At 73.6% G+C, this 57385-nt stretch carries 50 protein-coding genes (2 of these 50 only partly in view); 26 read left to right on the plus strand and 24 right to left on the minus strand.

Features of this window, described 5'->3' with window-relative positions:
* A protein-coding gene (locus tag DFQ13_RS02400) for a hypothetical protein (protein ID WP_035279867.1) crosses the window boundary here: on the plus strand, window positions 1-323 show its 3' portion. 82 nt of this gene lie to the left of the window's left edge; the window shows 323 of its 405 coding nt (coding positions 83-405); its start codon lies beyond the left edge, outside the window; its stop codon occupies window positions 321-323.
* 40 nt (window positions 324-363) lie between these two features.
* Here the strand turns inward: DFQ13_RS02400 and DFQ13_RS02405 are convergent, their stop codons facing one another.
* A complete protein-coding gene (locus DFQ13_RS02405; RefSeq protein WP_052020840.1) occupies window positions 364-1071 on the minus strand; it encodes a hypothetical protein in 708 nt (235 codons plus the stop codon).
* Window positions 1072-1379: 308 nt separating this feature from the next.
* Here DFQ13_RS02405 and DFQ13_RS02410 point away from each other — a divergent pair, with 308 nt between their 5' ends.
* Window positions 1380-1754 (plus strand): STAS domain-containing protein, encoded by a 375-nt coding sequence (locus DFQ13_RS02410; protein ID WP_052020839.1) that lies wholly within the window; start codon window positions 1380-1382, stop codon window positions 1752-1754.
* A gap of 11 nt (window positions 1755-1765) precedes the next feature.
* On the opposite strand, the gene DFQ13_RS02415 is transcribed toward DFQ13_RS02410, so the two are convergent.
* Both DFQ13_RS02415 and DFQ13_RS02420 read right to left on the minus strand, forming a co-directional pair.
* Window positions 1766-2416: a hypothetical protein gene (locus DFQ13_RS02415; protein WP_181399835.1), complete on the minus strand. Its 651-nt coding sequence runs from the start codon at window positions 2414-2416 to the stop codon at window positions 1766-1768.
* A gap of 78 nt (window positions 2417-2494) precedes the next feature.
* Window positions 2495-3646 carry a coiled-coil domain-containing protein gene (locus DFQ13_RS02420; RefSeq protein WP_052020837.1) on the minus strand — a complete coding sequence of 384 codons (1152 nt, stop codon included), beginning with the start codon at window positions 3644-3646 and terminating at the stop codon, window positions 2495-2497.
* A gap of 141 nt (window positions 3647-3787) precedes the next feature.
* Between DFQ13_RS02420 and DFQ13_RS02425 the strand changes: the two genes are divergently transcribed.
* Entirely contained in the window at window positions 3788-4612 is an 825-nt protein-coding gene (locus DFQ13_RS02425) for an MBL fold metallo-hydrolase (RefSeq protein WP_035279866.1), read from the plus strand.
* Between the two features lie 16 nt (window positions 4613-4628).
* Here DFQ13_RS02425 and DFQ13_RS02430 read toward each other — a convergent pair whose 3' ends face one another.
* Window positions 4629-5894 carry an Nramp family divalent metal transporter gene (locus DFQ13_RS02430; RefSeq protein ID WP_035279865.1) on the minus strand — a complete coding sequence of 422 codons (1266 nt, stop codon included), beginning with the start codon at window positions 5892-5894 and terminating at the stop codon, window positions 4629-4631.
* A gap of 77 nt (window positions 5895-5971) precedes the next feature.
* Complete coding sequence (locus DFQ13_RS02435) at window positions 5972-6838, minus strand: manganese catalase family protein (RefSeq protein ID WP_035279864.1); 867 nt, start codon at window positions 6836-6838, stop codon at window positions 5972-5974.
* 228 nt (window positions 6839-7066) lie between these two features.
* Here DFQ13_RS02435 and DFQ13_RS02440 point away from each other — a divergent pair, with 228 nt between their 5' ends.
* The gene (locus DFQ13_RS02440; RefSeq protein WP_052020836.1) at window positions 7067-7834 is read left to right on the plus strand and encodes an AfsR/SARP family transcriptional regulator; all 768 of its coding nucleotides are present in this window, start codon (window positions 7067-7069) and stop codon (window positions 7832-7834) included.
* An 82-nt stretch (window positions 7835-7916) separates the two neighbouring features.
* Here the strand turns inward: DFQ13_RS02440 and DFQ13_RS02445 are convergent, their stop codons facing one another.
* On the minus strand, window positions 7917-9248 hold the full coding sequence (locus DFQ13_RS02445) for a PP2C family protein-serine/threonine phosphatase (RefSeq protein ID WP_146241045.1): 1332 nt from the start codon (window positions 9246-9248) through the stop codon (window positions 7917-7919).
* A gap of 140 nt (window positions 9249-9388) precedes the next feature.
* On the minus strand, window positions 9389-10111 hold the full coding sequence (locus tag DFQ13_RS02450; protein WP_035279862.1) for a GAF and ANTAR domain-containing protein: 723 nt from the start codon (window positions 10109-10111) through the stop codon (window positions 9389-9391).
* 238 nt (window positions 10112-10349) lie between these two features.
* Here DFQ13_RS02450 and DFQ13_RS02455 point away from each other — a divergent pair, with 238 nt between their 5' ends.
* Entirely contained in the window at window positions 10350-11099 is a 750-nt protein-coding gene (locus DFQ13_RS02455) for a GAF and ANTAR domain-containing protein (RefSeq protein WP_052020835.1), read from the plus strand.
* 130 nt (window positions 11100-11229) lie between these two features.
* Window positions 11230-11682: a DUF4383 domain-containing protein gene (locus DFQ13_RS02460; RefSeq protein WP_035279860.1), complete on the plus strand. Its 453-nt coding sequence runs from the start codon at window positions 11230-11232 to the stop codon at window positions 11680-11682.
* Between the two features lie 106 nt (window positions 11683-11788).
* Here DFQ13_RS02460 and DFQ13_RS02465 read toward each other — a convergent pair whose 3' ends face one another.
* Entirely contained in the window at window positions 11789-12163 is a 375-nt protein-coding gene (locus DFQ13_RS02465; protein WP_035279859.1) for an STAS domain-containing protein, read from the minus strand.
* Window positions 12164-12432: 269 nt separating this feature from the next.
* Window positions 12433-13332 (minus strand): SDR family oxidoreductase, encoded by a 900-nt coding sequence (locus tag DFQ13_RS02470; RefSeq protein WP_035279858.1) that lies wholly within the window; start codon window positions 13330-13332, stop codon window positions 12433-12435.
* A 265-nt stretch (window positions 13333-13597) separates the two neighbouring features.
* Here DFQ13_RS02470 and DFQ13_RS02475 point away from each other — a divergent pair, with 265 nt between their 5' ends.
* From DFQ13_RS02475 to DFQ13_RS02485, 3 genes are read left to right on the plus strand one after another with little or no spacing between them, the layout of a single operon-like run.
* The gene (locus tag DFQ13_RS02475) at window positions 13598-14416 is read left to right on the plus strand and encodes a hypothetical protein (protein ID WP_052020834.1); all 819 of its coding nucleotides are present in this window, start codon (window positions 13598-13600) and stop codon (window positions 14414-14416) included.
* Window positions 14413-14871 carry a phage holin family protein gene (locus tag DFQ13_RS02480; protein ID WP_084175359.1) on the plus strand — a complete coding sequence of 153 codons (459 nt, stop codon included), beginning with the start codon at window positions 14413-14415 and terminating at the stop codon, window positions 14869-14871. Before DFQ13_RS02475 ends, DFQ13_RS02480 begins: the two co-directional genes overlap by 4 nt.
* Complete coding sequence (locus DFQ13_RS02485) at window positions 14847-15485, plus strand: DUF3618 domain-containing protein (RefSeq protein WP_035279856.1); 639 nt, start codon at window positions 14847-14849, stop codon at window positions 15483-15485. The genes DFQ13_RS02480 and DFQ13_RS02485 overlap by 25 nt, the downstream gene beginning before the upstream one ends.
* A gap of 169 nt (window positions 15486-15654) precedes the next feature.
* Here the strand turns inward: DFQ13_RS02485 and DFQ13_RS02490 are convergent, their stop codons facing one another.
* Window positions 15655-16770, minus strand: coding sequence for an amidohydrolase family protein (locus tag DFQ13_RS02490; RefSeq protein WP_052020833.1), 1116 nt, complete (start codon window positions 16768-16770; stop codon window positions 15655-15657).
* Between the two features lie 124 nt (window positions 16771-16894).
* Here DFQ13_RS02490 and DFQ13_RS02495 point away from each other — a divergent pair, with 124 nt between their 5' ends.
* The 3 genes from DFQ13_RS02495 (at window position 16895) to DFQ13_RS33505 (ending at window position 19170) form a co-directional block, all read left to right on the plus strand.
* A complete protein-coding gene (locus DFQ13_RS02495) occupies window positions 16895-17416 on the plus strand; it encodes a DUF1360 domain-containing protein (RefSeq protein ID WP_052020832.1) in 522 nt (173 codons plus the stop codon).
* Window positions 17417-17557: 141 nt separating this feature from the next.
* Entirely contained in the window at window positions 17558-18502 is a 945-nt protein-coding gene (locus DFQ13_RS35745; RefSeq protein WP_063935906.1) for an MSMEG_6728 family protein, read from the plus strand.
* 239 nt (window positions 18503-18741) lie between these two features.
* Window positions 18742-19170, plus strand: coding sequence for a DUF6766 family protein (locus tag DFQ13_RS33505; RefSeq protein ID WP_052020831.1), 429 nt, complete (start codon window positions 18742-18744; stop codon window positions 19168-19170).
* 44 nt (window positions 19171-19214) lie between these two features.
* On the opposite strand, the gene DFQ13_RS02510 is transcribed toward DFQ13_RS33505, so the two are convergent.
* Window positions 19215-20825, minus strand: coding sequence for an FAD-dependent oxidoreductase (locus tag DFQ13_RS02510; protein ID WP_110078625.1), 1611 nt, complete (start codon window positions 20823-20825; stop codon window positions 19215-19217).
* Between the two features lie 98 nt (window positions 20826-20923).
* On the opposite strand from DFQ13_RS02510, the gene DFQ13_RS02515 reads away from it, so the two are divergent.
* Both DFQ13_RS02515 and DFQ13_RS02520 read left to right on the plus strand, forming a co-directional pair.
* Window positions 20924-21763 carry a carotenoid biosynthesis protein gene (locus DFQ13_RS02515; protein ID WP_052020829.1) on the plus strand — a complete coding sequence of 280 codons (840 nt, stop codon included), beginning with the start codon at window positions 20924-20926 and terminating at the stop codon, window positions 21761-21763.
* Window positions 21760-22881 carry a glycosyltransferase gene (locus tag DFQ13_RS02520; RefSeq protein WP_233438226.1) on the plus strand — a complete coding sequence of 374 codons (1122 nt, stop codon included), beginning with the start codon at window positions 21760-21762 and terminating at the stop codon, window positions 22879-22881. Before DFQ13_RS02515 ends, DFQ13_RS02520 begins: the two co-directional genes overlap by 4 nt.
* A gap of 136 nt (window positions 22882-23017) precedes the next feature.
* On the opposite strand, the gene DFQ13_RS32915 is transcribed toward DFQ13_RS02520, so the two are convergent.
* Entirely contained in the window at window positions 23018-23728 is a 711-nt protein-coding gene (locus DFQ13_RS32915; RefSeq protein ID WP_181399800.1) for a CDP-alcohol phosphatidyltransferase family protein, read from the minus strand.
* Between the two features lie 78 nt (window positions 23729-23806).
* Between DFQ13_RS32915 and DFQ13_RS02530 the strand changes: the two genes are divergently transcribed.
* Together DFQ13_RS02530 and DFQ13_RS02535 are read left to right on the plus strand one after the other, a co-directional pair.
* Entirely contained in the window at window positions 23807-24652 is an 846-nt protein-coding gene (locus tag DFQ13_RS02530; RefSeq protein ID WP_110078627.1) for a YhjD/YihY/BrkB family envelope integrity protein, read from the plus strand.
* Window positions 24653-24693: 41 nt separating this feature from the next.
* Window positions 24694-25740 carry a DUF5914 domain-containing protein gene (locus DFQ13_RS02535; protein WP_110078628.1) on the plus strand — a complete coding sequence of 349 codons (1047 nt, stop codon included), beginning with the start codon at window positions 24694-24696 and terminating at the stop codon, window positions 25738-25740.
* Window positions 25741-25884: 144 nt separating this feature from the next.
* Here the strand turns inward: DFQ13_RS02535 and DFQ13_RS34685 are convergent, their stop codons facing one another.
* The 9 genes from DFQ13_RS34685 to DFQ13_RS02575 form a co-directional block, all read right to left on the minus strand.
* Complete coding sequence (locus tag DFQ13_RS34685) at window positions 25885-26751, minus strand: response regulator (protein WP_146241047.1); 867 nt, start codon at window positions 26749-26751, stop codon at window positions 25885-25887.
* Window positions 26752-26931: 180 nt separating this feature from the next.
* A complete protein-coding gene (locus DFQ13_RS34325; protein ID WP_219994229.1) occupies window positions 26932-27096 on the minus strand; it encodes a hypothetical protein in 165 nt (54 codons plus the stop codon).
* Window positions 27054-27773, minus strand: coding sequence for a class I SAM-dependent methyltransferase (locus DFQ13_RS02545; RefSeq protein ID WP_110078816.1), 720 nt, complete (start codon window positions 27771-27773; stop codon window positions 27054-27056). The genes DFQ13_RS34325 and DFQ13_RS02545 overlap by 43 nt, the downstream gene beginning before the upstream one ends.
* Before the next feature lie 35 nt (window positions 27774-27808).
* Entirely contained in the window at window positions 27809-28771 is a 963-nt protein-coding gene (locus DFQ13_RS02550) for a phytoene/squalene synthase family protein (RefSeq protein WP_110078630.1), read from the minus strand.
* A complete protein-coding gene (gene crtI / locus DFQ13_RS02555; RefSeq protein ID WP_110078631.1) occupies window positions 28768-30246 on the minus strand; it encodes a phytoene desaturase family protein in 1479 nt (492 codons plus the stop codon). The genes DFQ13_RS02550 and crtI overlap by 4 nt, the downstream gene beginning before the upstream one ends.
* A gap of 67 nt (window positions 30247-30313) precedes the next feature.
* On the minus strand, window positions 30314-31420 hold the full coding sequence (locus DFQ13_RS02560) for a polyprenyl synthetase family protein (RefSeq protein ID WP_110078632.1): 1107 nt from the start codon (window positions 31418-31420) through the stop codon (window positions 30314-30316).
* Window positions 31421-31430: 10 nt separating this feature from the next.
* Window positions 31431-31955: a hypothetical protein gene (locus tag DFQ13_RS02565; RefSeq protein WP_110078633.1), complete on the minus strand. Its 525-nt coding sequence runs from the start codon at window positions 31953-31955 to the stop codon at window positions 31431-31433.
* A gap of 95 nt (window positions 31956-32050) precedes the next feature.
* A complete protein-coding gene (locus DFQ13_RS02570) occupies window positions 32051-32749 on the minus strand; it encodes a methyltransferase (RefSeq protein WP_233438227.1) in 699 nt (232 codons plus the stop codon).
* A 200-nt stretch (window positions 32750-32949) separates the two neighbouring features.
* Entirely contained in the window at window positions 32950-33459 is a 510-nt protein-coding gene (locus DFQ13_RS02575; RefSeq protein ID WP_110078635.1) for a DUF2231 domain-containing protein, read from the minus strand.
* A 139-nt stretch (window positions 33460-33598) separates the two neighbouring features.
* Here DFQ13_RS02575 and DFQ13_RS02580 point away from each other — a divergent pair, with 139 nt between their 5' ends.
* Both DFQ13_RS02580 and DFQ13_RS02585 read left to right on the plus strand, forming a co-directional pair.
* Entirely contained in the window at window positions 33599-36070 is a 2472-nt protein-coding gene (locus DFQ13_RS02580) for a molybdopterin oxidoreductase family protein (RefSeq protein WP_110078636.1), read from the plus strand.
* Window positions 36067-36549 (plus strand): hypothetical protein, encoded by a 483-nt coding sequence (locus DFQ13_RS02585; protein WP_035290414.1) that lies wholly within the window; start codon window positions 36067-36069, stop codon window positions 36547-36549. The genes DFQ13_RS02580 and DFQ13_RS02585 overlap by 4 nt, the downstream gene beginning before the upstream one ends.
* 5 nt (window positions 36550-36554) lie before the next feature.
* Here DFQ13_RS02585 and DFQ13_RS02590 read toward each other — a convergent pair whose 3' ends face one another.
* Complete coding sequence (locus DFQ13_RS02590; protein ID WP_110078637.1) at window positions 36555-37130, minus strand: hypothetical protein; 576 nt, start codon at window positions 37128-37130, stop codon at window positions 36555-36557.
* Window positions 37131-37262: 132 nt separating this feature from the next.
* Between DFQ13_RS02590 and DFQ13_RS02595 the strand changes: the two genes are divergently transcribed.
* Window positions 37263-37841 carry a TetR/AcrR family transcriptional regulator gene (locus DFQ13_RS02595; protein WP_110078638.1) on the plus strand — a complete coding sequence of 193 codons (579 nt, stop codon included), beginning with the start codon at window positions 37263-37265 and terminating at the stop codon, window positions 37839-37841.
* 65 nt (window positions 37842-37906) lie between these two features.
* Here DFQ13_RS02595 and DFQ13_RS02600 read toward each other — a convergent pair whose 3' ends face one another.
* Window positions 37907-39049: a carboxylate-amine ligase gene (locus DFQ13_RS02600; RefSeq protein WP_233438228.1), complete on the minus strand. Its 1143-nt coding sequence runs from the start codon at window positions 39047-39049 to the stop codon at window positions 37907-37909.
* Between the two features lie 1041 nt (window positions 39050-40090).
* Here DFQ13_RS02600 and DFQ13_RS02605 point away from each other — a divergent pair.
* The 7 genes from DFQ13_RS02605 to DFQ13_RS02635 all read left to right on the plus strand — a co-directional run bounded on the left by DFQ13_RS02605 (window position 40091) and on the right by DFQ13_RS02635 (window position 56955).
* Window positions 40091-50404 (plus strand): non-ribosomal peptide synthetase, encoded by a 10314-nt coding sequence (locus DFQ13_RS02605; protein WP_219994231.1) that lies wholly within the window; start codon window positions 40091-40093, stop codon window positions 50402-50404.
* Window positions 50401-50613: an MbtH family protein gene (locus tag DFQ13_RS02610; protein WP_035290406.1), complete on the plus strand. Its 213-nt coding sequence runs from the start codon at window positions 50401-50403 to the stop codon at window positions 50611-50613. Before DFQ13_RS02605 ends, DFQ13_RS02610 begins: the two co-directional genes overlap by 4 nt.
* A complete protein-coding gene (locus DFQ13_RS02615) occupies window positions 50610-51653 on the plus strand; it encodes an ATP-binding cassette domain-containing protein (protein ID WP_063936054.1) in 1044 nt (347 codons plus the stop codon). Before DFQ13_RS02610 ends, DFQ13_RS02615 begins: the two co-directional genes overlap by 4 nt.
* Window positions 51650-52450: an ABC transporter permease gene (locus tag DFQ13_RS02620; protein WP_035290404.1), complete on the plus strand. Its 801-nt coding sequence runs from the start codon at window positions 51650-51652 to the stop codon at window positions 52448-52450. Before DFQ13_RS02615 ends, DFQ13_RS02620 begins: the two co-directional genes overlap by 4 nt.
* Window positions 52434-53309, plus strand: a complete 876-nt coding sequence (locus tag DFQ13_RS02625; protein WP_233438229.1) for an alpha/beta fold hydrolase — start codon at window positions 52434-52436, stop codon at window positions 53307-53309. Before DFQ13_RS02620 ends, DFQ13_RS02625 begins: the two co-directional genes overlap by 17 nt.
* Window positions 53310-53572: 263 nt before the next feature.
* Window positions 53573-55144 carry a S8 family peptidase gene (locus DFQ13_RS02630; RefSeq protein WP_110078640.1) on the plus strand — a complete coding sequence of 524 codons (1572 nt, stop codon included), beginning with the start codon at window positions 53573-53575 and terminating at the stop codon, window positions 55142-55144.
* Window positions 55141-56955 (plus strand): trypsin-like serine protease, encoded by a 1815-nt coding sequence (locus tag DFQ13_RS02635; protein WP_110078641.1) that lies wholly within the window; start codon window positions 55141-55143, stop codon window positions 56953-56955. The genes DFQ13_RS02630 and DFQ13_RS02635 overlap by 4 nt, the downstream gene beginning before the upstream one ends.
* 120 nt (window positions 56956-57075) lie before the next feature.
* Here DFQ13_RS02635 and DFQ13_RS02640 read toward each other — a convergent pair whose 3' ends face one another.
* Window positions 57076-57385 carry the end of an ATP-binding protein gene (locus tag DFQ13_RS02640; RefSeq protein WP_146241049.1) on the minus strand. The gene runs 2537 nt beyond the window's last position, so the window shows 310 of its 2847 coding nt (coding positions 2538-2847); its start codon lies off the right edge, out of view; it ends in the stop codon at window positions 57076-57078.

The raw sequence follows: 57385 nt of genomic DNA on the forward strand, positions 1-57385 counted from the left end.
GGGCGGTGCTCGGCGGGTTCGCGGTGCAGCAGGAGCTGAGCGACGCCGTGGTCTGGGTGCTCGACACCGCGCTGAGCAGCGCGATCGGGTGGCGCCGCCGGGAGAACCGGCTGGTGACCCTGGAGGCCGAGGTCGCGCTGCACGTCGACGACGACTCCGTGGTGCTGACAGCGGTCGACCACTTCTCCTGGACCGAGGAGACCCTGCGGGGCCGCGGCCCGGACGCCCGGGAGTGGATGGTCGTCAGCGGATTCGCCGATCGGGTGACGCTCACCGAGGACAGCCCCGCCACCTTCACCGCCGTCTTCCGCCGCACCCCCTGAACCGCGGCCGCCTGAACCGCTGCTGTGGCCGGTCTCAGCCTCAGCGGCGGGTGCCGGGTTCGGCGGCGTGGCGCCCCTCCTGGCTGCCCACGTAGGCGGGCTTGCGGAGGGCGGTGAGCCACCGCGGCGACGTGCCCAACCCGGCCGCGTTGCCCAGGGGGTCGAAGCTGATCTCCTCGTCGGCCCGCGCGGTGACGTCGAGCCGCCCGACCCGCACACCGCCCAACCGGAGGTCCCAGCCGAAGGGGAGCGCGGGAACGACCGCGTCGAGCCGCGCTCCGGACGGCAGTCCGCGCGGCACGGCGCGCAGCACACCCCGGCCGCCGTCACCCACCAGCGCCACGATGCTGCTGTAGTGGGCCCGGTCCCAGCCGAGCCCGGGGAACGGCAGCCCGCGCAGCGGGCCCGGCCCGCAGCTCGACAGCAGCAGGTCCCACGGCAGGCCGTCCACGGTCGTCCGGATCCCGAGGCCGAGGATGTCCGGCGCTCCGCCGGGGAGGCCGACGCCCTTGGACACGCGGACCAGCGCCGGGGTCGGTTCCACCGGCAGGGGAAACCAGGGCGGGCAGCCGTCGACCGCGCTGATCCGACCAGTCAGCACCCGGCCCGAGGGGTGGAACGCGGGCGCCGACCGCGCCCGACCCAGGGCCGCGAACCCGCCGCGCACCCAGGACGACCACCCCCGGCGTCCCGCGCTCTCCGGCTCGGGGGGCCGCGATGGCTCGGTGCGTTCCTCCGGGGTGATCACGGGGCCTGGTCTACCCCGCCGCCGCGCTCGCAAACTCCGCGGCCGGACGAGGCCGCGGCACCGGGCTCCGGTGCCTGAGACCAGCGCTCCCAGCCACGTTCGACAGCGTGGACCGGGGTACACCCTTCGGTCGTCAGCGGTCGCCCGAATGGGTGAAGGAGTGCGTGAGGCCACACCGCCCTTTGCCATGTCCGGTGCGGGGGGTTAGCGTGCGTGGGAAGGCGGTAGACACGGTATGTGGATTGTGCGTCGCGTGTTGAGCCCACAGCTCGTGGCCTGCGAAGCGTGCCCTGACGAAAACGGGTGCCATGAACAGCGAGAACACCACACCACGGCTCTTCGACATCCGCGTCGACCACGTGGGCGACGTTCCCGTCGCGGTCCTCAGCGGTGACCTCGACGTGGCAACCGTGCCGCTGCTGGACCGAGCCGCGGCACCCCTGTTCACCCCCACCACCCCGGGCTTGGTGATCGACCTGGCCGGAGTCGCCTTCTGCGGGTCGGCGGGCCTCGCGTGGTTCATGGAGGCGAGGGACAGGGCCATGAAGCTGGACTTCCCCCTGGTGTTGACGGGGTGCAGGCCGATGATGCTCCGCCTGCTGGAGCTCACCGGCCTGCTGCCGCTGTTCGACCGCCGCCCCGACAGCGCGGACGCCGTCGCGGGCCTGCTCGCGGCCCGGTGACCTGACGGCGCTCAGGCGCTCCCGGGCCGCTGCTCCACGTGCTCGCGGTACTCGTCGACCTGCTCCGGCGTCGGGTCGACCCCGACCGCGTCGGCGAAGTCCTCCGGGTCGTCGTAGGAGTCGATGTCGGGCTCGCGTTCGGCGGCGGGGGTCAGGACGGGGGCGGCACCGAGCGCCGTCTCGACGGCGGCCACGACGTCCGGGTGCCCCAGCGGCAGCGGCGCGTTGACCCGGTCCTGCGCGCCGCCGGTGCTGGCCGCGACCAGGCGCACGTCGGTGCCCGCCGAGATCAGGTCCTCGCGGCGCCGGGTGGTGCGCCGCAGCCACGCCTCGTTCGCCGCCAACGCCGGACTCCCCGGCGCTGCGTCGTCCGCACCCGGGTCGACCAGCAGCACCACCGCGGGCGGACGACCGCTCCGCTCGGCGACCGTCAGCGCGACCTCCGCCTCCGGGCCGCCCGCCACCACCGCGTACGGGCCGGTCACGTCCGCCAGCACGGCGTCCCAGCGGTGCAGCGGGTCGGTCTCCCCGCCGATCCACACCACGTTCCGCTGCTCGGCGAACTCCCGCCAGGTCCCGGGCAGGTCGCTGTGCGGCTTGGTGTCCGCCGGGTCGAGCACCACAACCGTCGTCACCGTCGCCGCCACGTCTCCAGCAGTCATCGCGATTCGTCCTTTCACCGGTCTCGGTACTCCGGTTGCCCGGTGCGCTGTCGATCAAACGCACGTGCCCGGGTCGGGTCAGCTCGCCACCGCGGCGGGAACCCCGGCCAACGCCGGGGTCCGGGACGGCTTCCCGGCCTGCCGAGGCGGGTCGAACCGGCCCTGAGGTGGTTCGAGGCGGTTCCCGGCCGGGCCATGCCGCTCTGCGGGTGGGTCGAGCCGTTCTGCGGCTGGGTGGGGCCGTTCCCCGGATGGGCGGTGCTGGTCCCTGGTCGGATGAGGCTGATCTCCGGTTGGGCGGGGCCGGGGATCGGTGGGGCCGAGTCGGTCCCCGGCTGGGTGCGGCTGGGCCCCGGTGGGGCTGAGCTGGTCCCTTGCCGGGGCGGACTGGCCCCCGGTCGGGCCGGGCCGGGGCTCGGGTGGGTCGGCCAGCAGTGGTTCGGCCGCGGTGAGCAGCGCCTGGGCCTCACGCAGTGAGCGGGCGACCCGATCGCGGTGGGAGCGCATCAGCGCGGCTTCCGCGCGTGCCTCGTCGAGCAGCTGCCCGGCCTCGGTCCGGGCGGCGGCCACGATCCGCGCCGCCTCGGCCCGGGCCCCGGTGAGCCGCTCGGCGATCTCCCGGTCCGCCTCCCGCCTGCGGGCCGCCAGCGCGGTCTCGAAGTCCGCGTCGGCCCGCGCCCGCAGGCGGGCCGCCCGCTCGTCGAGGCCGCGCCGCGCCGCCTCCGCCCGGCGGGTCGTCTCCTCGACGTCGGCGTGCGCCCGCCGCATCAGCTCGCGGTGCTCGGCCTCCATCTCCGCCCGCCGCCGGTCGAGGTCGGCGATCACCTGCTCGTGCCGCTCGCGCAACCGCAAGGTGGCCTCCCGCGCGGTGGACCACTGCTGCTCGGCGGCGGCGCGGGCGCGCGAGGTGATCTCCTCCGCTTCGGCGTGCGCCAGCTCGGCCAGGCGGCGCAGCCGTTCGGAGAGCCCGTCGGCGTCGACGGGGGAGCGGCAGACCCGTTCGAGGCGTTCGGTGAGTTCGCTGACCTCGGCCCTGGTCCGCTCCAGCACCTCCGCCAGGTGCTGGGCCTGCGCCACGGCCGCGTCGCGGTCCTCGGAGACCAGGCGCAGATCGGCTTCCGCGGCCTCGACGTAGGACTGGACCTGGTGGCGGTCGAACCCGCGCAGGACGACGTCGAAGCCGGTGCGCAGCGGCACGATGCCGGGGGACTCCACGGTGTCAACGGTCATGGTCGGATGATACCAACTGTCATCCACCTGACGACATTGACACTGTCATCAAACGGATGACACCACACTTCAAATGGAGTGCCGCCGGGAGGCAGGGGAACCGGCGCGGTTGACCGGTGCAATCCGGGAAATCCCCCGGCAATGACAACACCCCCACCGCGGTCCGACTGCTCGCTCACGTTCGTCGGCAATGCCACGACCGTGCTCCGCCTCGGCCCGTTCACCCTCCTCACCGACCCCAACTTCCTGCGCCGCGGCCAGTGGACCCACATCGGCCAGGGCCTGGTGTCGCGCAGGCGGTTCGACCCCGCCTTCGGCATCGACGACCTGCCCCCGATCGACGCCGCGGTCCTGTCGCACCTGCACGGCGACCACTTCGACCGGGTCGCCCGCGCCGGGCTCGCCCGCGACCTGCCGATCCTGACCACCGAGCACGCCGCCCGCAAGCTGGGCCGCTGGGGTTTCCGCGAACCGGTCCCGCTGCGCACCTGGGGCGACCTGTCGCTGACCAAGGCGGGCGCCACCCTGCGCGTCACCGCCCTGCCCGCCCGGCACGCCCTGGGCCCGCTGGCCGGGCTCCTGCCCCCGGTCATGGGTTCGATGGTGGAGTACCAGGCCGAGCCCGCCGCCGAACCGGTGCGCGTCTACCTCAGCGGCGACACCCTGTACCACCGGGAACTGCGCGAGATCCGCGACCGCTACCCCAGCATCGACGTGGCGGTCGTGCACCTGGGCGGGACCCGCTTCCTGGGACTGCTGCTGACCATGGACGGCAGGCAGGGCGTCGACCTCGTCCAGATGTTGCGCCCCCGGCAGGTCGTCCCGGTGCACTTCAACGACTACACGATCATGAAGTCCCCGCTGTCGGAGTTCACCGACGAGTTCGACCGCAGGCAGCCACCGGGGCACCTGCGCCGGGTGGAGCGCGGCCAGACCGTCGCCCTGACCGTCCCCGTCGGCGGCTGAGCCCACCGGGGCCCGCTCAGGCGAACAGGGTGCGGTGGAGCAGGAAGAGGTTCAGGCCCGAGATCAACAGGGCCGCCGTCACCCCCGCCGCGGTGGTCCAGCGGCGGTTCACCAGGTCGCCCATGACGTCGCGGCGCCTGCTCAGGGCGACGAGCGGGAAGAGGGCGAACGGGATGCCGAAGGAGAGGACCACCTGGCTGAGCACCAGCGCGCGCATCGGGTCGACCCCGGCGGCCAGCACGGCCAGCGCGGGGGCCATGGTGACCACCCGGCGCAGCAGCAGCGGGACCCGCCTGCGCAGGAAGCCCGCCATCACCACCTCGCCGGAGTAGGTGCCGACGCTGGAGGCGGCCAGGCCGGAGGCCAGCAGGGCCACCGCGAAGGCCACCCCGGCCGCCGGGCCCAGGGTGGTGCCGAGGCTGCCGTGCATGTCCTCCAGCGTGTCCGACGGCAGGGCGCTGCCGTGCAGCGCGTCCGCGGCGATGAGCAGCATGCTGACGTTGACCAGGCCCGCGATCCCCAGCGCGGCCCCGAGGTCCACGACGGTGGCGCGCAGGGTGCGCCTGCGCTGCGCCGGGTCGGGGTCGGACCGGTGTTGGGTCAGCGCCGAGTGCAGGTAGATCGCGTGCGGCATCACTGTGGCGCCGAGCATCCCGGTGGCGAGCAGCACGCTGTCCACCCCCGCGAACCCGGGCACCAGGCCCGCCCCGGCGTCGGTGAGCGGCCCCAGTTGCAGCGTCTGGTAGACGAAACCGGCCAGAACTATGCTCAGCAGGGTCACGATGATTTTCTCGAACCGCCTGCGCCGCAGCGGGGCCAAGCCCAGGATCGCCAGCGACACCACGGCGGTGAGGACCGCGGCGGGCAGCAGCGGGATGCCGAAGAGCAGGTTCAGGGCGACCGCGGCGCCGACGAACTCGGCCAGGTCGGTGGCCATCGTGACCAGCTCAGCCTGCACCCACAGCCCGCGCACCACCGGCCGGGGGTAGTGCTCGCGGCACAGCTCGGGCAGGTTGCGCCCGGTGGCCACCCCGAGCTTCGCCGAGAGGTACTGCACGAACACGGCGGTCGCGCTGGCGGACACGATGACCCACAGCAGCAGGTGCCCGTACTGCGCCCCACCGGCCATGTTGGTGGCGAAGTTGCCCGGGTCCACGTAGGCCACGGCCACCACGAACGCCGGGCCCATCAGCGCCCCCACCGACCGCAGCCGGGCGCGGACGGGCTCCCGGGCGCGGGCACCGAGGGGGAGGGACGGGTGGTTGAGGACGGAATCGACCATCGGTTTCTCCTGGTGGCGCGGACCGGGCGCGGTCGCGCGGCCGCACCACCGGGGGTGGCGCGGCCGCGCGGGTGACCTCACGGGGTGAGCTTGCGGATGGCCTTCTCGATCAGGCCCAGGTTCGCCGGGCTGGTCGCGTACAGCAGCGGGTCGGGCTTGGGCGCGGACGCCTTGTCGCCCAGCGGGGGAGCCTCCTGGAGGTAGGAGAACTCGTGCACCCCGTCCGGCGCGGGCCCGCTCGCCCACCGGCCCTCGGCGCCGTGGGTGCCGTCGGACAGGTGCCAGATGGTGCCCGCGTGCTCCTGGTTCTCCTCGTCGAACAGGGCGCTCGGGGTGATCGGCCCCTCCAGGCCGTCCTCCTGCAACTCCTCGATCGCGGCGAGCCACATGTTCTGGTGGGCGGTGTCGCGGGCGAGGTTGAACCGCAGCATCTCCTTGACGCCCGGGTCGTCGGTCATGTTGTAGAGCCGGGCGGTCTGGAGCCTGCCCTGGGCCTCGGCGGCCACGTTCGCCCGGAAGTCGGCCATCAGGTTGCCGCTGGCGACGATGAAGCGGCCGTTCCACGGCACCCCGTTGCTGTCGGACAGCGTCGGCCCGCCGCCGCTGACGATCGCCTGCTGCGGGTCCATGCCGCCGACGATCGCGGCCAGCACCGGGTCGTCGCCCACCATGGCCGCCGTGGTCTCGGAGGGGGCGCCCTCCAGCAGCCGGGCCACCATCGTGGCCAGCATCTCCACGTGGCCGATCTCCTCGGTGGCCACGTCCATGATCAGGTCCTTGTACTTGCCCTCCATCCGGCAGTTCCAGCCCTGGAACAGGTACTGCATCGTCACGGTCATCTCGCCGTAGGCGCCGCCGATCAGCTCCTGGAGCTTGCGGGCGAAGACGGGGTCCGGCGCCTGCGGCTTCGCCTCGAACTGAAGTCGGGAGGTGTGGGTGAACATGCGCACTCCTGCTCTGCTCTGCTCGGCGGCCGGGGCCGCCGACGGGAAGTGGTCGGCTCCGACGCTAGGAACGCCCTGTCGCCGCACCGCCGCGACGACAACACCGGTGCGTCACCGCGCCGTTCTCCCCGCTGCTCCGGGCACCGGAAAAATAAGTGCGCCACACGTTGGATGACCGGATTTGTGGGCACCCGGGGCGAGACGGGCTCGACGTGAGGTGAGGTAGCGATGGCCACGCAATCCCCGGAAAGCCACGCGGACTGTCCCCGGCTGCGCCTGCTGGGAGGTTTCGGGCTGACGGTCGGGGAGACCGCGGTGCCGGTCGTGCCGGGAGCCCAGCGGCTGCTGGCCTACCTGGTGCTGCACGCCGAACCGGTGAGCCGCGCTGCCGCCGCGCGGAGCCTGTGGCCCGGTGCCACCCCGACGCGGGCCTCGGCCTGCCTGCGCTCGACGCTGTGGCGGCTGATGAAGTGGCAGCTCCCGCTGGTCACCACTGCCGGGGACACCCTCGCCGCGCACCGCGCGGTGTCGGTCGACGTGTGGACGGTTCGCGCGCTGGCCCATGAACCGTGCGACCACGGGATCCCCGGGCCGGAGGTGCCTTCCGGGCTGCTCGGTGGGGAGTTGCTGCCGGGGTGGGACGAGCCGTGGGTGGCGCAGGAGCGGGAGTGGTTCCGGCAGGTGCGGCTGCGGACGTTGGAGATGCTCAGTGAGCGGTATCGCCGTGCTGGGGATCTCTACCTGGCGCACAAGACCGCTGTGGCCGCTGTGCGGGTCGATCCGCTGCGGGAGAGCGCGCACCGGGCTTTGGTGGAGTTGCACCTGGCTGACGGGAACCCAGCGGAGGCGGTGCGGCAGTTCCACCACTACCGGGCGCTCGTCCGACGCGAACTCGGGCTGGACCCGTCCCCGGCCATCAGCGGCTTGGTCCACCACCTCGTCGCGGAGCGCCCCCGCCCGGTTTCCGTGGCGGGCAACGCCCGATCACTCAACTAGGCCGTGTGCTGACGGTCGCCGGGGTGGCCGAATAGGTCGGCGGCCGCGAGGACAGGTCCTGGAGACCGTCCTGGCTCCCGGGCTACCCCGTTCGTCGGGTGGGTGTCCCGGTGCGGTGGGCCAGGACCACCGCGGCGTCGTCTTCGGGCACACCGCCCTGGTGGGCCAGGGCGGCGTGGACGATGCGGCGCGCGGTTTCCGGGGCCGGGTCCCGGGTCAGTACGCCGTCGCGCAGGCATTGCGACATCCGGGTTCGGCCGAACTGGCTTCCGGTGGCGTCGCGGCCGTCGGTCACCCCGTCGGTGTGGAGCAGCAGGCAGTCGCCGGGGTTGAGCAGGCCCGTGGCGGGTGTCGGGGCGGGGCCCAGGCCGAACGCGGGGCCTTGGCCGCGCGGGAGGTCGTCCGCCGCGCCGTCGGAGCGCATGATCAGTGGGTCGCTGTGACCGGCGTTGAGGTAGCGCAGTGCGCCTGAGCCCAGGTCCACCTCGGCCAGCACACCGGAGACCGCTGCCCCGGTCGGGAAGGTGGCGGTGAGTGCGCCGGTGATGGCGTGGGCCTGCCCGGGCAGGTCCAGCCCGGCCCGGCGGGCGCCGCGGTAGGCGGCCACCGCGGTGGCGACGAGCAGCCCGCCGCGGCCGTCACCGACCCCCGCGTCGAAGATCGCCAGCGACGCCGTGGCGTTCGAGACGCTGTGGTCGAAGGCGTCGCACGCCAGGTCGCCGCAGGTCTCCACCATGCCGGTGAGCACCAGTTCGTCGGTGCCCGCCGTCAGCGGGGGCAACAGCTCCCGGACGAGCAGTGAACCAGGGGCCGTGGGCTGCCGAGCCCGCCGCACGCCGTCGCCGTACCGCTCGGCCGCCGCGACGACGTGCCCGATGAGGACGGACAGCCAGCGGCACTGGGTGCGCAGCTCCGGGTCCTCAAGGTCGGCCCCGTCCCGGGCGGTCACCTTGAGCACGCCCAACCGGTCGGCGCCGTCGAGCAGTGGCATCCACAGGGGGGAGTGGACGGCGTTGCGCGCGTACGTGGACCGCACCTGCCGGAACGCCGTGCCCGCGGCCCCGGTGTCCAGCGGCAGCGGCACCCGGCGCCGCTCCAGAGCACCCACGAAGGGGTGCAGCGCGTGCTGCTCGCGGTCGACCAGGTAGATGGTCAACCCCAGGCCCAGGGCTTCCGCGGCGGACGCCGCGACCGCGGGGATGGCTTCCGGTGGCGTGCGGTGCGCGCCCTCCAGGAGCCGCACCAGCGCGGTCAACGGGTCCGCGACCGGGGTGTCCGGCACGGGGTCGAGGCTGTAGGGCGCGCTCTGCGGGACGTCGATCTCGTTGAGCCGCTCGTTGATGGCGTGGGCCAGCATGTCCCGCTGCGGAACGGGCATCGGCATCAGCCCGTGCAGGTAGGCCTCCACCTCCATCAGCCCCATCGTGCCGCCGATGGAGAAGTACCGCAGCCACAGCTATTCCAGCGGCAGGCTGGTCTGCTCGAACGCGGCGGACACGTGCCGCCACTGCTCGTCGGGACCGTGCTCCGGGAACGCGTTCATCGGATCCACCCCTAAGCCCGCTCGGCCTCGACCAGTGACCGGGCCAGGTCCCCCAGCGGGCGCTGCTGGTGTCGCGCGGAACGGGCCAGCGCGGTGAACGCCGCGTCCTCGCCCACCCCGTCCTCGGCCATGACCATCCCCTTGGCGATGTTCACCACGTCCCGCGTGCGCATGGTGTCGACCAGGTCGGTGCTCAGCCGCTGCGCCTGCTCGACCGTGCGCACGTTGGCCAGCAGGATCGCGGCCTGGGCGGCGAACCGCTCCATCAGGTGCTCGTCGTGCGGGCCGAAGGTGTTCGGGCGGTCCGCGTACACCTTCATCGCCCCCAGCGCCTCGCCCCCGGCCACCAGCGGCGCGCTGAGCACCGCCGCGACGCCGAGCGGTCGGGCCGCCTCGGTCCACCGGGGCCACCTGGCCGCCACGGCGGGGTCGTCGAGGTCGTCAACCCGGATGGTCGTGCGCCGCGCCCACGCCGTGAGGCAGGGGCCCTCACCGCTCTCGTACTGCAACCCGTCGGCCGCCTCCACCATCGGATCGGTGGCCGCGGCGCTGGTCCGGCTCCCGTCGGGGTCGATCAGCGTCGTGCCCGAGCCGGTGCTGCCCGCGACGGTGTCCCTGGCCAGCGACGTGATCAAGTCGAGCACCGAGCCGACCGTCTCCCTGGACAGCAGCAGCCCCGACATCCGCAGGGACACGGCCGCCAGTTCGTCGGCGAGCGGCAGCTTCGCGTCCATACCTTCCCTCTTTCACCACCCACTGGAGCCCCGGGCTCCCCGGACACCGCACCGGTGGTCGCGCACAGCAATCCCCGACACGCACGGGTCTACCCGCCCGGGCGGGAGTTGAACCCCTGTTGATTCGACGTCGTCGTGATGACTGCGACCCACCGTCAGGGGGTAAGTGGTGTTGAGAGGACGTGTGGGGACCCGGGCAGGCCGGTGCGCCGAACGCGTCTCGGCGCTGGGAGTTGTGATGGGGCACCCTGATCCTCCGGTCGACCCCTCGCGGGCGTGGCCCGCGGTGCTCGACGAGGTCACCGGGGCACTGGCGGCGCTGACCGAGTGCCTGGACACCGAGGAGGACCTGAACGACCTGCTGGGGCGGGTGTGCGACCAGGTGACCAGGGCGGTTCCCGGGGTCGACGCCGCCACCGTCACTCTGCTGCGTGACGGCGCACCGCACACCGCGGCCTCGACCAGCGAGGTCGCCACCCGGCTCGACCTGCGCCAGTACGACCTGGGCGCCGGGCCGTGCCTGACGGCGGCCGAGGAGGGGATGCTGATCCGGGCGACCCTGGGGGACGCCACCCGGTCGTGGCCGGAGTTCGCCGACGAGGCGCGCCGGGCGGGCATGGGCAGCTTCCTCTCCGCGCCCCTGGTCCTCGGCGACGGCCACGCGGGGGGGATCAACTGCTACAGCGCCCACGGCCACGGTTTCGCCGAACTCGACGAGCGGCTGCTCGACCTCTACACAACAGCCGTCGAGGCCGCGCTGCGCGGGCACCAGCGGTACCTGTCCGCCCAGCGGGCCGTCGACCAGCTCCGCACCGCGCTGGACTCCCGGTCGGTCATCGACCAGGCCAAGGGGATGCTGATGGCCATCCGGAGTGTCAGCGCGGAGGAGGCGTTCCGGCTCCTGGTCGCGCGGTCCCAGCAGGAGAACGTGAAGCTGCGCCACGTCGCCGAGCGGTTCGTCGCGGACGTCGCACGCCGCACGGAGTGACGGCTGCGCGCCGCACGCGGAGGCGATCGGCGCACTGTTCACCCGTTCGCCGGTACAGCCGATCCCGGGGGGGTGAATCAAGCGGCGTCTGCCGGGTATTCGCACCACACACCCGTCACGAGGAGACGACATGTCCGCTTCGCGCACCGCCCGGACCACCCGCCACCCCGGTCAGCTCGCGGCCACCGTGGTCGGCGCTATATTCCTGCTCGTGGGCATCCTCGGGTTCATCCCCGGGGTGACCACCGACTTCGACCAGCTCACCTTCGCCGGGCACGGCTCGTCGGCGAAGCTGCTCGGGATCTTCGAGGTCTCCGTGCTGCACAACCTGGTCCACCTCGCCTTCGGCGTCGCGGGCCTGGTGCTGGCGCGCACCTTGTCCGGGGCGCGCGCCTTCCTCCTCGGTGGCGGCGCGATCTACCTGCTGCTGTGGCTCTACGGGCTGTTCATCGACCACGACAGCGCCGCGAACTTCGTCCCGGTGAACAGCGCCGACAACTGGCTGCACCTGGTACTCGGCATCGGCATGCTGGCACTGGGCCTGCTGGTGGCTTCGCCGAGGCGGGCCTCGGCCACCGGCTGAGCCGGTCCCGGCGGACGCACCCGCGCCCCCACCCGTCCGCTGGGTGGGGGTCGCTGCGTGTCAGGTCGCTGCTGTGGTCGGGTCGCCATCCGGACCCGACCACAGCTCATCCCGGCGAGTGGGTGCGGTGCGGTGAACCGGCCGCCACCTGGTCCGATGCCCACGAGTCCACTTCCCGGACCGCGTCGGACAGGGAGGGGAACACCGGGATCCACGTGTCCGCGCCGCTGATCCGCAGCACGCGGAGGGCGAGCCCGTCACCGGCCACCAGCGCCAGCGCGTGACCGCGCCGCTGCCGCTCCCCGGCCTCCCGCACGACCAGGCCGAGGCAGGACGCCGAGAGCAGCCCGACCGAGGTCAGGTCCAGGATGGCGGTCGGTTCCAGCAGGGCGGCGAGGACGTCCCGGACCGACTGCTCGGCGGTCAGGTCGAGGTCGCCCCGGAGCAGGGCCACGCCGATGTCCGGGCGGTACGCGATCACCCGTGCCCCAGCGGTGTCGTCACGGGGGGACGGCGTCCCGGGCGTGGTCACCGCTCTGATGCCTGCCACACCGACCGTCTCGGGCGTGCGCGCGCGGGGGGATGCCGCTGTTTCTTCGTGCTCAACTGGTACCACGCAGGGGTATATACCCCCAATTGGTGGGTGCTACTCCGATTGATGGGTGAAGCGATCCATCCGAAATCACCGGTGGTGACTGGGCGCTGTCCTGTCCCTCCGGCGGGGGATCGCCGGAGGGACAGGACACAGGCTCAGGTGATCGGCTGGCCGCCGGTCACCGCGAGCACCTCACCGGTGACGTAGCTCGACTCCTGCGAGGCGAAGAACACGAACGGCGGCGCCAGCTCGGCGGGCTGGGCCGCGCGGCCCAGGGGCGTCTGACCGCCGAAGGAGGACACCTTCTCCGCGGGCATGGTGGCCGGGATCAGCGGCGTCCAGACCGGCCCTGGCGCGACGCTGTTGACCCTGATCCCCTTGCCCGCGAGGTCTTGGGCCAGACCCTTGGTGAAGTTGACGATCGCGCCCTTGGTCGTGGCGTAGTCCAGCAGCTCCGGCGACGGTTGGAACGCCTGGATCGAAGACGTGTTGATGATGCTCGACCCCGGGCGCAGGTGCGGCACGGCGGCCTTGCACAGCCAGAACATGGCGTACAGGTTGGTCTTGAGGACCCGGTCGAACTGCTCGGTGGTGATGTCGAGCAGGCCGCCCTCCTGGGCCATCTGGTAGGCGGCGTTGTTCACCAGCACGTCGACCCCGCCCAGCCCGCGCACCGCCTCCGCCACGATCCGCCCGCACTGCTCCTCCTCGCGGACGTCCCCGGGGACCAGCACCGCCGTGCGGCCCGCGGCCCGGACGACCTCCGCGGTCGCCTCGGCGTCCCGCTGCTCCTCGGGCAGGTAGGACAGCAGGACGTCGGCGCCCTCCCTGGCGAAGGCGATCGCCACGGCCCGGCCGATGCCGGAGTCCCCGCCGGTGATGATCGCGCGGCGACCGGTGAGCCTGCCGCTGCCGCGGTAGGACTCCTCGCCGTGGTCCGGCTTCGGCGACATGCCCGCCCCGCTGCCGGGGTGTTCCTGCTCCTGCCCCCGCTGTTCCTCCGGTCGGGGGTACTGGGTGCGCGGGTCCTGCTGTGCGTACTGGTCCTGTGCCATGTTCCCTGTGCTCCTCCTCGGTTCTGGCACCGGGATAACCAGGCGGCGTCCGGACCAACCATCGACCAGCGGGGCTCACCCGGATCGAATCGTTCGGGGGAGAAATGCATGAAAGTCCCGACACCGGGAATCACCCCAGCACTTCGCACACCGCATCCCATCCACGAGGGCGCGGCCCCGACCGGGGGGCGAGCCGGACGGCTCCCCGCATCGGCGCGTTTCGACCGCAGTGTGGGCTGCACCCGTGAAATCGAGGAGGAAGCCAGTGGACCAGTACCCAGCGCAGTCCGGTTACGGACAGGACGGTCGGTCGACCGACGGCGCGGGCGGCGTGTCCGAACGGGCCGCCGACGCGGCGTCCACGGTCAAGGAGTCCGGCGCGCAGGTCGCGGGGACCGCCAAGGACCGGCTCGGTGACGTCGTGTCCGAGACCAAGGATCAGGCGGGCAACCTGATCGGCGAGGCGCAGCAGCGCCTCACCGAGGAGGCCCGCAAGCAGACCGGCCGGGCGGGCGAGGTCCTGCGGACCTGGGTCGACGACCTGTCCGCCATGGCCGAGCGGTCCGATTCGGACTCCCCGGCCAAGTCCCTGGTGATGCAGGTTTCCCAGCAGGGCAAGCAGTTGGCCGACCGGCTGGAGCACGGCAGCCCGGACGAGCTGCTCAACGAGGTCCGGTCCTTCGCCCGCCGCAGGCCCGTGGCGTTCCTGTTCGGCACGGCCCTCGCCGGGTTCGCCGTCGGCAGGCTCGCCAAGGGGCTCAGCGCGACCAGCGACAGCGGCTCGGACCGGGTCACGCCGACCACCCCCGCCGCGCAGCCCACCGGCGCCCGCCACGCCGCCGTGCCGGAGTACGGCGCGCAGCCCTACGAGCAGGGCGCCTACGTGCCGCCGCAGCCCGGCGCCCCGTCGCCGTACGACGTGAACACCCCGCCCATGGGCGTTCCCGGCAGCCCGCAGTACGCCACGCCCACCACCGGCTACGGCACCCCCGACCCCGGCTACTCCACGCCGGGCACCGGGTACTCCACCCCGGGCACCGGTTACTCCATGCCGCCCGCCGGGACCGAGGGGAGGCGGCAGTGACCGACCCGTACGCGCGGACCGACCCGTACGCGCGGACCGGTGCCCACGCGGTGGGCGCCGAACCGACCGGGTCGAATGCCGAGCCGAGCCTCGGTGAACTGATCAGCGAGATCACCTCGGACATGACCCGACTGCTGCGCCAGGAGATCGAGCTGGCCAAGGTGGAGATCAAGGCCGAGGCGAGCAAGGCGGGCCGGGCGGCCGGGATGCTCGGTGGCGCGGGCTTCGCCGGGTACATGGTGGCGCTGCTGCTGAGCTTCGCCCTCGCCTATGGACTGTCGAACGTGATGGACCTCGGCTGGGCCACCCTGCTGGTGGCCGTGCTGTGGGGGATCGCGGGGGCGCTGCTGTTCTTGCGCGGCCGCTCCGCCATGCGCGAGGTCAACCCCAAACCCGAGCAGACGATCGAAACCCTCAAGGAGGACGCGGCATGGGTACGACACCCGACCAGCTGAGGCAGGGCATCGAGCAGACCAGGGCGGAGCTGACCCACGACGTCGACCGCCTGGTGGACCGCACGAGCCCCGGCCGCATCGTGAACCGCCGGGTGGACCGCGCCCGCGGCGGCCTGCGCCGGATGAAGGACAAGGTGATGGGCGTGGCGGACGAGTACACCCCCGGGGACGGCCCCGGCGGCACCGTGGATGTCGTGCGCGACCAGTCCCGCCAGGTCGCCGAGTCGACCCAGCACGCCGCCCAGCAGACCGCCGAGGCGGTCAAGGCCGCCCCGGACGCGATCAAGCGCCAGACCCAGGGCAGCCCGCTCGCCGCGGGCCTGATCGCCTTCGGCGCGGGCTTGATCGCCGCGTCGCTGGCCCCCGCCACCAAGGTGGAGAAGCGCGCGGCCGTCCAGGTCCGCGAGCAGACCCAGGACATGGTGGAGCCGCTGCGCCAAGCCGCCACCGAGGTCGCCAAGGACGTCGGCGGCGACCTGCGCGACTCCGCGCAGCAGGCGGTGGAGCAGGTCAAGGGCACCGCGACCGAGGCGGCGCAGGACGTGCGCGAAACGGCCCAGTCCAGCGCGGCGGACGCCAAGTCCGGTGTGCGGCAGGCCGCGAGCGGCGGCTGACCCCCGGCGCTCACCGCGCCCCGGGCTGGGATCGCCGGTGGTGCTCGATTTTCGCCAAGGCCCGACCACGACGAGTGGTCGGGCCTTGGCTATTCGGCTTGACCCCGGGGTTGGTCAGCTCTTGCCGTCAGTGGTCATCCCGGGGTTGGTCGGATCTCGCTGTCGGTGCTCACAACGCGGGCAGCGGGGGTCCGGGGGTTCGGGTCACGACGGTCGCGGCGGCCATCAGGTCCCAGCCCGCGGCGTAGGTGTTGTCGGTCTCGGCGTGGGCGTTGTGCTTCTCGAACCGGTCGAGCAGGGCCAGCACCGAGTCGGTCAGGTCGTGGTGGGGGTGGGTGGCGGGGACCCGGCAGCTGTGCCGGGCCAGGGGGAGGGTGTCGCCGGGGGACTCGCCGCGCTTCACCGCCTCGACGGCGGCGGCCAGGTAGACGTAGAGGCGTTCCAGGAGCGGGTCCAGCGGCGCCGGTCCACCCGGGGCCGGTCCGACGTCGAGCAGGTCCTCACCGGCGACGAGACGCGCAGCCTGCCCGCCGACCACGCAGGCGATCTGGTCCCGGTCGAGCCCCGAGTACAGCGCGCACCGGATCGTGGTGTGCACCGCCCACAACGGGGTGGCGTAGGGGATGTCGCTGCCGAGCAGGATGCGGCCGGGTGGAACCCGCGCGAACAGCGTCAGCAGGTCGCTGGGGCTCCACCACGAGGTGTCGAAGAGCAGGTTCGGGAACTCCACCACCCGCCCGGCGAGCCAGGCCAGGTCGGTCAGACCCGCGTGGGCGAGGACCACGCGCAGCTCCGGGCGTGCTGTGAGCAGGTCCACCAGCGCCTCGCCGAAGGGTTCGCTCTCCGGACCCGAGTGCACCACCACCGGCAACCGCTCCCGCTCGGCCAGGTCGAACACGCCGTCGAGCCGGTCGTCGAACAGGGAGAAGGAGTCGCTGGCCGGGTGCAGCTTGATGCCCCTGGCGCCCGCCCCGGTGCTCCGCTCGGCCTCCGCCACCGGGTCGTCGTCGGGGCGGAGGCGGCAGAACGGCACGAGTTCCGGGTGCGCCGCCGCAGCGGCGCGCACCGCCTCGTTCGCCGCGCGGTACCCGGAGGGCTCCGAGAGCGGGAAAACCGCCGCCCGGGCGCCCACCACACCGAGCGCACCGACCACGTCGTCCACGGTCGCGGTGAACCCACTGGGGTCGGCGTCACCCACATGGGTGTGAATGTCGAACACGAACAGGTCGGGAACGGCGTCGAGGAGCGCCTGCGCCCACGGCCGGAGCAAGTCATCGGCGTACACGCGCAGGTGGTACCCGCTGCCCGGCCTCCACACGCGAAAGTGCCCCGACGGGGACGCCGCACGCTTCCGGGCAGGGGAGCGCGCGCGTGGTGTCGGCGCGGTCGAAAGTGGGCATACCGGCCGGGTGAGCATCACCGACACCATCAAGACCAAAGCGCTGACGATCCGCGCGCGCTACGACAACGGCGATGACCGACCACTGGCGGGCTACCTGTCCGCACTCGGCACCTACGCCGCCACGGTCGGGGGACTGGTCTTGATCGGCCGGGGCACGGGCGCCCGGCTGCCGGAGCGCTATGCCGCGTCGGACATCGCGCTGTCCGCTGTCGCCGCGCATAAGGCGAGCAGGATGCTCACCAAGGACGCCATCATGAGCCCGCTGCGGGCGCCGCTGACGCGCTTCGAGGGGTCGGCGGGGGCGGGCGAGGTGAACGAGAGCGTCACCGCCCAAGGCCACAGCCACGCCATGGGTGAGCTGCTGACCTGCCCCTTCTGCGCCGCAGTCTGGGCCAGCACCGCGCTGCTGGGCGGGCTGGTCGTCGCCCCCAAGAGCGCCCGGCTCGTCGCGGTCGGCCTGACGGTCGTCACCGGCGCGGACCTGCTGCACCTCATCTACGACTGGCTGAAGCGCACCGCCGAGGGCTGACCGCGACAGATGGCCCGCGCCGAGCCACACCCCCGGTGCGGACCAACGCACCGAGAACGAGAGGACCACGCAGTGCGCCCCACCCCGCCACCACCCCGGCGTCACCCCGCCCCGGTCGCCCGGACCCGGACCTGACGGCCCGTGCAGACATTCCTCCCGCACCCCGACTTCACCGCCAGCGCCGCCACCCTCGACCGGGGCAGGCTCGGCAAGCAGAGGGTGGAAACGGTCCAGATCCTGCGCGCCCTCGTGTGGCCGGTCTACGGCTGGAAGAACCACCCGGCCGTGGCCATGTGGCGCGGTTTCACCCCCGCCCTGGCGCTCTACGGCCTGGCCGTGTGCGAGCGGTGGACCGCGCTGGGCCACGCCGATTCCGTCTCCGCCCAAGTGCTCGCCTTCACCGACGGCGAAGTGCCCGACCCGCACGACCTGGCGGCCACGGGCCAACTGCCCCCGTGGCTGGGCGACCCGGACCTGCACCGCAGCCACCAATCCGCACTGCTGCGCAAAGACCCGGCGCACTACCGCCCCCTGTTCGGTGACGACGTACCCGACGACCTGCCCTACAGTTGGCCGCTGCCCGCCTACCCGCGCTGGCCGGTGCGACGCGGCCACAGCGATCCCCTCACCACCCTCGCGGCGTCCGACCTGCTCGGGATCGACCCCGACCCGGCCGAGGCGGACCTCCTGTGGCGGGTGCAGGAGGGGGAAGCGGTGGTGCTGGGCGGGAACGACCCGGCGCGCAGGCGGTCGGTCGCCCTGCTGGCCGGGTTGTGCCTGCCCGGCCGCACCGCCTGGATCACCCCGGCCCCGCTGCCCGAACTCACGCCCCTGGACCTGACCGCTCTCCCGGACCCGCACCACGGCACCGGCAGGCAGCCCGACCCGGCGGCGCTGGCGGCGATGGCGGCGGAGAACGAGGTCGCGCCCGACGTCGTGTTCCTCCGCGCGGGAACCGCACCACCCCCCGACACCGGTCTGGTCGTGCGAGAGCAGCACAACGAACTGCACCTGGCGCGCCGGTCGCCGGACAGCCTGCCCCCGGCACCCGCGGGCAGGCGCCGCAGCCGGGTGGCCACGCGGTAGTGGCGGAAGGGCGGCGCCTGGCCCGGTGTGTGGTGGGCGCGCACGCGGGTTCTTCCCGATCCCGTGCCGGAGGCCGCCCACCGCGCCGATCGGAGGTGTCGTTCCCAGGGTGCCCCGCCGAGTCGATCCGGTCGAGTCAACCCGACCGGAGTTGGGTTGAGCATCGGGCGAACGGGTACGCCGCAGCATCAGTCCCGGCCGGATCGACGGCCGGGCCCGGCGTCCGTGGAGGTCTTCCCATGACTGCGGCAACCCATCGGGCGATCAGGCCCCCGTTCCGCAAGGCGTACTCGTTCGCCCTCATCACCGCGGCCCTGTTCCTGCTGTCCTGGGTTGGTCAGTTCGTCATGCAGATGATCGAGGTGGCCAACGACGCCGAGGAACACGGTGCCGTCTTCACCTGGGCGGAGTTCTTGCCGCAGTTCTTCTCGTCGACGTTCGAGAACTGGCAGTCGGAATTCCTGCAACTGGTGTGGCAGGCCATGGGGCTGGCCCTGCTGTACCACTGGGGTTCCTCGCAGTCGCGGGAAGGCGGCGACCGCGTGGAGGCCAAGTTGGATGCCCTGCTGGCCGACCGGGGCATCGACGCCACAGCCATCGACCTCGAAATCGCCCGGCGCGCGGGTGCTCCGACCGGTCGTCCGGAAGGGATTCCCGCCGAGCAGTGACGGCCGTGGGAGCGGTGTGACTGCTCGGCGAGGTCCGGGACTGATCAGGCCGTGGCCGTCCCGGGCGCCGCGTGGGCCTCGGCCGGGGTGCGCGAGCGGCGTCCCCGACGAGCCCCTTGGCGCAGCACCGACGAGCGCCCCCGATTGGGCACCGTCCACAGGTCGTGACCGTGCACGCCCCACCCGTCAAGCAGCGCATTCGCTGCCAGAAACCCGGTGGTGGCAGCCCGTTCCATCAACGCCACAGGCAGCTCCACCCGCACCAGATCCCCCGCGAGCACCACCGTGGGATCTGATGTGGACACAGCAGGTCGATCGGCGAAGGTCCCCGGAGCGAACAGCGGACAGTCATCCCGCAACACGTGCTCGGTGTGCACCGCCGTGGCACCACGCAGCTCCGGATACACCGCCTCAGCCTCAGCGAGCAGCGCAGGGACCACCTGATCCAGATCCGGGTCCCGCTCAAGCGCATAGGCGTGCAGCTCGACCACCGAGCCCCCAGTCCGCTCCCGCCACGCAGCCGACTCACCCTCGAAGCAGTCGAGCACGCTGATGTTGTCCAGGTAGCGGTACCCGCTGGTCCCCAGGAACGCGGCGCGGTCCAGGCGGGCCGGGCGGTCGAGCCAGAACCGGCTCACCAGGAACGGCGGCGCGGTGCGCAACCCGGCGATCCGCTGCCGCCACCCCGGGTCGCCCAGGTCGGTGGACCGCTCGACCAGCCCGCGCAGCCCGGCGGTGTCGGCGGCCAGCACCACCGCGTCGAACTCGCCGTCGAGCGCGGTCGAGGCCCGCACCCGGTGGCGGCGGTCCCGGCCGCGACCCACCGACTCCACCTCGACCCCCGTGCACACGGTGGCGCCCAGCCCGGTCAGGTACGCGCGCAGCGGGCCCCACAGCGTGATCGGGTACGGGTCGCTCGGCACGTCGAACAGCAGGCCCTCGCTGGAGCCCAGGAAGTAGATGTGGAACATGGTGGCCAGCTCCGCCGCCGACAGGGCGCCGGGGTGGGCGAAGAAGCTGCGGGAGAACACCTCGAACGCCAGGTGCCGCGCCGCCTCCGGGAAGGCGATGTCGCGCAGGAACGTGTCCGCGTCGACGGCGTCCAGCGCGTCGTAGATCCCCGGCACCGACACGTCGAACAGCTGCGCCGCCGCCGCGGGGTTCATCCGCACCAGGTCGCGTGCGGTGAAGGTCTCGCTGCGCAGCACGAACGACGCCACGTTCCACGGTGGGGTCAGCGGCAGACCGGCGAAGCTCTCCGCGGTCCCGTTGTCGTGGCGCAGCGGGTAGTCGGCGACCGGGCGCAGCATGGCCAGGTCCGGGTCCACCCGGCGCAGGAGCGCGCGCAGGTTGTAGTACTGGCGGAAGAAGGCGTGGAAACCGCGGGTCATGGTGGCGGGGGAGCCGTCGGCGTGGGTGCCGGTCCACCCGGTGACCCGGCCGCCGAGGTCCGGCTCGCGCTCCAGCAGGGTCACCGCCACCCCGCGCTCGGCCAGGCCCACCGCCACGCTGACCCCGGCGATCCCGCCGCCGACGACCGCGACCCTGGGCTGTCGGTCGAGGTGGCCGGTGTCCGGCCTGCCCGCGGGACCGGGAATCCTTGTGGCGGAACGATCCCGCCCCGGGGTCGACGACGAGGACCACAACGGCAGCATGTCCCAGAGTCTGGCGCAGCCGCGCACCCCCTGCCGGATGAACCGGCGGGCGGTCGGTCACCGTGCCGCGCGGCGGTCGGGCCCCTAGGCTCGACGCCATGTTCGTCTCGCGCGGCACCGGTCGGCCGCCCACCCCCGTCCGCGCGCGGGTCCTGCCCGTGGCGGCCGCGGTGCTGGGCGCGGCGTCGGTGCTGTGCCAGATCCTCTACTCCCGGACCGACCCCGGCCAGCGCATCCCGTGGACGATCCTCACGGTGGTGGCCTTCGCCGCCGCCTCCGTCCTCGACGCCGCCTCCCGGCAGGGCGCGCGGGGGGTGCTGGCGCTGCTCGGCCTCGCCGGGGTCGGCGGCCTCGCCGTGGAGGTGCTGGGCAGCCACACCGGGTTCCCGTTCGGCGAGTACGCCTACCGCGGCGACCTCGGGTGGTCGGTGGCGGGCGTGCCGCTGGTGGTGCCGCTGGCCTGGGTGATGATGGCCTGGCCCGCCCTGCTGGTCGGCCGCGCCCTGGTCGGGGGCCGCCGCTGGTGGGCGGTGGCGCTGGTGGGCGGCTGGGCGCTGGCGTCCTGGGACGTGTTCCTCGACCCGCAGATGGTCGACGCCGGGCACTGGTCCTGGGCCTCGCCGACGCCCGCGCTGCCGGGGGTCGAGGGCATCCCGCTGACCAACTTCGCCGGGTGGCTGGTGGTCGCGGTCACCATGATCGCGCTGCTGCACCGGTCGCTGCCGGAGCGCCCGACCGACCTCGACCTGCGGGTGGGGCCCGCGCCGCTGCTGTACCTGTGGACCTACGGGTCCTCGGTCTGGGCGCACGCGTTCTTCTTCGGCAGGCCGTGGGTCGCCCTGGTCGGCGGGGTGCTGATGGGCGCGGTCGCGCTCCCGTTCGCCCGGTCGGTGTGGCGGCAGGGGACCGCGCTCGCGGCTGCCCGGCGGCGCCGGTGAGGGCACCCTGGACCACCGCGGCCGCCGCCGTGGCCGTGGGCGGCGCCGTGCACTCGGTGGTCAACGCCAGGCTGATGCGCTCCGCGCCCACCGACCCGCCACCCTGCACCGAGCGCGTGTCGGTGCTGCTCCCGGTGCGCGACGAGGCCCACCGGGTCGAGCCGACGCTGCGCTCCCTGCTGGCCCAGCGCGGGGTCGCCGACCTGGAACTGCTGGTCCTGGACGACGGCTCCACCGACGGCACCGCCGACGTGGTCCGCGCGGTCTGCGGGGCCGACCCCCGGGTGCGCCTGCTGACCGGCACCCCGCCGCCCGAGGGCGTGCTGGGCAAGCCGAACGCCTGCGCCCAACTCGCCGCCGAGGCCACCGGGGACGTGCTGGTCTTCGTCGACGCCGACGTGGTCTTCACCGACCAGGCGATCGCGTCCGCGGTGTGGTCCCTGCGCTCGGCCGACCTGGACCTGGTCTCCCCGTTCCCCCGCCAACTCGCCGACGGCTGGGGGCCGAGGCTGGCGCAGCCGCTGTTGCCGTGGTCGCTGGTGGTGTCGCTGCCCATGCGCGTGGCCGAGAAGTCCACCCGCCCCTCGCTGGCGGCGGCCAACGGCCAGTTCCTCGTCGTCGACGCCACCGCCCTGCGCCGCTGCGGCGGCTGGGCATCGGTGTCCGACGCCGTCCTCGACGACATGGCCCTGGCCCGCCGGGTCCGGCTCAGCGGTGGTCGCACCGCGGCGGTCGACGGCAGCGCCGTCGCCGAGTGCCGGATGTACGAGGACTGGGCCCAACTCCGCGACGGCTACACCAAGTCCCTGTGGTCGGCCACCGGCTCACCCCTGGCCGCCGCGGTGTTCGCCGCCGTGTTCGGGTGGCTGTACCTGCTGCCGCCGGTCGCCGCGCTGTTCGGCTCCCGGGCCGGGTTGGTGGGCTACCTGGCGGCCGTGGCCAGCCGCGCCGTCGCCGCCCGCCGCACCGGCGGCCGGGTGTGGCCGGACGCCTGGGCCCACCCGGTCTCGGCGGGGGTGGTGCTGGTCCTCCTGCACCGCACCTGGCGCGGCAGGCGCGCGGGAACCCTGGAGTGGAAGGGCCGCCCGATCACCGGCCGACGACTGGCGGCGCGATGAGCAGCCCTCCGCCTCGCCCGAGCCGGGGTGGACCACACCGGGCGCCGATGATCCCGGCTGCCGTTCGGGCCGAGGTGCGCCGGGCCGAGTGGGCGCCGCGCCACACTGCCGCGTCGAGGGCCGTCGAGCCGCTTGATCAGCTCGGCTCGTCTGCCCGGGCGGGGGGCGAATCCTGTTCGGGCCAGGGCAGTCCGCGCAGGGCGGCGGTGATGCCGACCGCCAACTGGACCAAACCCACGGCCGAGACACCGAGCCACAGCACCACGCCCACCGCCGCCCACGACCACCCCAACCCCGGCGTCCCACCGGGGAACGCGCCCGCGCCCCCCGCGATCACCGCCGTCACGATGACGCGCGTCGGCCGTTCGGCCACCGTCACCACCCCCGCGCCAGTCATGCCCACCCCTTGGGCGCGCGCCCGGGCGTACTCGTGCACGAACACCGCCGCCGCGATCACCGCGCACCACACCGGGTCAGCGCCCAGCGCCAGCAGGACCGCCACGAAACCCAGGTCCCCCAGGCGATCGGCCACGGCGTCCACCACCGCCCCCAGCGGCCGGGCCCGGCCAGTGATCAACGCCACCGCCCCGTCGAGGCCGTCGAGCAGGCCGGTGAGGACCACCAGCGCCACCGCCACCAGCGGCCACCGCCCACCCTGGGCCGTCACCGCGACGGCGGCCCAGGCCGTCAGCACGCCCAGCGCGGACAGCACGTCCGGGGACACCCGCCGCAGCGGGTGGGCGCAGCGGTGCACCAGTCGCAGCCAGCCCACCGCCAGGGCGTTCCCGGAGACGTCCGTACCGTGCAACCGGGACCAACCCGCGACCGCTTCTTCGCGCTCGTTCACCCGTGTTCCTCCCCACCAAGACCGCCTCACCGTACGGCGTGGTGGTGGGGGCGCGCTGAGAACGGGTACGCACCGCCCATGACCGCCCCGGTGTTCCCCACCACCCGAGTGCTCGACCGGTCGCGCCGGGTCGTCCGCCACGCCCTGCGTACCCTGCGCGGGCGGGACCTGTCGCTGTGGACGGCCGGGTTGACGTTCTTCGCCTGCATCGCCGCGGTGCCGGTGCTGCTGCTCGCCCTGCGCGGGGCGGCCCTGCTCACCTCCGACCGGTTCACCGTGGATGGTGTCTCCGCGCTGGTCGATGCGCTGCCCGACGACCACGACGGCCGGGAGGGGTTGCGGGCGCTGGTGGAGGCGGCGCTGGGCAGTCCGTGGTGGGTGTTGCTCGTCGCGCTGCCGCCCGCCACCTTCTACGGGGAGGGGCTGCGCCGGGCCATGCGGCAGGTCGCCCACTCCCCGCCGGGGGCGCTCGTGGGGTGGAAGGGGCGGTTCGGCTTCCTGCCGATCGTGGTGCTGAGCCCGGTCCTGGCGGTGTTGCTGCTGGTCACCGCCCCGGCCGTCGCCCCGCTCTACACCGGGGGCGGTCTCGACCCGGTGTGGGCGGTGATCGCGACCTTCCACGTGGACTGGTTGGTGGTCTCGGTGTGCCTGTCGGTCGTGTATGTGGTGCACTCGCCTGCGGAACTCCCCGCGCTGACCGCGGTCGCCTGCGGGTTCGGGACGGGGGCGGTGGTGTCGGGTTTCCTGCACGGCTTCCTGCTGTTCCTGAGCTTCCCGCTCGACTGGTCGGTCCCGTTCGGGGGCATCGGCACGGCGGGGGAGGCGGTGGCCCTGGCGCTGTGGATGTACCTGCTGCACGTGCTGGTGCTCCTGGGGTACCGGGTCGCCCTCAGCGTGCGGGCGACGCGGCAGGCGGTGGAGTGAGATCGGCGGGACCGCGAGGTTCGACGGAGGAGGAACAGAGGATGTCCATGCTCGACGCGCTGCGCGACCGGTGGCCGGACGCGGTGCCGGTGCGCCCGCTGGCCCGGCGGTCCTGGTCCCGGCAGCACCCGACGTTCCGGGAGGCCAAGCCCGCCCTGATCGACGCCGCAGCCGCCCGCGCCGCCGCCCGCCCGTCGGGCAACTGGTTCGTCTTCGCCGCCAGCACCGACATCCGCCCCGACCGTCCCTTCGGGACCCACGTCGGCCCGGTCGAGCTGGTCGCCTGGCGCGCCGCCGACGGCGGTCTCGTGGTCGGCCCGGGCGCCTGCCCGCACCTGGGCGCGCCGCTGGCCGAGGGCAAGGTGGAGTGCGGCACGCTGCGGTGCCGCTGGCACGGGATGCCCCTGGACCGCGAGGGCGGCTTCGGCTGGAGCCCCCTACCGGCCCACGACGACGGCGTCCTGGTCTGGGTCCGGCTCGACCGGCTGGGCGGGGAGACCCCACTGCCCGCCCCCGTGCTGCCCGAACGCCCGGACCCCGCCGCCGCCATCGCGGCGGTGGCCACCGCCACGGGCACCTGCGAACCCGGCGACATCATCGCCAACCGGCTCGACCCCTGGCACGGCTCCTGGTTCCACCCGTACGCCTTCGCCCGCCTCACCGTCGAACACGCCCCCGGGCCGAACGTGGTCGAAGAAGCCGACGACCGATTCCTGGTGGACGTCACCTACCTGCTCGGCGCCCGCCTGGGCGTCCCGGTCCGTGCGGAGTTCCACTGCCCGGAACCCCGCACGGTCGTCATGCGCATCACCGCCGGGGAGGGCATCGGCAGCGTGGTCGAAACCCACGCCACCCCGCTGCCCGACGGCCCCGACGGCCGCGCCCGGACCTCGGTCACCGAAGCGGTCATCGCCACCTCAGACCGCCCCGGCTTCACCACCGCCACCCGCGTGGCCCCACTCCTGCGCCCCCTGATGCGCTGGGGCGCCGCCCGCCTCTGGCGCGACGACCTCGCCTACGCCGAGCGCCGCTACGCCCTGCGCACCACAACCGAACCAGCACCACAGCTGACCCGACACCACAGCTGACCCGACCGCGATCACCCCCAGTCCGGTCCGCACAGCAAGTCGACCACCCCGAAGCCGCCTGCCCGACCGCCGCACGCCGGACACCGCAGGAAGGACCGCACCGGCGGGCAAGGCCCTTCCTGGACGGTCAACCCCCAGCGGCGGTCAGCCGCAGTGGTCGTTCCACTCCGTGTGGCTGGAGCTCGCGATGCCGCCGCCCCAGTCGATGCACACGCCGGGTGCGGACACCCTCACGGGGCCCGCGTAGCTGGTGAAGCTGCCGGGGTCCTCGATCCACGTCGAGCTGCTGGACTTCTTGATCCACGCGTTCATGGGCACCGCCGCGCCTGACGAGTTGCGCACGGTGACCACGCAGTTCGTCGAACCGTTGTAGGTGAGGAAGACCGTCCCGCCGCTGACTCCGAACGAGTCGATCACCCTGTAGCCACCGCCGCAGGCACCGTTGTAGGACGCCGCCGACGCCGTGCCTGCCCCGACGACCAGCCCCATCAGGACAGTCGAGGAAGCGACCAGGACTGACGCCCACCGTCGTGTCCCCGTTCTGCGCTGCTTCGTCTTCTCGGTCAACAGCTCCAGCACCGCCTGCTCCCGCCCGGTCAGCAGCGGGAACGGCACCGGCGCCGTCACCACATCCGCCAAGTTGTTCGCGGCGGCGGGCGTGAGCACCGCCCAACCGGCCGCGACGCCGCGCACCGCGCTCGCGATGGCCACGGGTGGTGTGTCACGCCCCAGGAACCCCCTGACCCCGTACCGCAGCGCGGCCGAGACCGTCACCGGGTCATCACGGGAGCTGAACACCAGTACGGCCACGCCGGGCAGCGCGGCGATGACGGCACTGACCACCGCGGCGTCGGGCGGCAACCCGAGCAGCACGACATCCGGGCGATGCGCCCGCACCGCCGCCACCAACTCCGCCAGGTCACCCGCCTCCGCGACCACGAGGTCATCGCCGAGCGCCGCCCGCAGTCCGACGCGCACCACCGCGTGGGCATCGGCCACCACGACTCTCACGTCTGCGGGCAACACGGCTCGCAGAGGCGAGAGAGGCTCGACGGAAGAGGCGGGCACAACACGAGTGTTCCGGTAGGTCGTACCGTTGCGCCGTGAAATCAGGTGCCACCACCTGAACAGCCCAACAACCGTTGAGCCACCCGGGGAATTTGTCCCCGTCCGGAGGAGTCGAGGGGTCAGTCAGTGGGAGAACAGCGACTCCGCCGGGTCGGTCAGGCTCGCGTCGACGCCGTTGCCCGCGGTGTGGTCGCGTTCTTCGTTGTGGGCCCAGTCGTCGACCGCCTGACCAAGCAGCCGGGTGCTCAGGGCCGAGCGACGAAGGTGTACTCGATCCCCTTCTGCCACCCCCCGGCGCTGGTCGCGTGCACCTCCCCGAACCCCGCCCGCCGCAACCGCCCAGCCAGCCCCGCGGCATCGTCGAACTCGTTCACACTCCGCCACAGGTGCCGGTACAGCGTCGCGTCACCCCCGCGCACCCGCCCCATCGGGATGATCACCGCCCAGCACACCGCGTTCCACCGCACCCGGGCCGCCGCGTCCGCCCCGCGCACGTACTCGTGCACCCCGAGCACACCCCCCGCGTGCAGCAGCCCGCGCAACGTCACCAGCGCCGCGTCCGGGTCGGCCAGGTTGCGCAGCAGGTAAGCCGCGAACACCGCGTCGAACGTCCCCGAGATCGGCGCGTCCGGCAGGTCCTCGACGCTGGAGTGCACGAAGCTCACCGTGTCCGGCCAGTCCTTCTTCCGCGCCTCGGCCAGCATCTCGCCCGACGCGTCGACCCCGACGATCTCCGCCTGGGGAGCGGCGCGCAGCAGCGCCGCGGTCGAAGCGCCGGTGCCGCAGCCGACGTCGAGGATCCGCAGGCCCGCGCCGCCGTCGGGCAGGCCCAGTGCCTCGGCGGAGGCCAGCAGGTGTTCGTGGTAACCGGGGTTGCTGCCCACGAGCCGGTCGTAGGTGCCCGCGGCGGCGTCGAACGCCCCCGGCACCTCGGCGTGGGTCAGCGGACTGCGTGAGCGGCTCATCGACAACTCCTGGTTCTCGGTTCGGGGGTTCGCCATCAGGCCGTGTCCAGCCGCGGTGACACGCCCGGCCTGCCCGCTCCCTGGCGGGCCCACCAGGCCCGGGCCAGGGCCGTGCCCGCCACCCGGGCCCGCTGCGGTCGGGGCACGGTGGCGCGGGCGGCGAAGACGTCGTGGTCCTGCTCGGCGATGCGGTCGAGGATGCCGGAGTACAGCACCAGCGCGGTGTCCACGCACGGCCGCGACACCGGGTCCAGCATCGGGATGCCCGCCGCGGCCACCCGGTAGACGTCGCGGATCACCGCTGACTGGTGGATGACCGCGCGGCGCACCGCGTCGTCGGTGCGGCCCCGGTCGCGGCACCAGAGCAGTCGGTCGCGGTCCACGCCGAACGACGCCAGTTCGTCGGCGGGCAGGTACACCCGGCCGCGGTCGAGGTCCTCGCTGACGTCGCGCAGGAAGTTGGTGAGCTGGAACGCCTCGCCCAGGGCCGCCGCGTGCGGGGCGGCCTCCTCGCGGGGGACGACCGTGCCCAGCACCGGCAGCACCTGCAACCCGATGACCTCCGCCGAGCCGTGCACGTACTCGGCCAGCGCGGCCCGGTTCGGGTAGTCGGTGACGTGCAGGTCCATCCGCATGGAGTGCAGGAACGCGGTGAACAGCCGGGCTTCGAGCCGGTGGCGGCGGGCGGTGTCGGCCACCGCGGCCACCACCGGGTGCGCGGAGGTGCCGCTCGCCAACCCCTCGGTGATCAGGTCGGCGGCGGCGTCGAGGTCGCGGGCCGGGTCCACCGGGCCGGGGCCGGGTTCGTCCACCAGGTCGTCGGTCCACCTGGCGAAGCCGTAGAGGGCGTGCACCGCCGAGCGCCGGTCGCGCGGCAGCAGCCGGGTGGCCAGGAAGTAGGTGCGCCCGTGGCGGGCGTTGAGCGCCCGGCAGCGCCGGTAGGCCAGGCGCAGCGACTCGTCGGTGATGCCCGCGGCGTCGAGTTCGCGCGCGCTCATCGGGGACCGGTGACCCGGTCGGCGGCGAGCCTCCCCGACACCAGGGCGGTGGGCACGCCCACCCCCGGCACCGTGCCCGACCCGGCGAGCACCGCGTTCTCGCTGTGGCGGGGGAAGTTCGACGGGCGGAACGGCCCGGTCTGGGTCAGCGAGTGGGCGTAGCTGAACGGCGTGCCCGCGGTCAGGCCCCTGGCCGCCCAGTCGGTGGGCGTGACCGTGTGCACCGCCTCCACCGAGGCGGCCAGCCCGGGGAAGAGCCTGCGCTCGGCCACGGACACCACCTCCTCGACGTAGGCCTTGCCGTCGCGTTCCCAGTCCACCCGTCCCACCTCCAGGTTCGGCACCGGCGCCAGCAGGTACAGCAGGTCGCGGTCCGGGGGCGCCAGCCCGGGGTCGGACGCGGTCGGCCGGGTGATCAGCAGCGACGGGTCGCTCATCGTGGTGCCCCGGCGGATGATCTCGTCGAAGGTGCCGCGCCAGGCCCCGCCGAAGGACAGCGAGTGGTGCGCGGTGTCCGGCCAGCGCGCCGTGGTCCCCAGGTGCACCACCACCGCCGACGGCGACGACCGCAGCCGGGTCGGCCTGCGCGGTGCCCGGCCGAGCAGCCGGTAGGCGGTGTTCGGCTCGGTGGCCAGCACCACCGCGTCGCACTCGAACCGCTCGCCCGCCGCGGTCCGCACCGCGGTGACCCGGTCGCCGCGCCGCTCCAGGTGGTCGACCTCGCTGCCGTAGTGGTACCGCACCCCGGCGCTCACCCCGGCGGCGGCCAGCGCGTCCGGGACCGCCCGCATCCCGCCGCGCGGGAAGTGCACGCCCGCCACGGTGTCCATGTAGGCGATGACCCCGTAGACCCCGAGCGCGCGGTGCGGGGATTCGCCCGCGTAGAGGGACTGGAAGCTGAACACCCGCCGCAGCCGCTCGTCGGTCAGGAACCGGCCGACCGCCCGCTCCAGGCTGCCGAACCCGCCCATCGCCACCAGCCGGGCCAGCGTCGGGGTCACCAGCGACAGCGGCGAGTCGAAGTTGGCCGCGATGAAGCGGTCGTACTCCACCTCGTAGAGCCTGCGCAGCCACCGCCGCAGCCGCAGGTACCCCATGGCCTCCCCGGGACCGGCGAAGGCGCGCACCGCCTCGGTCATGGCGGCCTCGTCGCTGTGCACGTCCAGCCGCGAGCCGTCGGCGAAGTGCGCCCGGTAGGCCGGGGTCAGCGGCAGCAGGTCGAGCCGGTCGCGCACCGACTCGCCCACCGCCGCGAACGTCTCGTCGAGGATGTCGGGCATCGTCAGCACGGTGGGCCCGGTGTCCACCCGGTACCCGTCCACGTCGTGCCGCCCGGCCAGGCCGCCGGGCACCCGGTCGCGTTCGAGCACCGTCACTTCCCGACCGCGCCCGGCCAGGTGCAGCGCGGCGGACAGCCCGGAGAGCCCGGCCCCGACCACCACGACCCGATCGGTCCTGCCGTTCACCGCGCGCATGTGCCGTCCCCCATCGCCTTGTTCCCCGCTGTGCCGGTGGGACCGGTGCCGGTCCGGTCGACCGTGCTCACCGGCCGCGCTCGCCGCACGCGAGCGCCAGACCGGTCAGGTGGTCGCGGGCCACCACCGGGATCGGTGCGGCGGCCAGCGCGGCCACCCCCCGGTGCAGCCGCTCGTCGATGAGCCGCTCGACCTCCGCGCGGGCCCCGGTGCCCTCGATCAGCCGCACCCAGCGCCGCAGCTCGGCCTCGTCGGCCGACGCGCCGCCGCGCAGCCCGTCCAGTTCGCGGCGCTGCGCCGGGGTCGCCAGGTCGCGGGCCACGACGACCACGCTGGTGGCCTTGCCCGCCCGCAGGTCGTCGCCGAGGGGCTTGCCGGTGGTGGCCGGGTCGCCGAACACGCCGAGCAGGTCGTCGCGCAGCTGGAACGCCTCGCCGATCGCGTCGCCGTACTCGCCCAGCGCGCCGATGACCTCCTGGTCGCAGCCCGCCAGCTCCGCGCCCAGCTCCAGCGGCCTGCGCACCGTGTAGTGCCCGGACTTGGCCCGCGCCACGGCCAGCACCTCGCCCAGCGACGGCTCCTCGGCCACCTGGTTCACCAGGTCCCGGAACTGGCCCACGGCCAGTTCCGCGCGCAGCCAGTCGTAGCGGGGCAGCGCCCTGCTGACCGCGTCGGCGGGCAGCCCGCTCTCGCGCAGCATCTGCGCCGCCCACACCAGGCACAGGTCCGCCGCCAGCACCGCCGCCGACTCGCCGAACCGCTCCGCCGACCCGGTCAGGCCGCAGCGGCGGTGCCAGTCGGCGAAGCGCACGTGCGCGGCGGGCCTGCCCCGGCGGGTGGCCGACTCGTCCATGACGTCGTCCTGGATCAGCGCGAAGCAGTGCAGCAGCTCGGCGCTGGCCGCGGCCCGCAGCGCGGCAGGCGTCTCCGCCGCCCCGCACAGCCAGCCCGCCAGCACGAACGTCGACCGCAGGTACTTGCCCCGGCCGACGAAGTCGGTCAGCACCCGGCCGATCACCTCGGTCTCCGGGGTGAGGTGCTCGGCGGCCCGGCGGACGACGAAGTCGCGGACGTGGTCGGCGGCCTCCGCCCGGATCCGGCGGTGCCACCCGGGGAAATCCTCGTGCGCGGACCTGTGGACCGCCCTCGGTGCCGCCTCGCCGGTGAACCTCACAGAACCTCCGTCATGACCTGGTGCCGGTGCCCGCCGCGGTGCCGACCTCGCGCGCCTCGATGTGCTGGCGGAGCATCCGGGTCAACCCCCTCGGGTCGTCGACCCCGACCACAATCGTGCGGGGTCCGCGCCCTCCCCGCACGCCGTGGCGGAAGCGCACGCACACCACGTGGTCGCGGCCACACACCGCGGCGAACAGCGCGGCGGCCACGGCGGCGGGGCCGCGCGGGCGCCCGCCCACCTCGGCCAGCAGCTCGCACGGCCTGCTCAGCCGCCAGGGACCCAGTCGCACCAGGACGCGGCGGTCGTCCACCTCCACCCGCACCGCGCGCCCGGACAGCCCCAGCGCGCGGCCGAGGGCCGTCGTCGGGATCATGGCGAAGCGACCGCGGTGCGCCCGGTCGGGCTCCCCGAGGTCGCCGACCGGCCCGAGCCAACCCAGGTCGACTCCCCGCCCCACCGCGTCGAACCCCGGGGCGCCGCCCGCGCCGCCGCGGTGCGGCGCACCCGGGGTGCGCTCGGTCCGTGAACCCATGCCCCGGTATACCCAGCGGGGATGGGGCAAACGACAACATTCCGGGCGTGGCGCCGATCATCGACCCATTGGGGTGCGGGGCGTGCCCGATCGGGTCACGCCACGCGGTCGGCGCGCAGCACCGTGACGACCTCGGTGTCCTCGTCCGGTCCGAGCAGGCCGCGCTCGCGCAGGTAGGGCGCCCGTTCGCGCATGACCGGGCCGAAGGGCACCCTGGTCCGGGAGACGACCTCCGCGCGCAGCCCGCCCGCCTGGAGCTGGCTCAGCGAGCGGGGCACGTCGGCGACCTCGGAGTGGACCAGCAGCAGGAAACCACCCGGCCGCAGCAGCCCGGCCGCGGCGGGGCACAGCTCGTCGAGCACCGCCCGCCCGTCCGGACCCGCGTCCCAGGCCCGGGTCGACGGGGTGGTGGGCCTCGGGCACGGCACGTAGGGCGGGTTGGCCACCACCACGTCGTAGGGCCCCGACCTGAGCACGCTGGACACGCCGCCGCGGCGCACCCGCACCGGGGCGCGGTTCAGCACGCCGTTGAGCCAGGCCGCGGCCAGCGCGCGCCGGGAGAGGTCCACGGCGGTGACCGACCCCGCGCCCGCCTTGGCGGCGGCCACGGCCTGCGCGCCGGTCCCGGTGCACAGGTCCAGGACCCGGGCGCCGGGGCGCACCCCCGCAGCGGCGATCGCGCGGGTCAACAACCTGGTGTCCTCCTGCGGCCGGTACACACCGGGCAGCCGCAACACCGCCGTGGGAAGACCCTCCGGCTCAAGCTCGTCGGGGGTGAGATCCATTGTGGTCATGGCCGTCTCCTCTTTCGTCGCCCGGCGCTGTTTACCCCGCAACGACGCTGAGAAACACCCGTGTAACACCTCTCTCGACACGGGTGCGACGCAGGTCCGATTCCACACAGGACATTCGAGGGTCGGACCACCGGAACCGGGATCGCGCAACGTGGGGAAGCCCACTCCTCGCGCTGTGCGGGACGCGGCCGGGCGTGTTATCAGCTCTCCCGGCGGACGCCCGCGCCCAGCGCGTAGGCCAGGTGCCCGCCGAGGGCGCCACCCGCGCTCATCGCGGTCAGGCCCAGCACCGACCAGGTCACCCCGGCCTTGCGGGCACCGCGCCGCCGCGCCCGGTACGACGCCAGGAAGCAGGCGGTGGCCGTCGCGTTGGTCAGCGCGTGCAGCGCCCCCACCCGCCTGCCGCGCGGGTCGGTGACCGTGGCCAGTTCCACCAGCCCGGTCAGCACGGCGACGGGGGTGGCCGCGAGCCCGATGCCCACCAGCTTGCGGGCCGTGTCGTCGTCGTGCAGCAGGAAGTCGGCGACCGCCGCTGCCGTCCACGTGCCCACCGGCAGCGTGATGAGGATCGGGTGCACCGGGTGCCCGAGGAACCGCCCGCGCAGCGCCGCCTCCACCGCCTCGGGCAGCCGAACCCGGCCGAGCACGTCGGCCACGCGGTCCAACGCCCGCACCGATTCCACCGAGGACAGCAGATCACGAGTCGCCATGGCCCCCGACTACCCGTTCCCGACCCGGTCAACCCGCCCCGGCGGCGGAGGTCATCCGACCGGGCGGCTCCCACCGCGTTTGGCCCGTGCCGCGTCGGGTACCGCAACCCCGTCGGACCACCGGACGAGGAGCCGCGCCATGCCCAGCCGCGACGGGATCGCCGAGCCGTGGGGCACCAGGACGCCCTACGGGCCGGGGGAGCGGTGGCCCACGCGGGTGGACACCCGGCTCGCCGACGGGGTGACCGCCGACGACGTCGACGAGTGGGTGCCCACGGCCTCGGTGCTGCACTCCAACGGCGACGGCCTGCACCTCGCGGTCAAGGACGGGCGGGTGGTCGGGGTCCGCGGCCGGGCCGACGACCGGGTCAACCACGGCAGGCTCGACCCCAAGGACCTGTTCGCCTGGCAGGCCAACCGCTCCGCCGACCGGCTCACCACACCCCTGGTCCGCGACGGCGGCAGGCTGGTCGAGGCGAGCTGGGACGAGGCCATGGGGCGGGTCGTCGAGCGCAGCCGGGCGCTGCTGGGCGACCGCGGCCCCGGTTCGATCGGCTTCTACACCAGCGGCCAGCTCTTCGCCGAGGAGTACTACACCCTCGCCGCCGTCGCCCACGGGGCGATCGGCACCAACCACGTCGACGGCAACACCCGGCTGTGCACCGCCACCGCCGCGGCCGCCCTCAAGGAGTCCTTCGGCTGCGACGGCCAGCCCGGCTCCTACACCGACGTCGACCACGCCGACGTGATCGCCCTGTTCGGCCACAACGTCGCCGAGACGCAGACCGTGCTGTGGTCCCGGATGCTCGACCGGCTGGCCGGGCCGAACCCGCCGCTGCTGGTCTGCGTCGACCCGCGCACCACCGCGGTCGCCCGCGCCGCCACCGTCCACCTCGCCCCGCTGCCCGGCACGAACGTCGCCCTGATGAACGGCCTGCTGCACGAGGTCGTCGCGCACGACCGGGTCGACCACGACTTCGTCGAGCGGTCCACCGTGGGCTTCGCCGACCTCGCCGAACAGGTGCGGCAGTGGCCGCCCGAGCGGGCCGCGGCGATCTGCGGCGTGCCCGCCGAGGAGATCCGGCACGCCGCCCGCGTCCTCGGCGGCGCCCGGCGCCTGCTGTCCACCGTGCTCCAGGGCTTCTACCAGTCCAACCAGGCCACCGCCGCCGCGGTGCAGGTCAACAACCTGCACCTGCTGCGCGGAATGATCGGCAAGCCGGGCGCGGGCGTGCTCCAGATGAACGGCCAGCCCACCGCCGAGAACACCCGGGAGTGCGGCGCCGACGGCGACCTGGTGGGCTTCCGCAACTGGAACAACGACGCGCACGTGGCGGACCTGACCGAGCTGTGGAACCTCGACGCGAACGCCATCCCGCACTTCTCGCCGCCGACGCACCTCATGCAGATGCTGCGCTACGCGGAGAACGGCTCCCTGCGGATGCTGTGGGTCAGCGCCACCAACCCCGCCGTGTCCCTGCCCGAACTGGCCCGGGTCCGGTCGATCCTCGGCCAGGACCGGCTGTTCCTGGTCGTGCAGGACATCTTCCGCACCGAGACCGCCGAGCTGGCCGACGTCGTGCTGCCCGCCGCCGCGTGGGGGGAGAAGACCGGCACCTTCACCAACGCCGACCGCACCGTGCACCTGTCCCGCCGGGCCGTCGACCCACCCGGGCAAGCCCGCGCCGACCTGGACATCTTCCTCGACTACGCCCGCCGCATGGACTTCCGCGACCGCGACGGCGCGCGGTTCCCGCCGTGGCACGACCCGCAGTCGGCGTTCGCCGCCTGGCAGCGGGCCAGCGCGGGCAGGCCGTGCGACTACTCGGGGCTGGACTACGACATGCTCGCCGAACGCAGCGGCGTGCAGTGGCCGTGCAACGCCGAGCACCCCGACGGCACCGAACGCCTCTACGCGGACGGGAAGTTCTTCGCCGCACCCGACTACTGCGAGAACTACGGCCGCGACCTGGTGACCGGCGCTCCGATGGAGGCCACCGAGTACCGGGCCATGAACCCCGACGGCAAGGCCATGCTCAAGGCGGCCGACTACGTCCCGCCGCACGAGCGCCCCGGCGAGGAGTTCCCGCTGTCGCTGATCACCGGCCGCACCGTCTACCACTTCCACACCCGCACCAAGACCGGCCGCACCCCCCAGTTGCGCGACGCCGCCCCCGAGGTGTGGGTTGAGGTCTCCGCCCCCGACGCCGAGGCGCACGGCGTCACCGAGGGCGACCTGGTGGAGGTGAGCACCCCGCGCGGGTCGGTCCGCGCCCACGCCCGCGTGTCCGCCATCCGGCCCGGCGTGCTGTTCCTCCCCTTCCACTACGGCTACTGGGACACCGAGGCGCCACCGGACGGCGACCGCGAGCACCACCGCGCGGCCAACGAGCTGACCATGACCGATTGGGACCCGGTGTCGAAGCAACCCCTCTTCAAGACCGCCGCCGCCGCGCTGACCCGGATCGCCGCGGGCGACCGCCCCGCGGCCGCCCCCACCACCGGCGCGGCCACACCGCTCGACCCGACCGTTCCCGCCACCACGGGCGGCCCGGCCGCCACGGTCCAGGAAACCCACGCGGCGGAGCAGACCGCAGGCGGTGCCCGGTGAAGCTGAACCTCGTCCTGCGCGAACTGCACCGCGCCGAGACCGCGCTGGCCCGCAACCTCCGCCGGGCGGCCGAGCGGCACAGGGTGGAGCACGAGGTCCACCACGTCGCCCTCGACCTCGCCGAGTGGTCCGCGCGGCACGTCCGCGACCTCGCCGCCACCGCCCGCAGCCGCGGCCTGGGCCTGGACGCCCACAGCGCCGACCGCCCCGGCCTGCTGGCCCCGCTGCGCACCACCATCAGCGAACTCGCCGTCCACCGCCCCGAACCGGGGCTGCTCCTCCTGCGCGACCTCCGCGCCCTGCACCGCACGACCGCGGGCCTGTCGGTGGACTGGGAACTGCTCGCCCAGGCCGCCCAGGCGGCGCGCGAACTCGACCTGCTCGCACTGGCCCAGCGCTGCCACCCGGACACCCTGCGCCAGCTCAAGTGGACCAACGCCATGCTCAAGGTGCTCTCACCGCAGATCCTGATCGGCTGACCGGGTCACCCGGCCGCGCGGCGGTGCAGGCGGATCGCCGAGACCAGGAAGAAGACACCGCCCAGCGTCGCGTACCCGGCGACGGTGGTGAGCGACGCGCCCGCACCAGCGGCCTGGACGACGAAGCTCGTGCCCGCGACGGCGGAGATGCCGCCGCTGAGGACCATCGCCCACTGGCCGCCGAGCCCGCGCCGCAGGACCGCCACGATGAGCTGCACGATGCCCGCGGTGATCGCCCAGGCACCCCACACCCGCAGCACGTCCGGGATGCCGGAGGTGACGGCGACGGCCAACCCGATGGCGGCGAGCAGGCTCAGCGCCATGTTGGCGTACAGCGGCACCCGCGGCCGGGCGGTGCCCGAGGAGCGGAAGTCGACCACGGCCGCGGCGACGTCGAACAGCGGGTAGACCACCAGCAGGGCGATGCTGACCGGCGTGAGCGCCGAAGCGGTCAGCACCACCAGGCCCGCCCAGACGACGGCGAAGCCGAAGCGGGCGTAGTACAGGTTCCGCAATCCCGTGGTCGTGCCCGCGACATCAGCCGCGGTGCCGGTGGCGTCGGTGTGGGTGGAAGTCGACATCGGATTTCTCTTTCGGCCACATCAGGTGGATAGAACGATCGGTCTACTCAACCTTGGGTCACGATTCCGTCCATGTCAAGACCGATCGTTCTGTCTGCTAGCGTCGAGGCGGAACTCGGGAAGGAGAGGTGGATGTCGGAAGCACGGGCGCGCCTGCTCAGCACGGCCAGCGGGTTGTTCTACGCCGAAGGGCTCCACTCCGTGGGCATCGATCGCATCATCGCCACAGCGGGGGTGACCCGAGCGACGCTGTACCGGCACTTCCCGGGCAAGGACGACCTCGTTGTCGCCTACCTGACCCTGGCCGACGAGGCGATCCGCGCGCGCGTGGACGCCGCGCGGTCCCAGGACGCGCTCCCCGAAGACGTCATCCGGACCGTCGCTCGGTCCATCGCCGACGACATCCGCGGCCCCGGCTTCCGGGGCTGCGCGTTCCTCAACGCCGCCGCCGAGTACCCCGACCCGGCCCACCCGGTCCACCGGGCGGTGCTCGGGCACCGGCGGTGGTTCCTGGCCGCGATCACCGAACTCTTCACCGACACCGGGAAGCCCGATCCGGAACCCGCGGGCAGGCACTTCGCCATGCTGCGCGACGGCGCCATGGCCGCGGGCTGCCTGACCGACCCGGAACCCATCTGCGCGACGTTCCTGCGCGGGGTCGAAGGACTCCTCGAGTACCGCAGCGGTCTGGGACCTGACGACGGCGCCTGAGGGCACACCCCGATCACCCCACCCGCGACGCGGCGGCCACGGCTGTGATCATCGTGACGCCCCGCTCACGTGCTCACGGCCGCGCCGAGTCGGGTGACGGCGGCGATCGGGTCCTCCAGTCCCGCGACGACGCAGTCGACCACGCGGTCGACACCTCCCGCGCGCAACGCGGCCCGCTGCCGGTCGGCACCGGAACCGGCGCGAACTAGCACGTCGACCGCGGCGGTGGTGAAGGCCAGGTCGCCCATCTCCTCAAGGGCGGGGCCGACCCGGTCCAGCAGGTCGCCCACCCGCCGCCGCCCGGTGCTGGGGGTCGCGCGCACCGGATCGATGGCGGGCCCGGTCAGCCCGTGCCGGGCCGCCGCCCACACCGACGCCGCGGCGACCTGCGGGTCGAGCCGGGGTCCCTCGCGGCCCGCCGCCAGCTCGGTCAACGCGGTGCGGACCAGAGCGCGCGACAGGGCGACCTGGAGCACCGCCTCCCAGGGCTCGACCACGGTGTCCGCGGCCCGCAGTTCCACCGTGGGCAGGTGCGCGGACGGCCGGACCAGCCAGAAGGTCATCCGGTCGTCGACGAGCACCCCCAGGTCGACCAGGCGGTCGACCTGCCGGTCGTGGTCGGCGGCCGAGGCGAACCAGGGCGGCAGCCCGAAACCGGGCAGCCGGGCCTGCTCGAGCACGCGGAGGCTGGCCTGCCGGTGGTCCCGCCCGTACCGCACCGCGGAGTTCGCCGACAGGGCCAGCAGCGTCGGCAACCAGGGGGAGACGTGGTTGAGCACGGCGACCGCCGTGTCCCGGTCGCCGACCCCGACGTGCACGTGGCACCCGGACACCTGGTAGTCGCTGAACACCGGCCCGAACCGCTCGAAGATCTCCGCGAACCGCGGCCCGACCGAGCCCGCCGCCGCACCACCCTCGATGACCGGCACACCGCACGCCGCCAAGCGCATCCCCAGTTCGGCGGCGGTCGCGGTGAGTGCCGTCCGCGCCTCGCAGACCTGGGACCCCACCTCGGAAAGCGTCCGGCACACACCGCTGGCGACCTCCACCTGGGTCTGCATCAGCTCCGCGTGCAGCGCGCCACGGGTCAACTGCGCCCGCCCCAGCACCTCGGCCGACCGGGGCGCGGGGAGCCCGGTCGCCTCGTCGAGCAGGAGGAATTCCTCTTCGATGCCGACCGTGACACCGTCGTCCGCTTGGAAGGCCACCGCATCCCCCTGTCCGCGCATCCCCGCCCGGGACAGCCGCAGGCGGAGTATTCCCAACCGGACTCCAGGACAACCACCGGGTCGGGACCCGGTGTCCGGGCAGGGACTCCAGCGGCCGGATCGACGACCGCGACCACCTCCCCCGGCCGCACGCCGCCGGAACCGGATGCCGGCCGCTGGGCCCACCTCGGAACCGGGGTGGAAAAACTCGACCGGGCATCACTTTCCGGTCGGAGGTCTTTTGTTCGGTCCTTCGGGGTTTCTTGCTCTGCCGCGACGGCGCCCCGACCGGGTGGCGCCACATTGTTTGCCTCCCCGCAGCGCTACCAGGGGTGGTGTGAAGAGGAAGTCAAAGTGCGGAGGCGGGATCTTGTGGACGAACCGACAATGATGGTGTATACGCCCGGGGGCGCGTGGACAAGAATGGAAAATTGGTTGATTTCCCAAAGTGGCGGTGCGGGCGTCGGATGGGGCGGAACACCTTTTACGGAACCCTGATGGGTGGGTGGGCCGGAACGGATGTATGGTTCTGCCGGTTTGTGCCGGACATCCGGGCAACCGGGATCTCCACCGCACCGGACAAACCTCGTACCCCCGCGCGCCGATGCTCCGGCGAAAGAGGCGAACTCGCGGGATCGACGTCCCCACCAGGCAAATTTGGAGTGTAGGCACCATGAACTTCATCCAGTCGATCGTGACCCTGTTCCTCACCATCGGTGACATCAACATTTTCTGAAACATTTTCCGGACTCGTCGGGCTTCGTCCTGAACGACCGTCGGAACCGACCGCGGCCACCTGGTTTCAGGTGGTCGCGGTCTTTGTGTCCTCGGTGGACCGGTGCTGCCCGCCCGTGGTGGAGTAAAACGGCGAAGTTACGACCGTGTTGCGTATCACTTTAACCCGTCCGCCGATCGGGTTACCCCGAACGCATGATTGAGTGACGCGGCGTATGGCTGCGCACGGCAGGTGGACCTCCACGCGGAGGACGGTATTTCGGGGTGTGCGCCCGACCTCTCAGGGTGCACAGATTAGGAGCGGGAATGGTTGCCGAACAGCGCGACGTGCTGAACCTGTCCAAGGCGCAGCGGGGAATCTGGTTCGCCCAGCGTCTTGATGCGGACAATCCCGTGTTCACCGTTTCCCAATACCTCCACCTCCGCGGTGCCCTGGACGTCGTCGCGCTCGAAGGGGCGGTCCGGCGGGTGCTGGGTGCGTCGGAAGCTCTCCGCCTGCGCTTCGTCGAGCACGACGGCGAGCCGGTGCAGTTCATCTCCGAGCCGGTCCACTGGGAACTGCCCGTGGTCGACCTGGCGGAGGAGCCGGACCCGGAGGAAGCCGCCCGGTCCTGGATGCGGCGGGACCTGGCGGCGCCGACGGACGTCTTCGGCGACAGGCTGTTCCACGCCGCGCTGATCCGGCTCGCACCGGACGAGTTCTTCTTCTACCAGCGCGTCCACCACCTGCTCCTCGACGGCTACGGGGCCGTGCTCGTGCTCCGCCGCATCGCCGAGGACTACTCGGCCCTGCAGCGGGGTGAAACCGTGGCGGACACCGGGTTCGGGTCCCTGGTCGACGTGATCGCCGAAGACGGCGAGTACGCGACCTCGGAGCGCCGTGGAACCGACGCCGAGTACTGGCGGACGCGGTTCGCGGACCTGCCGGAGCCCACCCAGCTCACGGACTCGGCCGCGGGGCTGGCCACCTGGTCGCTGCACCGGTCCGCCGCCGTCGGCCCCGGGGAAGCCGAGCGGCTGCGCGCCCTCGCCCGGACGCTGCGGACCGACTGGTCCCCGGTGGTGATCGCGGTCGCCGCCGCCTACCTGCACCGCAGCACCGGTGCCCGGGACTTGGTCCTCGGCCTGCCGGTCACCGCCCGGCGCACCGCCGCGCAGCGCGCCACCCCGGCGATGCTGTCCAACGTGGTCCCGCTGCGGCTGCGGATCACCCCGGCCACCACGACCACCGACCTGGTGGCGCAGACCTCGCGCCAGGTGCGCGACGCCCTCAAGCACCAGCGCCACCGCGCCGAAGACCTCCGGCGCGACCTCGCGCTGCCCCGGTCCCGGCGCCTGCACGGGCCCACGGTGAACATCCTCCCGTTCGCCCCGGAGATCGAGTTCGGCTCGCACGCGGCGTCGCTGCACAACCTGTCGGTCGGACCGGTCGACGACCTGTCCATCGTGGTCCAGGGCATCTCGGCCGAGCACGGGCTGCGCGTCGACGTGACCGCGAACCCCCTGCGCTACAGCGAAGAGGAGCTGGCCGGGCACCACGAGCGCCTGGTGCGGCTGCTCCGCGCCGCGACGGCGCACCCCACGGCGCCCATCGGCGAGCTGGAACTGCTCGGCGAGCCGGAGCGCCGCCTCGTCCTCCAGCGGTGGAACGCGACCACCGTCGAGACCCCGAAGACCACCGTCCCCGAGGCGTTCGCCCGCCAGGCCGCCGCGACCCCCGAACGGGTCGCCGTCTCCGATGGACGGACGACGCTCACCTTCGCCGAGTTGGACCGGCGCGTCGACGAACTCGCCCGGGTGCTGGCCGCCCGAGGGGCCGGTCCGGGCCGCGTCGTGGCGGTCGCGCTGCCGCGCTCGGTCGACAGCGTGGTCGCGCTGCTCGCGGTGGGGCGCGCGGGCGCCGCCTACCTGCCGCTGGACGTCTCCCACCCGGTGGACCGGTTGGCGTTCCTGCTGGCCGACGCCGAACCCCACCTGGTGATCGCCCACTCCTCGACCCGGGACCTCCTCCCCGAGGTGGACGTCGTGCTCGACGAGGTCGACCTGGCGGCGGTCCCGCACGTCGACCCGACCCCCGCCGGGCCGGGCGACCTCGCGTACGTGATCTACACCTCGGGTTCCACCGGTCTGCCCAAGGGCGTCGCGGTGGAGCACAGTGCCTTGGCGAACCTCCTGGCGAGCCACACCAACAGGCTCTTCCCCGCGGGCCGCGCCGCCGCCGGGCGCGCGGTGCTGCGCGTGGCCCACCTGTCCGGCATGGCCTTCGACGCCGCGTGGGACCCGGTGCTGTGGCTGGTGGCCGGGCACGAGCTGCATGTCGTGCCCGACGCCGTGCGCCGCGACCCCGAGGCGTGCACCCACCACCTGCGCGACGGGCGCATCGACGTGATCGAAACGACCCCGTCCTACCTGCGGCAGTTGCTCGCCGCGGGCCTGCTCGCCGAACCCCGGCGCCACCCGGCGGTGGTGGCGCTCGGCGGCGAGGCCGTGGACCCCGAGCTGTGGCGCGAGCTGACCGACGGGGACCGGGTGCTGGGGGTGAACCTCTACGGACCGACCGAGTCCACTGTGGATGCCGTGATGACGGCGATGCCCGGCCACGGCTCCCCGGTCATCGGCAGGCCGGTGGACAACGTGCGCGCCCACGTCCTCGACCACGCGCTGATGCCGGTGGCCCCGGGGGTGCGCGGTGAGCTGTACCTGGCGGGCGCGGGTCTGGCCCGGGGTTATCACAACCGGCCCGCGCTGACGGCGACGCGGTTCGTCGCCGACCCGTTCGGCGGCCCCGGGCAGCGGCTCTACCGCACCGGCGACCTGGCGCGCTGGACCAGCGAGGGGGTGCTGGAGTTCCTGGGCCGGGCCGACGACCAGGTCAAGATCCGCGGCCACCGCGTCGAACCCGGTGAGGTCCAGGCTGTACTGGCGGCCCACCCCGACGTGGACGACGCCGCGGTGCTCGCCGACGGGACCGGGGAGTCCGCGCGGCTGGTCGCCTACGCGGTGTCCTCGGTGGAGCCCGCCGAGCTGCGGGCGCACCTGCGCCACCGCCTGCCCGAGCACATGGTTCCCCAGGTGGTCCTCACCCTGGCGGAACTGCCCCTGACGGTGAACGGCAAGCTCGACCGCACCCGCCTGCCCGACCCCGCCGCAGCGGGAGGGGTCGAGGGGCCGGGCCGCCGCGGTCCGGCGACCTGGTTGCAGGCGCGGCTGTGCGCGATCTTCGCCGAATCCCTGGGCCGCACCGGGGTCGGCCCGGACGACGACTTCTTCGAACTGGGCGGGCACTCCCTGGTCGCGACCAGGGTGGCGGGCCGCATCCGCGCCGAACTCGCCGCCGACATCGCCATCCGCGACCTGTTCGAGGCGCCCACCCCGGCGCTGCTGGCCGAGCGGGTCGAGGCGGGCGGGAACGCCGACCGGCCGCGGCTGGTCGCCGCACCCCGGCGCGAGCGGGAACCGCTGTCCGCCGCGCAGCAGCGGCTCTGGTTCCTCAACCGGCTCGACCCCGGCGCCGCGGGCTACACCATGCCCGCCGTCCTGCGCCTGACCGGGGCGCTGGACCAGGCCGCCCTGCGAGCGGGGCTGGCCGACGTGGTGACCAGGCACGAAAGCCTCCGCACGATCTTCGCCGAGTCGGACGGCCTGCCGTACCAGCGCGTCCTCGACCCCGGGCACACCGGGATCACCCTGGCGGTCGAGGACGTCGCCCCCGCCGGGATCGCCGAGCGGCTGACCGCCGAGGCCGGGCGCGGGTTCGACCTGTCCGCCGAGGCGCCGCTGCGCGCGACGCTGCTGCGCGTCTCGGACTCCGAGGCCCTGCTCGTGCTGGTGCTGCACCACATCGCGGGCGACGGCTGGTCCTTCGGCCCGCTGGCCCGCGACCTCGCCTCGGCCTACCGGCTGCGCGCCGACGGGGTGGGCACCGGGCTGCCGCCGCTGGCGGTCCAGTACGCCGACTACGCCCGCTGGCAGCGCGAAGTCCTCGGCGCGGAGGACGACGCGGACAGCCGCGCCGCCCGGCAGTCGGCGTTCTGGGGCACCGCGCTGCGCGACCTGCCCACCGAGCTGACCCTCCCGGTGGACCGCCCCCGCCCGCCGCGGCCGACGGGGGAGGGCGCCGCTGTCGCGGTGGAGGTGCCCGCCGCCGCGCACGCCGCCCTCTCCCGGCTGGCCGCCGAGAGCGGCACCAGCCTGTTCATGGCCCTGCACGCGCTCTTCGGGGCCACCCTGTCGAAGTTCGGCGCCGGTGCGGACGTCCCGATCGGCACCCCCGTCGCCGGGCGGACCGATCCCGCGCTCGAAGACCTGGTCGGGTTCTTCGTCAACACGCTCGTCCTGCGCACCGACCTGAGCGGCGACCCCAGCTTCACCGAACTGCTGCGCCGCGTGCGGGAGACCGACCTGGCCGCCTTCGAGCACCAGGACCTGCCGTTCGAGCGGGTGGTCGAGGAGTTGGCCCCGCAGCGCGCACCCGGGCGCAACCCGCTGTTCCAGGTGATGCTCACGTTGCAGAACAACCCGGCGCCGCGCATCGAGCTGGGCGACCTGCGGGTCGAGGCGGGACCCGCCGCCCGGACCTCGACGGCGAAGTTCGACCTCTCCCTCACCCTGACCGAGCGGTACGACCCCACCGGGGCACCCGGGGGCATCACCGGGGAGCTGGAGTACAGCACGGCGATGTTCGACCGGACCACGGCGTCCCGCCTGGCCCGCGGCGTGGTGACCCTCCTGGGGAACGTCCTCGCCCGGCCGGACGAGCCGCTGCGGACCGCCGATGTGCTCACCGACGACGAGCTGCGCGAGGTGATCACCCAGGGCACGGGGACGAGCCGGGAGGTCGGCGCCGAGACGCTGCCGGAGGTCTTCGGGCAGCGGGCGCGGCTGCACCCCGACCGCACGGCGGTGGTGGCCGCCGACGGCACCCTCACCTTCGCCGAACTGGACCGCCTCGCCGACCGCCTGGCCCGGGAGATCGCCGCCCGCGGCGCCGGGCGCGGCCAGGTCGTCGCGGTCGTCCTGGAGCGCTCCCTCGGCACGGTGGTCGCGCTGCTGGGCGTCCTGCGCGCGGGCGCGGTCTACCTGCCGGTGGACCTGGAGTACCCGGACGACCGGATCGCCCACCTCATCGAGGACGCCGCCCCGGCCCTGACGCTGACCACTTCGGAGACCGCGAACCGGTGCGGCACCGGTGTTCCGGTGGTGCTCCTCGACGACCTCCCGCCGGACTCGGGCGCCGGGCAGCTCCCCACCCCGCCCCGGCCCGTCGACCTCGCGTACCTGCTCTACACCTCGGGTTCGACCGGGCGCCCCAAGGGCGTCGCGGTGGAGCACCGCAGCCTGGCGAACCTGCTCGCCAGCCACCGGGAGCAGGTGTTCGCCCCGGCGACCGCCGCCGCCGGTCGCGACGTGCTGCGCGTCGCGCACACCGCCGGGGTGTCCTTCGACGCGTCCTGGGACCCGATCCTCTGGCTCGCCGACGGCCACGAGCTGCACCTGCTCGCCGACGCCGTCCGCCGCGACCCCGAAGCCCTCCTTGACCACCTGGCCGAACACCGGGTCGACGTCGTGGAGACCACTCCCTCCTACGTCCGCTACCTGCTGCCCATGGGCCTGCTCGCCGAGGACCGGCACCGCCCCCGGGTCATCGCGCTCGGCGGGGAAGCGGTGGACCCCGCCCTGTGGCAGGAGCTGTCCGGGGTGCCCGACGTGCTCGCCTTCAACCTCTACGGCCCGACCGAGTCCACAGTGGACTCAGTGGTCGCCCGGCTCGGCGACCACGACCGCCCGGCGGTGGGAACGGCGATCGCCAACGTGGGCGCCCACGTGCTCGACCCCGGGCTGCGCCCGGTGCCCCCCGGTGTCACCGGGGAGCTGTACCTGACCGGGGCCGGGCTCGCCCGCGGCTACCACGGCCGCCCCGGGTTGACCGCCGAGCGCTTCGTGGCCTGCCCGTTCGACGGCGGGGCGCGGATGTACCGGACCGGCGACCTCGTGTGCCGGACCCCCTCCGGCGTCCTGGAATTCGTCGGCCGCGTCGACGACCAGGTGAAGATCCGCGGGTTCCGCGTGGAGCCGGGGGAGGTGCAGGCCGCACTGGTCGGTGCCGAGCGGGTCGACGCGGCGGCGGTGCTCGTGCACCGCGGCCCCGGGGGGATCGACCGGCTCGTGGCCTACGTGACCGGCGCCGACCCCGACCCGGTCGCCGTGCGCGAGCACGCCGCGCGGCTGCTGCCGGACTACATGGTGCCGCAGGTGGTCGTGGTGGTCCCCGAGCTGCCGCTGACCGTCAACGGCAAGCTGGACCGGGCCCGGCTGCCCGAACCCGACCTCACCGCCGCACCCGAGGGCCGGGCACCCGGCACCCGGGTCGAGGCGGAGCTGTGCGCGCTGTTCGCCCAGGTCCTCGGGCTGCCCGGGGTCGGGGTGGACGACGACTTCTTCGACCTCGGCGGGCACTCGCTGCTCGTCACGCGGCTCACCAGCCGGGTGCGCGCGGTGCTCGGCGCCGAGGTGGCCATCCGCACCGTGTTCGAGGCACCCACCCCGGCGGCGCTCGCTACCCGGATCACCCCCGACGGCTCCACCCGGGCCCGCCTCACCCGGCGGGAGCGGCCCGACCGGGTTCCGCTGTCGCACGCGCAGCGCCGCATGTGGTTCCTCAACAGCTTCGAAGGCACGGGTGCGGGCTACCACATCCCGATGGCCCTGCGCCTGCGCGGGGAACTCGACCACGACGCCCTGCGCGCCGCGCTCGCGGACCTCACCGCGCGGCACGAGGTCCTGCGCACGGTCTTTCCCGTGGAGGACGGGGTCCCCCACCAACTCGTGCTCCCCGCCGAGCAGGCCGGTGTCCCGCTGCCGGTGCTCGACGCCGACCCGGCGCGGCTGCGCGCGGTCCTCGCCGAGCACGCGGCCCGCCCGTTCGCCCTCGACGCGGAGCTGCCGCTGCGCGCCGCGCTGGTCCGGGTGGGCCCCGGGGAGCACGTGCTCCAGGTCGTGACCCACCACATCGCCAGTGACGGGTGGTCCACCGCGCCCATGGCCCGCGACCTGGCGACCGCCTACACCGCGCGCCTGCGCGGCGAGGCGCCGGAGCAGCCCGAGCTGCCGGTGCAGTACGCGGACTACTCCCTGTGGCAACAGGAACTGCTCGGCGACGAGGGGGCCGAGGACAGCACCGCGCACCGGCAGCTCGGCTTCTGGCGCGAGGCGCTGTCCGCGCTGCCCGACGAGCTGTCGCTCCCGCACGACCACCCCCGGCCCCGGGAGTCGACCTACACGGGCGGGACCGTGCCGCTCACCGTGCCCGCCGACCTGCACGCCCGGGTCGCCGAGTTCGCCGCCGAGCACGGCGCCAGCCTCTTCATGGTGCTGCACGCCGGGCTGGCCACCCTGCTGTCCAGGCTCGGGGCGGGGGAGGACGTCGCGATCGGCACCGCCGTCGCCGGTCGCACCGACGAGCGGCTGGAAGAACTGGTCGGCTTCTTCGTCAACACCCTGGTGCTGCGGACCGACCTGTCCGGCGCCCCCGGCTTCGCCGAGCTGCTGCGGCGGGTGCGGGCGGGTGACCTGGCCGCGTTCGACCACCAAGACGTCCCGTTCGAGCGCGTCGTGGAGGAATTGGCGCCGCCGCGCACGCTCAACCGCCACCCGCTGTTCCAGGTCATGCTGACCGTGCAGAACGCCGCCCGCCCGGACCTCGCGCTGCCCGGGCTGGCGGTGACCACGGCCGGGGACGACGACGTGGCCGCGGTGAAGTTCGACCTCTCGTTCTCGGTGGCCGAGCACCACGGGCCCGACGGCGCCCCCGCCGGGCTGTCGGGCACCGTGGAGTACAGCGCGGACCTGTTCGAGCCGGGCACCGCGCACCGGCTCGCCCGCTGGCTGCCCCGGTTGCTCGAATCCGCCCTCGCCGACCCGACCCGGCCCGTCGCCGACCTGGAACTGCTCTCCGGCGCGGAACTGGAAACCGTTCTCCAGACCTGGAACGACACCGGCCGCGAACTGCCCGCCGAGACCGTGGCGGCGGAGTTCGAGCGGTGGGCAGGCGGACCCGGCCGGGACCGCACCGCCGTGGTCGCCGCGGGCCGCGCGCTCACCGCTGGGCAGCTCGACGCGCACGCCAACCGGCTCGCCCGACTGCTGCGCCTGCGCGGGGTCGGCGCCGGGGACATCGTCGCGGTGGCCGTCCCGCGCTCGGTGGAGACGGCCGCGGCGCTGCTCGCCGTGCTCAAGGCGGGAGCCGCGTACCTGCCGGTCGACCTCACCTACCCCGCCGAGCGCATCGGCCTCATGCTGGCCGACGCCGCCCCGGCGCTGGTGCTGACGACCGAGGCAGTGGCCTCCCGATTGCCCGGGGTCCACACCCTCGTGCTCGACGACAGCCGGGTGGTCGCGGAACTCGACGCCACCCCGCCCGCCCGCCTGGCGGAGGCGGAACTGCGGCGCCCGCTCGACGGCGGGCAGCCCGCGTACGTCATCTACACCTCGGGCTCCACCGGGCGCCCGAAGGGCGTCGTCGTCGAGCACCGCTCGCTGGCCAACCTGCTGCGCCACCACCGGGAGCACGTGTTCGAGCCCGCCGCGCACCGCCTCGGCGGTCGCGGGCTCCGGGTCGCGCTGACCGCCGCCGTCGCCTTCGACGCCTCCTGGGACCCGTTCCTGTGGATGGTCGCCGGGCACGAGCTGCACATCGTCGACGACGACACCCGGCGCGACGCCGGGGCGCTCGCCGAGCACCTGCGCACGCGGGCCATCGACGTCGTCGAGACCACCCCGTCGTACCTGCGCCAGCTCATCACCACCGGGCTGCTCAGCGGGGACGGCCACCGGCCCTGCGTGCTCGCCCTCGGCGGCGAGCAGGTCGACGAAGCCCTCTGGGCGCAGTTGCGCGCCACCGAGGGGGTCACCGCCTACAACTTCTACGGGCCCACTGAATCCACTGTGGACTCGGTGATCGCCGACATCGACGACACCGAGAAGCCCGCGATCGGCAAGCCGGTGCGCAACACCCGCGCCTACGTCCTCGACACCCGGCTGCGGCCCGTCCCGCCCGGTGTGGCGGGTGAGCTGTACCTGTCCGGGGCGGGGGTCGCCCGCGGGTACCTCAACCGCACCGGGCTCACCGCCGAGCGCTTCGTCGCCGACCCCTTCGGCGACAGCGGCGACCGCATGTACCGCACCGGCGACCTCGTGCGCTGGCGCTCCGACGCCACCCTGCAGTTCCTCCGCCGGGGCGACGACCAGGTGAAGGTGCGCGGCTTCCGGGTCGAACCGGCCGAGGTCGTCGCCGCGCTGGAGGACGACCCCTCCGTGGCCGAGGCGGCGGTCGTCCTGCGGGAGACCGGGGCGGACGACGCGGCCCTGGTCGCCTACGTGGTGGCGGGCGAGACCGAGCCCCGGGCCGACGCGCTGCGCTCGGCGCTGGCCGCGAAGCTCCCCGACCACATGGTCCCCTCGGCCTTCGTCGTGCTGGACCGGATGCCGCTGACCCCCAACGGCAAGCTCGACCAGCGGGCACTGCCGGTGCCCGGCCCGCAGACCCGATCCGCCCACCGCGGACCGAGGTCACCGCGCGAAGACCTGCTCTGCAAGCTGTTCGCGGAAACGCTGGGCCTGCCGAGGGTGGGGATCGACGACAGCTTCTTCGACCTCGGCGGCCACTCGCTGCTCGCCAACGCCCTGATGTCGCGCATCCGCACCGCGCTCGGCGTCGACCTGCCGATCCGCAGGCTGTTCGAGGCCCCGACCGTGGCCGGGCTGGCCGAGCGGCTGGACGCGGGCGGTGCCGGGAGCGACCTGGACGTGCTGCTGCCCCTGCGCACCACCGGCGACCGGCCGCCGCTGTTCTGCGTGCACCCCGCCAGCGGTCTGTCGTGGACGTACTCCGGTCTCCTGCGCCACCTCGAACCCGACCAGCCGCTCTACGGGCTCCAGTCGCGGAAGCTGACGCAACCGGGGTACGCGCCCGCCAGCATCGAGGAGGTGGCCGCCGACTACGTCGAGCACATCCGCTCGGTGCAGCCGCACGGGCCCTACCACCTCCTGGGCTGGTCCTTCGGCGGCAACCTCGTGCACGAGGTGGCGGCGCAGTTCGAGGCGGCGGGGGAGCGGGTCGGCCTGCTGACCGTGCTCGACGCCTTCCCCCAGGCCCCGCGCGACGGGCTCGAAGCGGCCAGCGAGGCGGACATGTTCGCCGCGCTGCTGCGCAGCCAGGGGTTCCCCGTCGAACCCGGCCGGTCCCTCGACCGCGCCGCCGTGCTGGAGCACTTCCGGGAGATCGGCAGCCCGATGGGCAGCCTGACCGAGGACGCGCTCGGCGGCATGATCGGCGCCTTCGTCAGCCAGGCCGTGCTCATGCCCGGCTTCGTCCCGCACGTGGTCGAGGCGGACGTGCTGTTCTTCGCCGCCACCGAGAACCGCGAACCCGACGGACCCGAGGTGGCCGACTGGCTGCCCTACCTCACCGGCCACGTCGAGGTCCACGACGTCGACGCGGCCCACGTCGAACTCACCCAACCCCACGCGCTCGGCGTCATCGGCCCGATCCTGTCCCGCAGGCTCGCGCACGTCCAGGACCGCGCCCAGCAGACCCGAACCGGAGCAGGAGACCGAGGATGACCAACCCGTTCGACGCCCCAGACGAGCAGTACCTGGTGCTGGTCAACCACGAGAACCAGCACTCGCTGTGGCCCTTCTTCGCCAGGGTCCCGGCGGGCTGGGCGGTCACCTTCGGCCCCGACGAGCGCACCGCCTGCCTCGACCACATCGAGCGGAACTGGACCGACATCACCCCCGCCAGCGCCAGGGACGGGGAGGCACCGCGATGACCGGGGCGGCCATCAGCCTGGAAGGCCTCGGCAAGTCCTTCGGCGCGAAGAAGGCGCTCGACGGCGTCGACCTGGAGGTGCCCGCGGGCCAGGTGTTCGGCCTGCTGGGCCCCAACGGCGCCGGGAAGACCACCACCGTGCGGATCATCAGCACCCTGCTGCGCCCCGACCGCGGGCGGGCGCTGGTGGCCGGTGAGGACGTGGTGCGCGAGCCCGACCGGGTCCGCCGCAGGATCGGGCTGTCCGGGCAGTACGCCGCGGTCGACGACAAGCTGACCGGCTACGAGAACCTGTACCTGGTCGCCAAGCTCTACGGCATGCGCCGCCGGGTCGCGGCGGACACCGCGCGGGACCTGCTCGCGCGGTTCCACCTGGAGGACGCCGCCGACCGGGCCGCCGGGACCTACTCCGGCGGCATGCGCCGCAGGCTCGACCTGGCGGGCGCGCTGGTCGCCGCGCCGCCGGTGGTCGTGCTCGACGAGCCCACCACCGGGCTGGACCCGCAGAGCAGGCTCGACACCTGGGACGTCGTCGGCGAACTGGTCGGGCAGGGCACGACGGTGCTGCTCACCACCCAGTACCTGGAGGAAGCCGACCAGTTGGCCGACCGGATCGCGGTGATCGCCAAGGGCAAGGTGATCGCGGAGGGCACCAGCGACGAATTGAAGGCGGCCACCGGCGGGGAACGGCTGGAGGTCGTCACCGCGACCCCCGGTGAACTCGCCACCGCCCACCGGGTCCTCGCCGCCGTCGGCTCCGGCACCCCCGCGGTCGACCGGCGGGCCCGCCGGATCGAGGTCGCGGTGGGTGCGGGCGCGGCGGGTCAGCGCGCGCTGGCCGCCGCCGCGCACCGCCTCATCGTCGAGGGCGTGCGGGTCCTGGACATGGGGATGCGCCGATCCACCCTGGACGACGTCTTCCTCGCCCTGACCGGGGAGGTCATGGACTCCGGTGACGCGGAGGAGACCGCGGTCCTGCCGGAGGTCCTGGAGTGGCCCCGCCACCACGGCCACCTCAACCGGGGCGGGGTGGGCGCGTGACGGTCCTGGTCAGGGTTGCGCGCGACAGCGGCACAGTCGCCTGGCGCAACCTGCTCAACATCCGCCGCACCCCCGGGTCGATCTTCGCCAGCGTGCTGCAACCGATCATGTTCGTGCTGCTGCTGGGCTACGTCTTCGGCGGCAGCCTCGGTGGCGACGCCTACCGCGAGTTCATCATGGGTGGGATCTTCGCCCAGACGGTCACCTTCAACGCCTCGTTCACCACCATCGGCCTCGCCAACGACCTGCAACGGGGCATCGTCGACCGGTTCCGGGCGCTGCCGATGTCGCGGGTCGCGGTCATGCTCGGCCGCACCACCTCCGACCTGACCACCAGCGTGGTCAGCCTGACCGTGACCAGCCTGTGCGGCCTCGCGATCGGCTGGCGCATCCGCGGCGGAATCCTCGACGCCGTCCTCGCCTACCTGCTCATCCTGCTGTTCGCCTTCGCCATGTCCTGGGTCGGCGCCTTCATCGGCCTCACCGCCCGCAGCGTCGAGGTGGCCCAGAGCCTCGGGCTGATCTGGCTGTTCCCGGCCACGTTCATCTCCTCGGGCTTCGTCTCCGTCGCCGCGATGCCCGAGCCGCTGGCCACCATCGCGGAGTGGAACCCGATCACCGCCCTGGCCAACGCCGCCCGGTCGCTGTTCGCCAACCCCACCCCGGCCGGGCTGCTGCAACCGCAGGCGTGGCCCGCCCAGCACGCGGCCCTCTACGCCGCCCTCTGGTCCATCGGGCTGGTCGCCCTGTTCATGTCGCTGTCCGTGGCCCGCTACCGGCGTGTCGCGAGCAGGTGACCGGGCGGGCCCGGTGACCGGGGTCCGGGTGGACCGGACCGCCTGGAATGCTGTGCGCGTGGACGTGCGCGCCAGGAACAACGTCGTGGTCACCGGCAACGAGAGCGGCCCGGTGCTGGTGCTCGCCCACGGCTTCGGCTGCGACCAGAACCTGTGGCGCCTGGTGGTGCCGCTGCTCGCCGAGCGGTTCCGGGTGGTGCTGTTCGACCACGTCGGCGCCGGGCGCTCCGACCTCTCGGCGTGGACGCGGGAGCGCCACTCGTCGCTGCGCGGCTACACCGACGACGTGCTCACCCTGCTGCGCGAACTCGACCTGCGCGACGTCGTGTTCGTGGGCCACTCGGTCAGCGCGATGATGGGGGTGCTGGCCGTCGCCGAGGAGCCGGAGCGCTTCGCCAAGCTGGTGCTGCTGACCCCGTCGCCGCACTACCTCGACGACGGCGACTACCGGGGCGGGTTCAGCGCCGAGGACATCGACGAACTGCTCACCTCGCTCGACAGCAACTACCTCGGCTGGTCGGCGACCATGGCCCCGGTCATCATGGACAACCCCGACCGCCCCGAACTGGGCGCGGAGCTGGCCGACCTGTTCTGCGGCACCGACCCGCACATCGCCTCGGTGTTCGCCCGCGTCACCTTCCTCTCGGACAACCGCGAGGACCTGGCGGCGGTGACCGTGCCGACCCTGGTGGTCGAGTGCGCCCGCGACGCCATCGCGCCGACGGGGGTGGGCGCGTACGTCCAGTCCCGGATCGCGGGCAGCACCCTGGTCACTCTCGACGCGGTCGGGCACTGCCCGCAGCTCAGCGACCCGGAGATCACCGCCGAGGCCATCATCGCCTTCGCCGCACCGCGCTGAGCGCGCCCGCGGCCTCGTGTGATCAACAGGCGCCCGCGCGACCCCGGCATCGAGGTGCGCGACTTCGCGTTCCCCCGGTCCGCGCGGGGAGCGCGACCGGCAGCGGTGCGTGAATAAATGGGTATCTCCACTTAATGACGCGTGGATTGGTGCGCGGGCCCGCTCGGGGGAAGGTGGGCGGCAGTGGTCGCCCGTTCCAACCCTGCTCGCGACCACTCGCCGCGGTGGCGTCCCCCGCCGCGGTGCGGTGAATGGGAGTTTTGATGAATTGCAGGTATTCGATGCGGTCGCTGGCCGTGGCGGGCGTGGTGGCGGGCGCGGCGCTCGTCGCCGCGGTGACCCCCGCCATCGCCGCCCCCGCGGAAGGCGCCATCCGCAGCGCGGGCGTTCCCGGCTCCGTCGCAGACAGCTACATCGTCGTGCTCAAGGACACCGTCGGCGCCCAGGCCGTGAACTCGGCCTCGGCCGACCTGGTGCGCCAGTACGGGGGCCAGCGCAAGCTGACCTACTCCGCGGCGCTGAGCGGCTTCTCGGTGTCGATGTCCGAGCAGCAGGCCCGCAGGCTGGCGGCCGACCCGAAGGTCGCCTACGTCGAGCAGGACGGCACCGCGCACGGCTTCGGCGAGCAGCAGAACCCGACCTGGGGCCTGGACCGGATCGACCAGCGCGCGCTGCCGCTCGACAACAAGTACGCCTATCCCAACGACGGCAACGGCGCGACCGTCTACGTCGTCGACACCGGCGTCCACCGCGGCCACCCGGACTTCGGCGGTCGCGTCACCTCCGGGCGCGACTTCATCGACAACGACGCCGACGCCTCGGACTGCCACGGCCACGGCACGCACGTCGCGGGCACGGTCGGCAGCGCCACCTACGGCGTGGCCAAGAAGGTCAAGATCGTTGCCGTCCGGGTGCTCGACTGCCAGAGCTCGGGCCAGTGGTCGCAGATCATCGGCGGGTTCGACTGGGTCGCGGCGAACGCGGGCGCGAACTCGGTGATGACCGCCAGCCTCGGCGGCAGCGCCAACTCCTCGGTGGACGACGCGGTGGCCAAGGTCGTGCAGAAGGGCATCACCTCGACCATCGCCGCGGGCAACAACAACGGCGACGCCTGCCAGACCAGCCCGGCCCGCACCCCCAGCGCGATCACCGTCGGCGCGTCCGACAACGCCGACAAGCGCTCGCTGTGGAGCAACGGCCAGGGCTCGAACTACGGGAACTGCGTGGACCTGTTCGCCCCCGGCACCAACATCACCTCCACCTTGCAGAACGGCTCGTCCGGGCAGATGTCGGGCACCTCGATGGCCACCCCGCACGTGGCGGGCGCCGCGGCGCTGTACCTGACCGCCAAGCCGGGCAGCACCCCGTCGCAGGTCACCCAGGCGCTGCTCGCGGCGGCCACGCCGGACAAGGTCAGCGACCCGAAGGGCTCGCCCAACAGGCTGCTCCACGTCAAGGACCTCGGCGGCACGCCCCCCGACCCGGGCACCTGCGCCCCGCAGACCAGCCCCGGCGCCGTCGCCATCCCCGACGCCGGCTCGGCCGACTCCCCGGTGACCATGGCCAACTGCACCGGCACCGCCTCGGCGTCGACCACGGTGAAGGTCGACATCGACCACACCTTCACCGCCGACCTCGCCGTCGACCTGGTCGGCCCGTCCGGCGCGGTGTTCGGCCTGCGGCCCTCCGGCGGCCTCGGCGACGCGAACGGCATCCACACCACCTACACCGTCAACGCCTCCGGCGAGCAGAAGAACGGGACCTGGAAGCTGCGGGTCACCGACGTCTACCGCTTCGACACCGGCTCCATCACCTCGTGGACGTTGACCCCGTGACCGCGCCTGACCTGGAGAAGAAGACGATGTCGGTATTCAAGCGTTCCGTGCGCGTCGGCGCGGTGGCGGTGGGTGTCGCGGTGAGCGCGCTCGCGGTCGTCGCGGTCGCCAGTGCGGCCCCGGCCAACGCCAAGGCGGCCACCTTCGAGGGCGACACCCCGGTGCCCGCCCCCGACGCCACTGCCCAGATCTACAAGGGCGTCGACGCCACCGTGTCGGACTACCCGCCGGTGATCGGCGCCCTGCGCCAGGGCGGTTCGCGCCCGGAGGGCCAGTCCTGCACCGGCTCGGTGGTGGGCAAGCGGAGCATCCTCGTCGCCGCCCACTGCCACGACCTGGAGGGCACCAAGACCTTCCGCTACGGGCTCGACGACCTGTCCGCGGGCACCGGCACCACGCTGACGGTCAAGTCGTACGAGAAGCACCCGAAGTACGTCAACTTCGACCAGGGCTACGACGTGGCCGTGGTGACCACCAACGAGGACATCCCGCTCTCGCCGGACAAGTGGGCCAAGTTCGCCACCTCCGCGGACGCGGGCAAGGTGTGGAAGGTGGGCGACTCGGCGCTGAGCATCGGCTACGGGAAGAAGACCCACGACGACAACCCGGCCGACGTCTCGCTGGACAAGCAGAACTTCCCGATCGTCAACGGCGACTCGGCCTGCCAGGGCGTGGGCGCCGGGTTCAAGTCGGCGTACATGATCTGCGCCGGGTACCCGGACGGCCGCTCGACGATCCTGCCCGGTGACAGCGGCGGACCACTGGTGGTGAACGGCAGGCTCGTCGGCGTCGCGTCGTGGAGCCGGTCGGACTTCCGGTGGTACGGCATCTGGGCCCGGCTCGACAACGAGATGGGCGACTGGGTCAAGGAGAAGGTCGGCTCGGCGCCGCAGCCCGCGGAGTTCGGCGTGGCGGTGAACCCGGCCTCGGTGCGGGTCGACGCCGGGTCGAGCGGGTCGGTCGCGGTGAACACCACGGCCGGGTCGACGCAGGAGGACGTGGCGCTGTCGGTGTCCGGCCAGCCCTCGGGCGTGACGGCGTCCTTCCAGCCGACGTCGGTCAAGACCGGTGAGAGCGCGAAGCTGTCGCTCAGCGTCGCCCCCGGCACCCCGGACGGCACGCACGCGTTGACCGTCACCGGCAAGACCGCGTCGGGCACGAAGACGGCGAACCTGACCCTGACCACCGGCCAGGGCGGCCCCGGCGGCGAGTTCGGTCTCGGCGCCAGCCCGGCCGCGCTCAAGGTCGACCCGGGCGGGTCGGCGTCGACGAACATCACCAGCGAGGTCGTCGGCGGCACCCCGGCGCAGATCTCGTTGGCGGCCGGCGGCCTGCCCGCGGGCGCGGAGGCGGTGTTCCAGCCCGCGACCATCACCTCCGGCCGCACCGGCAAGCTCACCGTCACCACCACGTCGAGCACCCCGAAGGGCGAGTACCGGGTCACCGTCACCGGCACCTCCGGTTCGGTCAGCAAGCAGACCACCCTCACCCTGACCGTCGGCGACGGCGGCCAGCAACCGGGCGGCCTCGCGGTGACCCTGTCCCCGTCCTCCGGCACGCTCTCGCGCGGCGGGTCCGCCTTCCCGTCCATCCGCGTCACCGGCGCCACCGGCTCGGTGACGCTGTCCACCAGCGGCGTCCCCTCGGGCGTCACCGCGCAACTGGTCCCCGCGACCATCAGCGGCAGCCAGACCTCGATGATGTTCCTGACCGCCTCCTTCTCCGCGGCTCCGGGCACGTACACCATCAAGGTCACGGCGACCGGCGGCGGCAAGTCAGGCACTGCGGACTACACCCTGACCATCCGCTGACCACCGCTGGGTGATCGCGCCCGGGGGCCGGGTGGGAGGCGGCAGGGCCTCCCACCCGGCCCCATCCCCGTCCGCCGGGGTGGTGTCGCCACCGATGGCTGGTCGTCCTCCCGGTCGCGGTCAGCCGGTGGCGGGTTCGAAGGCGGCCCGGGAGGTCAGGCCCAGTTTGCGCATGGCCTTGGCCACGTGGTGCTCGACGGTGCGCGGCGACAGGTATAGCTGCTGGGCGATCTGGCGGTTGGTGCGCCCCGCGGCCACCAGGTCGACCACCTCGCGTTCCCGGGGCGAGAGGTCGTCGCCGTACCCCCGCCTGCCCCGGGGCGTGCCCCTGCGGAAGCGCCGGGCGACCTGGCGGCAGCGGGCCTCGTCGCGGGCGGCGCCCAGGTCGGCGAAGGTGGTGGTGGCCGCGGTCAGGTGCCGGGTCGCGGTG

It is taken from the genome of Actinokineospora spheciospongiae (assembly GCF_003182415.1).
Lineage (GTDB): Bacteria > Actinomycetota > Actinomycetes > Mycobacteriales > Pseudonocardiaceae > Actinokineospora > Actinokineospora spheciospongiae.

Coding starts and splice junctions, on each gene's coding strand:
- DFQ13_RS02595 (WP_110078638.1), top strand. CDS start 37,263: ATGTCGGAAGCACGGGCGCGCCTGCTCAGCACGGCCAGCGGGTTGTTC.
- crtI (WP_110078631.1), bottom strand. CDS start 30,246: ATGCGCGCGGTGAACGGCAGGACCGATCGGGTCGTGGTGGTCGGGGCC.
- DFQ13_RS02415 (WP_181399835.1), bottom strand. CDS start 2,416: ATGACTGCTGGAGACGTGGCGGCGACGGTGACGACGGTTGTGGTGCTC.
- DFQ13_RS02580 (WP_110078636.1), top strand. CDS start 33,599: ATGCCCAGCCGCGACGGGATCGCCGAGCCGTGGGGCACCAGGACGCCC.
- DFQ13_RS02455 (WP_052020835.1), top strand. CDS start 10,350: ATGGGGCACCCTGATCCTCCGGTCGACCCCTCGCGGGCGTGGCCCGCG.
- DFQ13_RS02420 (WP_052020837.1), bottom strand. CDS start 3,646: ATGACCGTTGACACCGTGGAGTCCCCCGGCATCGTGCCGCTGCGCACC.
- DFQ13_RS02545 (WP_110078816.1), bottom strand. CDS start 27,773: ATGAGCCGCTCACGCAGTCCGCTGACCCACGCCGAGGTGCCGGGGGCG.
- DFQ13_RS02575 (WP_110078635.1), bottom strand. CDS start 33,459: ATGGCGACTCGTGATCTGCTGTCCTCGGTGGAATCGGTGCGGGCGTTG.
- DFQ13_RS02450 (WP_035279862.1), bottom strand. CDS start 10,111: ATGGACGCGAAGCTGCCGCTCGCCGACGAACTGGCGGCCGTGTCCCTG.
- DFQ13_RS02470 (WP_035279858.1), bottom strand. CDS start 13,332: ATGGCACAGGACCAGTACGCACAGCAGGACCCGCGCACCCAGTACCCC.
- DFQ13_RS02565 (WP_110078633.1), bottom strand. CDS start 31,955: ATGGGTTCACGGACCGAGCGCACCCCGGGTGCGCCGCACCGCGGCGGC.
- DFQ13_RS02630 (WP_110078640.1), top strand. CDS start 53,573: ATGAATTGCAGGTATTCGATGCGGTCGCTGGCCGTGGCGGGCGTGGTG.
- DFQ13_RS33505 (WP_052020831.1), top strand. CDS start 18,742: ATGACTGCGGCAACCCATCGGGCGATCAGGCCCCCGTTCCGCAAGGCG.
- DFQ13_RS02435 (WP_035279864.1), bottom strand. CDS start 6,838: ATGTTCACCCACACCTCCCGACTTCAGTTCGAGGCGAAGCCGCAGGCG.
- DFQ13_RS02590 (WP_110078637.1), bottom strand. CDS start 37,130: ATGTCGACTTCCACCCACACCGACGCCACCGGCACCGCGGCTGATGTC.
- DFQ13_RS02485 (WP_035279856.1), top strand. CDS start 14,847: ATGGGTACGACACCCGACCAGCTGAGGCAGGGCATCGAGCAGACCAGG.
- DFQ13_RS02510 (WP_110078625.1), bottom strand. CDS start 20,825: ATGCTGCCGTTGTGGTCCTCGTCGTCGACCCCGGGGCGGGATCGTTCC.
- DFQ13_RS02440 (WP_052020836.1), top strand. CDS start 7,067: ATGGCCACGCAATCCCCGGAAAGCCACGCGGACTGTCCCCGGCTGCGC.
- DFQ13_RS02550 (WP_110078630.1), bottom strand. CDS start 28,771: ATGAGCGCGCGCGAACTCGACGCCGCGGGCATCACCGACGAGTCGCTG.
- DFQ13_RS02605 (WP_219994231.1), top strand. CDS start 40,091: ATGGTTGCCGAACAGCGCGACGTGCTGAACCTGTCCAAGGCGCAGCGG.
- DFQ13_RS02460 (WP_035279860.1), top strand. CDS start 11,230: ATGTCCGCTTCGCGCACCGCCCGGACCACCCGCCACCCCGGTCAGCTC.
- DFQ13_RS02445 (WP_146241045.1), bottom strand. CDS start 9,248: ATGGAGGTGGAGGCCTACCTGCACGGGCTGATGCCGATGCCCGTTCCG.
- DFQ13_RS02515 (WP_052020829.1), top strand. CDS start 20,924: ATGTTCGTCTCGCGCGGCACCGGTCGGCCGCCCACCCCCGTCCGCGCG.
- DFQ13_RS02615 (WP_063936054.1), top strand. CDS start 50,610: ATGACCGGGGCGGCCATCAGCCTGGAAGGCCTCGGCAAGTCCTTCGGC.
- DFQ13_RS02410 (WP_052020839.1), top strand. CDS start 1,380: ATGAACAGCGAGAACACCACACCACGGCTCTTCGACATCCGCGTCGAC.
- DFQ13_RS02430 (WP_035279865.1), bottom strand. CDS start 5,894: ATGGTCGATTCCGTCCTCAACCACCCGTCCCTCCCCCTCGGTGCCCGC.
- DFQ13_RS02535 (WP_110078628.1), top strand. CDS start 24,694: ATGTCCATGCTCGACGCGCTGCGCGACCGGTGGCCGGACGCGGTGCCG.
- DFQ13_RS02610 (WP_035290406.1), top strand. CDS start 50,401: ATGACCAACCCGTTCGACGCCCCAGACGAGCAGTACCTGGTGCTGGTC.
- DFQ13_RS02570 (WP_233438227.1), bottom strand. CDS start 32,749: ATGACCACAATGGATCTCACCCCCGACGAGCTTGAGCCGGAGGGTCTT.
- DFQ13_RS02530 (WP_110078627.1), top strand. CDS start 23,807: ATGACCGCCCCGGTGTTCCCCACCACCCGAGTGCTCGACCGGTCGCGC.
- DFQ13_RS02425 (WP_035279866.1), top strand. CDS start 3,788: ATGACAACACCCCCACCGCGGTCCGACTGCTCGCTCACGTTCGTCGGC.